Annotated in this window: 52 protein-coding genes, 5 tRNA genes and 1 other RNA gene (2 of these 58 only partly in view); 24 read left to right on the top strand and 34 right to left on the bottom strand. The window is 69.7% G+C overall.

What is annotated here, in order from left to right:
* A protein-coding gene (locus ACSGDB_RS08380) for a bifunctional folylpolyglutamate synthase/dihydrofolate synthase (protein WP_434994100.1) crosses the window boundary here: on the bottom strand, positions 1–72 show its start. 1341 nt of this gene lie to the left of the window's left edge; the window shows 72 of its 1413 coding nt (coding positions 1–72); its start codon is at positions 70–72; the stop codon falls past the left edge of the window.
* On the bottom strand, positions 65–3373 hold the full coding sequence (gene ileS / locus ACSGDB_RS08375; protein WP_434994099.1) for an isoleucine--tRNA ligase: 3309 nt from the start codon (positions 3371–3373) through the stop codon (positions 65–67). Before ileS ends, ACSGDB_RS08380 begins: the two co-directional genes overlap by 8 nt.
* A 393-nt stretch (positions 3374–3766) precedes the next feature.
* Here ileS and ACSGDB_RS08370 point away from each other — a divergent pair, with 393 nt between their 5' ends.
* On the top strand, positions 3767–5095 hold the full coding sequence (locus ACSGDB_RS08370; RefSeq protein WP_434994098.1) for a cytochrome P450: 1329 nt from the start codon (positions 3767–3769) through the stop codon (positions 5093–5095).
* Positions 5096–5104: 9 nt separating this feature from the next.
* Here ACSGDB_RS08370 and ACSGDB_RS08365 read toward each other — a convergent pair whose 3' ends face one another.
* Positions 5105–5899: an SDR family oxidoreductase gene (locus tag ACSGDB_RS08365; RefSeq protein WP_434994096.1), complete on the bottom strand. Its 795-nt coding sequence runs from the start codon at positions 5897–5899 to the stop codon at positions 5105–5107.
* A gap of 80 nt (positions 5900–5979) precedes the next feature.
* Between ACSGDB_RS08365 and pstS the strand changes: the two genes are divergently transcribed.
* Positions 5980–7125 carry a phosphate ABC transporter substrate-binding protein PstS gene (pstS, locus tag ACSGDB_RS08360; protein WP_434994095.1) on the top strand — a complete coding sequence of 382 codons (1146 nt, stop codon included), beginning with the start codon at positions 5980–5982 and terminating at the stop codon, positions 7123–7125.
* 108 nt (positions 7126–7233) lie between these two features.
* Here the strand turns inward: pstS and ACSGDB_RS08355 are convergent, their stop codons facing one another.
* Genes ACSGDB_RS08355 through ACSGDB_RS08345 form a run of 3 tightly spaced genes read right to left on the bottom strand, consistent with a single transcriptional unit; the run spans position 7234 to position 9437 of the window.
* Positions 7234–8718 carry an NAD(P)-binding protein gene (locus ACSGDB_RS08355; RefSeq protein WP_434994094.1) on the bottom strand — a complete coding sequence of 495 codons (1485 nt, stop codon included), beginning with the start codon at positions 8716–8718 and terminating at the stop codon, positions 7234–7236.
* Positions 8711–8926 carry an FAD-dependent oxidoreductase gene (locus tag ACSGDB_RS08350; protein WP_434994093.1) on the bottom strand — a complete coding sequence of 72 codons (216 nt, stop codon included), beginning with the start codon at positions 8924–8926 and terminating at the stop codon, positions 8711–8713. Before ACSGDB_RS08350 ends, ACSGDB_RS08355 begins: the two co-directional genes overlap by 8 nt.
* Positions 8927–8975: 49 nt before the next feature.
* Positions 8976–9437 (bottom strand): arsenate reductase ArsC, encoded by a 462-nt coding sequence (locus ACSGDB_RS08345; RefSeq protein ID WP_434994091.1) that lies wholly within the window; start codon positions 9435–9437, stop codon positions 8976–8978.
* A gap of 102 nt (positions 9438–9539) precedes the next feature.
* Between ACSGDB_RS08345 and ACSGDB_RS08340 the strand changes: the two genes are divergently transcribed.
* From ACSGDB_RS08340 to ACSGDB_RS08330, 3 genes are all read left to right on the top strand, one after another.
* Positions 9540–9905 carry an ArsR/SmtB family transcription factor gene (locus tag ACSGDB_RS08340; RefSeq protein WP_434994089.1) on the top strand — a complete coding sequence of 122 codons (366 nt, stop codon included), beginning with the start codon at positions 9540–9542 and terminating at the stop codon, positions 9903–9905.
* 85 nt (positions 9906–9990) lie between these two features.
* Entirely contained in the window at positions 9991–10425 is a 435-nt protein-coding gene (locus tag ACSGDB_RS08335; RefSeq protein ID WP_434994088.1) for a low molecular weight phosphatase family protein, read from the top strand.
* A 74-nt stretch (positions 10426–10499) separates the two neighbouring features.
* Positions 10500–11993 (top strand): arsenic transporter, encoded by a 1494-nt coding sequence (locus ACSGDB_RS08330; RefSeq protein WP_434994086.1) that lies wholly within the window; start codon positions 10500–10502, stop codon positions 11991–11993.
* A 32-nt stretch (positions 11994–12025) separates the two neighbouring features.
* Here the strand turns inward: ACSGDB_RS08330 and ACSGDB_RS08325 are convergent, their stop codons facing one another.
* Positions 12026–12424: a MerR family transcriptional regulator gene (locus ACSGDB_RS08325; RefSeq protein ID WP_434994085.1), complete on the bottom strand. Its 399-nt coding sequence runs from the start codon at positions 12422–12424 to the stop codon at positions 12026–12028.
* 133 nt (positions 12425–12557) lie between these two features.
* Between ACSGDB_RS08325 and ACSGDB_RS08320 the strand changes: the two genes are divergently transcribed.
* A complete protein-coding gene (locus ACSGDB_RS08320; RefSeq protein WP_434994084.1) occupies positions 12558–14081 on the top strand; it encodes a SulP family inorganic anion transporter in 1524 nt (507 codons plus the stop codon).
* Between the two features lie 82 nt (positions 14082–14163).
* Positions 14164–16788, top strand: a complete 2625-nt coding sequence (gene valS, locus ACSGDB_RS08315; protein WP_434994083.1) for a valine--tRNA ligase — start codon at positions 14164–14166, stop codon at positions 16786–16788.
* A 19-nt stretch (positions 16789–16807) separates the two neighbouring features.
* Here the strand turns inward: valS and ACSGDB_RS08310 are convergent, their stop codons facing one another.
* Positions 16808–17425, bottom strand: a complete 618-nt coding sequence (locus tag ACSGDB_RS08310) for a mycothiol-dependent nitroreductase Rv2466c family protein (RefSeq protein WP_434994082.1) — start codon at positions 17423–17425, stop codon at positions 16808–16810.
* A 213-nt stretch (positions 17426–17638) separates the two neighbouring features.
* Between ACSGDB_RS08310 and ACSGDB_RS08305 the strand changes: the two genes are divergently transcribed.
* Positions 17639–19114, top strand: coding sequence for a glyceraldehyde-3-phosphate dehydrogenase (locus ACSGDB_RS08305; protein ID WP_434994081.1), 1476 nt, complete (start codon positions 17639–17641; stop codon positions 19112–19114).
* A gap of 16 nt (positions 19115–19130) precedes the next feature.
* On the opposite strand, the gene clpX is transcribed toward ACSGDB_RS08305, so the two are convergent.
* From clpX to ACSGDB_RS08280, 5 genes are all read right to left on the bottom strand, one after another.
* Positions 19131–20423 (bottom strand): ATP-dependent Clp protease ATP-binding subunit ClpX, encoded by a 1293-nt coding sequence (clpX, locus tag ACSGDB_RS08300; protein WP_434994080.1) that lies wholly within the window; start codon positions 20421–20423, stop codon positions 19131–19133.
* Between the two features lie 150 nt (positions 20424–20573).
* The gene (locus ACSGDB_RS08295) at positions 20574–21248 is read right to left on the bottom strand and encodes an ATP-dependent Clp protease proteolytic subunit (protein ID WP_434994079.1); all 675 of its coding nucleotides are present in this window, start codon (positions 21246–21248) and stop codon (positions 20574–20576) included.
* A 46-nt stretch (positions 21249–21294) separates the two neighbouring features.
* The gene (locus tag ACSGDB_RS08290) at positions 21295–21921 is read right to left on the bottom strand and encodes an ATP-dependent Clp protease proteolytic subunit (protein WP_434994078.1); all 627 of its coding nucleotides are present in this window, start codon (positions 21919–21921) and stop codon (positions 21295–21297) included.
* Between the two features lie 246 nt (positions 21922–22167).
* Entirely contained in the window at positions 22168–23745 is a 1578-nt protein-coding gene (tig, locus tag ACSGDB_RS08285) for a trigger factor (RefSeq protein WP_434994077.1), read from the bottom strand.
* A 69-nt stretch (positions 23746–23814) separates the two neighbouring features.
* Positions 23815–23888, bottom strand: a tRNA-Pro gene (locus ACSGDB_RS08280).
* A gap of 113 nt (positions 23889–24001) precedes the next feature.
* Here ACSGDB_RS08280 and ACSGDB_RS08275 point away from each other — a divergent pair.
* Positions 24002–24072: transfer RNA gene (locus ACSGDB_RS08275), tRNA-Gly, on the top strand.
* A 33-nt stretch (positions 24073–24105) separates the two neighbouring features.
* On the opposite strand, the gene ACSGDB_RS08270 is transcribed toward ACSGDB_RS08275, so the two are convergent.
* Complete coding sequence (locus tag ACSGDB_RS08270; protein ID WP_434994076.1) at positions 24106–24987, bottom strand: Fpg/Nei family DNA glycosylase; 882 nt, start codon at positions 24985–24987, stop codon at positions 24106–24108.
* Positions 24980–25450, bottom strand: a complete 471-nt coding sequence (locus ACSGDB_RS08265; protein ID WP_434994075.1) for a ribose-5-phosphate isomerase — start codon at positions 25448–25450, stop codon at positions 24980–24982. The genes ACSGDB_RS08270 and ACSGDB_RS08265 overlap by 8 nt, the downstream gene beginning before the upstream one ends.
* Positions 25451–25667: 217 nt before the next feature.
* Between ACSGDB_RS08265 and pepN the strand changes: the two genes are divergently transcribed.
* The 4 genes from pepN (at position 25668) to ACSGDB_RS08245 (ending at position 30001) form a co-directional block, all read left to right on the top strand.
* Positions 25668–28220, top strand: coding sequence for an aminopeptidase N (gene pepN / locus ACSGDB_RS08260; RefSeq protein WP_434994174.1), 2553 nt, complete (start codon positions 25668–25670; stop codon positions 28218–28220).
* Between the two features lie 82 nt (positions 28221–28302).
* Positions 28303–28782, top strand: coding sequence for an OsmC family protein (locus ACSGDB_RS08255; RefSeq protein WP_434994074.1), 480 nt, complete (start codon positions 28303–28305; stop codon positions 28780–28782).
* Between the two features lie 101 nt (positions 28783–28883).
* Positions 28884–29513, top strand: a complete 630-nt coding sequence (locus tag ACSGDB_RS08250) for a mechanosensitive ion channel family protein (protein WP_434994073.1) — start codon at positions 28884–28886, stop codon at positions 29511–29513.
* Positions 29510–30001, top strand: coding sequence for a globin (locus tag ACSGDB_RS08245; RefSeq protein ID WP_434994072.1), 492 nt, complete (start codon positions 29510–29512; stop codon positions 29999–30001). The genes ACSGDB_RS08250 and ACSGDB_RS08245 overlap by 4 nt, the downstream gene beginning before the upstream one ends.
* Positions 30002–30008: 7 nt before the next feature.
* Here the strand turns inward: ACSGDB_RS08245 and ACSGDB_RS08240 are convergent, their stop codons facing one another.
* On the bottom strand, positions 30009–30665 hold the full coding sequence (locus tag ACSGDB_RS08240) for a hypothetical protein (protein ID WP_434994071.1): 657 nt from the start codon (positions 30663–30665) through the stop codon (positions 30009–30011).
* Positions 30662–31129 carry an acyl-CoA thioesterase gene (locus tag ACSGDB_RS08235; protein WP_434994070.1) on the bottom strand — a complete coding sequence of 156 codons (468 nt, stop codon included), beginning with the start codon at positions 31127–31129 and terminating at the stop codon, positions 30662–30664. The genes ACSGDB_RS08240 and ACSGDB_RS08235 overlap by 4 nt, the downstream gene beginning before the upstream one ends.
* Positions 31130–31313: 184 nt before the next feature.
* Between ACSGDB_RS08235 and ACSGDB_RS08230 the strand changes: the two genes are divergently transcribed.
* Positions 31314–32234 carry an acyl-CoA thioesterase gene (locus ACSGDB_RS08230; RefSeq protein ID WP_434994069.1) on the top strand — a complete coding sequence of 307 codons (921 nt, stop codon included), beginning with the start codon at positions 31314–31316 and terminating at the stop codon, positions 32232–32234.
* Positions 32235–32315: 81 nt separating this feature from the next.
* Here the strand turns inward: ACSGDB_RS08230 and ettA are convergent, their stop codons facing one another.
* The 6 genes from ettA to mptB form a co-directional block, all read right to left on the bottom strand.
* A complete protein-coding gene (gene ettA, locus ACSGDB_RS08225; RefSeq protein ID WP_434994068.1) occupies positions 32316–33998 on the bottom strand; it encodes an energy-dependent translational throttle protein EttA in 1683 nt (560 codons plus the stop codon).
* A 135-nt stretch (positions 33999–34133) separates the two neighbouring features.
* Positions 34134–34682 (bottom strand): DUF6993 domain-containing protein, encoded by a 549-nt coding sequence (locus ACSGDB_RS08220; protein WP_434994067.1) that lies wholly within the window; start codon positions 34680–34682, stop codon positions 34134–34136.
* A 36-nt stretch (positions 34683–34718) separates the two neighbouring features.
* The gene (gene ssb, locus ACSGDB_RS08215) at positions 34719–35309 is read right to left on the bottom strand and encodes a single-stranded DNA-binding protein (protein WP_434994066.1); all 591 of its coding nucleotides are present in this window, start codon (positions 35307–35309) and stop codon (positions 34719–34721) included.
* A 251-nt stretch (positions 35310–35560) separates the two neighbouring features.
* Positions 35561–35633, bottom strand: a tRNA-Arg gene (locus ACSGDB_RS08210).
* A gap of 69 nt (positions 35634–35702) precedes the next feature.
* Positions 35703–36134, bottom strand: coding sequence for a DUF3224 domain-containing protein (locus ACSGDB_RS08205; protein WP_434994065.1), 432 nt, complete (start codon positions 36132–36134; stop codon positions 35703–35705).
* Positions 36135–36183: 49 nt separating this feature from the next.
* Complete coding sequence (gene mptB, locus ACSGDB_RS08200) at positions 36184–37704, bottom strand: polyprenol phosphomannose-dependent alpha 1,6 mannosyltransferase MptB (protein ID WP_434994064.1); 1521 nt, start codon at positions 37702–37704, stop codon at positions 36184–36186.
* Positions 37705–37991: 287 nt separating this feature from the next.
* On the opposite strand from mptB, the gene orn reads away from it, so the two are divergent.
* The 4 genes from orn to def all read left to right on the top strand — a co-directional run bounded on the left by orn (position 37992) and on the right by def (position 40698).
* Positions 37992–38594 (top strand): oligoribonuclease, encoded by a 603-nt coding sequence (gene orn / locus ACSGDB_RS08195; protein WP_434994063.1) that lies wholly within the window; start codon positions 37992–37994, stop codon positions 38592–38594.
* A gap of 127 nt (positions 38595–38721) precedes the next feature.
* A tRNA-His gene (locus ACSGDB_RS08190) sits at positions 38722–38794 on the top strand.
* A 153-nt stretch (positions 38795–38947) separates the two neighbouring features.
* Positions 38948–40120 carry an acyl-CoA dehydrogenase family protein gene (locus ACSGDB_RS08185; RefSeq protein WP_434994062.1) on the top strand — a complete coding sequence of 391 codons (1173 nt, stop codon included), beginning with the start codon at positions 38948–38950 and terminating at the stop codon, positions 40118–40120.
* 5 nt (positions 40121–40125) lie between these two features.
* On the top strand, positions 40126–40698 hold the full coding sequence (gene def, locus ACSGDB_RS08180) for a peptide deformylase (RefSeq protein WP_434994061.1): 573 nt from the start codon (positions 40126–40128) through the stop codon (positions 40696–40698).
* Between the two features lie 24 nt (positions 40699–40722).
* On the opposite strand, the gene ACSGDB_RS08175 is transcribed toward def, so the two are convergent.
* Both ACSGDB_RS08175 and rnpB read right to left on the bottom strand, forming a co-directional pair.
* Complete coding sequence (locus ACSGDB_RS08175) at positions 40723–42015, bottom strand: MFS transporter (protein ID WP_434994059.1); 1293 nt, start codon at positions 42013–42015, stop codon at positions 40723–40725.
* A 527-nt stretch (positions 42016–42542) separates the two neighbouring features.
* Positions 42543–42941, bottom strand: an RNA gene (rnpB, locus tag ACSGDB_RS08170) — RNase P RNA component class A.
* Positions 42942–43021: 80 nt separating this feature from the next.
* Here rnpB and ACSGDB_RS08165 point away from each other — a divergent pair.
* Positions 43022–43783, top strand: coding sequence for a YaaA family protein (locus ACSGDB_RS08165; RefSeq protein WP_434994058.1), 762 nt, complete (start codon positions 43022–43024; stop codon positions 43781–43783).
* Positions 43784–43884: 101 nt separating this feature from the next.
* Here ACSGDB_RS08165 and ACSGDB_RS08160 read toward each other — a convergent pair whose 3' ends face one another.
* The 3 genes from ACSGDB_RS08160 to ACSGDB_RS08150 form a co-directional block, all read right to left on the bottom strand.
* Entirely contained in the window at positions 43885–44778 is an 894-nt protein-coding gene (locus ACSGDB_RS08160; RefSeq protein ID WP_434994172.1) for a reverse transcriptase-like protein, read from the bottom strand.
* Positions 44779–44840: 62 nt separating this feature from the next.
* On the bottom strand, positions 44841–45590 hold the full coding sequence (locus ACSGDB_RS08155) for a zinc ribbon domain-containing protein (protein WP_434994056.1): 750 nt from the start codon (positions 45588–45590) through the stop codon (positions 44841–44843).
* 84 nt (positions 45591–45674) lie between these two features.
* The gene (locus ACSGDB_RS08150; RefSeq protein ID WP_434994054.1) at positions 45675–46583 is read right to left on the bottom strand and encodes a Nif3-like dinuclear metal center hexameric protein; all 909 of its coding nucleotides are present in this window, start codon (positions 46581–46583) and stop codon (positions 45675–45677) included.
* Positions 46584–46687: 104 nt separating this feature from the next.
* On the opposite strand from ACSGDB_RS08150, the gene msrA reads away from it, so the two are divergent.
* From msrA to epsC, 3 genes are all read left to right on the top strand, one after another.
* Positions 46688–47212: a peptide-methionine (S)-S-oxide reductase MsrA gene (gene msrA, locus ACSGDB_RS08145; protein WP_434994053.1), complete on the top strand. Its 525-nt coding sequence runs from the start codon at positions 46688–46690 to the stop codon at positions 47210–47212.
* A 103-nt stretch (positions 47213–47315) separates the two neighbouring features.
* Positions 47316–48251, top strand: a complete 936-nt coding sequence (cysK, locus tag ACSGDB_RS08140; RefSeq protein WP_434994052.1) for a cysteine synthase A — start codon at positions 47316–47318, stop codon at positions 48249–48251.
* A 55-nt stretch (positions 48252–48306) separates the two neighbouring features.
* Positions 48307–48894, top strand: a complete 588-nt coding sequence (epsC, locus tag ACSGDB_RS08135; RefSeq protein WP_434994050.1) for a serine O-acetyltransferase EpsC — start codon at positions 48307–48309, stop codon at positions 48892–48894.
* A gap of 83 nt (positions 48895–48977) precedes the next feature.
* On the opposite strand, the gene gndA is transcribed toward epsC, so the two are convergent.
* Entirely contained in the window at positions 48978–50414 is a 1437-nt protein-coding gene (gene gndA / locus ACSGDB_RS08130) for an NADP-dependent phosphogluconate dehydrogenase (RefSeq protein ID WP_434994049.1), read from the bottom strand.
* A gap of 220 nt (positions 50415–50634) precedes the next feature.
* Between gndA and rlmN the strand changes: the two genes are divergently transcribed.
* Both rlmN and ACSGDB_RS08120 read left to right on the top strand, forming a co-directional pair.
* The gene (gene rlmN / locus ACSGDB_RS08125; protein WP_434994048.1) at positions 50635–51870 is read left to right on the top strand and encodes a 23S rRNA (adenine(2503)-C(2))-methyltransferase RlmN; all 1236 of its coding nucleotides are present in this window, start codon (positions 50635–50637) and stop codon (positions 51868–51870) included.
* Between the two features lie 88 nt (positions 51871–51958).
* Positions 51959–52031, top strand: a tRNA-Val gene (locus ACSGDB_RS08120).
* A 278-nt stretch (positions 52032–52309) separates the two neighbouring features.
* Here ACSGDB_RS08120 and ACSGDB_RS08115 read toward each other — a convergent pair.
* From ACSGDB_RS08115 to ACSGDB_RS08095, 5 genes are all read right to left on the bottom strand, one after another.
* The gene (locus tag ACSGDB_RS08115; protein ID WP_434994047.1) at positions 52310–52522 is read right to left on the bottom strand and encodes a hypothetical protein; all 213 of its coding nucleotides are present in this window, start codon (positions 52520–52522) and stop codon (positions 52310–52312) included.
* A gap of 24 nt (positions 52523–52546) precedes the next feature.
* Entirely contained in the window at positions 52547–53167 is a 621-nt protein-coding gene (locus tag ACSGDB_RS08110; protein WP_434994046.1) for a hypothetical protein, read from the bottom strand.
* Positions 53168–53285: 118 nt separating this feature from the next.
* The gene (locus ACSGDB_RS08105; RefSeq protein WP_434994171.1) at positions 53286–54221 is read right to left on the bottom strand and encodes an NAD-dependent protein deacetylase; all 936 of its coding nucleotides are present in this window, start codon (positions 54219–54221) and stop codon (positions 53286–53288) included.
* Between the two features lie 23 nt (positions 54222–54244).
* Positions 54245–54709, bottom strand: a complete 465-nt coding sequence (locus ACSGDB_RS08100; RefSeq protein WP_434994045.1) for a redoxin domain-containing protein — start codon at positions 54707–54709, stop codon at positions 54245–54247.
* Positions 54710–54712: 3 nt separating this feature from the next.
* Positions 54713–55108, bottom strand: the 3' portion of a protein-coding gene (locus ACSGDB_RS08095) for a DUF3052 domain-containing protein (protein ID WP_434994044.1). 24 nt of this gene lie beyond the right edge of the window; 396 of the gene's 420 nt are visible here — the last part of the coding sequence; its start codon lies off the right edge, out of view — the gene reads right to left on this strand; it ends in the stop codon at positions 54713–54715.

Here is a 55108-nt window from a genome sequence, read left to right as displayed (position 1 = left end):
CGCGTCCAGCGCGGCGCTGCTCCCCGAGCCGTCGGCACCGCCGGTGGCGTCGGCGCCCGTCCTGTCATCCATGCTGCTGCTCCTGCTTCTCGACGGTGATGGTGAAATCGTCGCCCGCGTCGGGGACGGCCCTGATGTGCAGCTCGAGGGTCAGGGTCTCCCCCTTGATGAGCTCCGCGTTCGCCTCGAGCGCGCCGACCTGACCGGCAGCGACGCCGACGGTCGTCCGGATGCGGTCGCTGATGTCGAGGCCCGCGTCCCGGCGTGCCTGCTGGATGGCGCGGACGGCGTCGCGGGCCGTCCCCTCCGCGGCCAGTTCGGGGGTCACTTCGGTGTCCAGCACCAGGAAGCCCCCGCCCGGCAGGACGGTCACCGCCTTCGAGGCGGCGTCGTTGCCCTCCACCACCGTGTCGAGGGTGTACTCGTGCGGCTCGAGGGCGAGGCCGCCCGCGGTGACGCCGCCGTCGTCGTCGACCTGCCAGTCCCCGGACTTCGAGGCCTTGATGGCGGTCTGGACGTTCTTGCCCAATCGCGGTCCTGCCGCGCGTGCGTTGACCACGAGGCGCTGGGTGATGCCGAACTCGGCGGGCTCGGCGTCGACCGCGTCGACCAGGCGCACGCCCTTGAGGTTCAGCTCGTCGGCGATGATCGTCGCGTACTGCCCGGAGAGGTCCGCGGCACCGGGCGCGACGACGGTGAGCTCCCGCAGCGGGAGCCTCACCCGGAGGTTCGCGGCCTTGCGCAGGCTCGATCCCACGGAGCACACGGACCGGGTGCGGTCCATCTGCTCCACGAGGTCCGGCGCGGCGGGGAACGACGTCGCCTCCGGCCAGTCGGTGAGGTGGACGGACCGGCCGCCGGTGAGTCCGCGCCAGATCTCCTCGGTGACGAGGGGAAGCAGCGGGGCTGCCACCCGGCAGACGGCTTCGAGGCAGGTGTAGAGGACGTCGAAGGCCTCGGTGTCCTCGTCGAAGAAGCGCTGGCGGCTCCGGCGCACGTACCAGTTGGTGAGGGTGTCGAGGTAGCGGCGCAGGGACTCGCAGGCGTCGCTGATCGTGAAGGCGTCGAGCGCCCCGGTCAGGTCGCGGACGAGGTTCCCCGTGTTGGCGAGGATGTAGCGGTCGATCGGCTCACTGAGGAGCGCGGCCGCCTCCGGCGTCACGGTCTTCGCCTCGTAGCCCTCGCCGCCGTGCGCCGCGTTGGTGTAGAGGCTGAAGAAGTGCCAGACGTTCCACAGCGGCAGGATGACCTGGCGGACGCCGTCGCGGATGCCCTGCTCCGTGACCACCAGGTTGCCGCCCCGGAGGATCGGGGAGGCCATGAGGAACCAGCGCATGGCGTCCGAGCCGTCGCGGTCGAAGACCTCGGACACGTCGGGGTAGTTGCGCAGGCTCTTGGACATCTTCTGTCCGTCGGAGCCGAGCACGATCCCGTGGCTGATGACGTTGCGGAACGCAGGCCGGTCGAAGAGCGCGGTGGACAGGATGTGCAGCATGTAGAACCAGCCGCGGGTCTGTCCGATGTACTCGACGATGAAATCAGCCGGGTTATGGGTGTCGAACCACTGCTCGTTCTCGAACGGGTAGTGCACCTGCCCGTAGGGCATGGACCCGGAGTCGAACCAGACGTCCAGGACGTCCTCGACGCGGCGCATGGTGGACTTCCCGGTGGGGTCGTCCGGGTTGGGCCGCGTGAGCTCGTCGATGAAGGGCCGGTGGAGGTCCACCTCGCCCTGCTTGTTCACGGGCAGGCGCCCGAAGTCCGCCTCGAGCTCGGCGAGCGAGCCGTACACGTCGGTGCGCGGGTACTCGGGGTCGTCCGACTGCCAGACGGGGATGGGGCTGCCCCAGAAGCGGTTGCGGCTGATGGACCAGTCACGCGCGTTGGAGAGCCACGTGCCGAACTGACCGTCCTTCACGTTGCCGGGGATCCAGGTGATGTCCTGGTTCAGTTCCACCATGCGGTCGCGGATCTTGGTCACCTCGACGTACCAGGAGGACACGGCGCGGTAGATCAGCGGGTTGCGGCAGCGCCAGCAGTGCGGGTAGCTGTGGACGTAGCTGGACTGGCGCACCAGGCGCCCCTCGGACTTCAGGACGCGCGTGATGTGCCGGTTGGCGTCGAAGACCTGCTGACCCACGATCTCCGCGAGCGGACCGGCGCCGAACAGGGGCAGGAACTTCGCCCCCTCGTCGACCGAGAGGATCACCTGGATGCCGGCCTCCTCGCAGATCTTCTGGTCCTCCTCGCCGTACGCGGGCGCCTGGTGGACGAGGCCCGTGCCGTCCGTCGTCGTGACGTAGTCCGCGACGAGGATGCGGAAGGCGTTGCGGTAGCCGCCCTCCTCGGGGTCCGCGAGGTAGTCCCACAGCGGCTGGTAGGTGAGGCCCGCGAGCTCCGTGCCGCGGTGGCGGGACACGACGGCGTCACGTGCGGCGGCGGCGTCGGCGAATCCGAGGTCCTTGGCATAGTTGCCGAGGAGCTCCTCGGCGACGAGGTAGCGCCCGAGCGCCTCCTCGTGCACGCCCTCGACGACGACGTAGCTGATGTCCGGTCCGACGGCGAGCGCCGCGTTGGTGGGCAGGGTCCAGGGTGTGGTGGTCCAGGCGAGGGCCTGCACGCCGGCGAGCTCCTGCGAGAGGTCGGAGTCGCCGGCCAGGAGCGGGAACGTGACGGTGACCGTCTGGTCCTGGCGGTCCTGGTAAACGTCCTCGTCCATGCGCAGCTCGTGGTTGGACAGCGGCGTCTCGTCGTTCCAGCAGTACGGCAGCACGCGGTACCCGCTGTAGGTGAGGCCCTTCTGGTGGAGGGTCTTGAACGCCCAGAGGACGGACTCCATGTACTCGGGGTTGAGCGTCTTGTAGTCGTTGTCGAAGTCGACCCAGCGCGCCTGGCGGGTCACGTAGTCCCGCCACTCCCCCGCGTACTTCATGACGGACGCGCGGGAGGCGTCGTTGAACTTGTCGATGCCCATGGCGAGGATCTGCTGCTTGTCGGTCATGCCGAGCTGCTTCATCGCCTCGAGTTCGGCAGGCAGGCCGTGCGTGTCCCAGCCGAAGCGCCGTTCCACCCGGCGCCCGCGCTGGGTCTGGTACCGCCCCACGAGGTCCTTGGCGTAGCCCGTGAGGAGGTGGCCGTAGTGCGGCAGGCCGTTGGCGAACGGCGGTCCGTCGTAGAACACGAATTCGTTGGAGCCGTCGACGCCGGCGTCCCGCTGGTCGATGGATGCCTGGAAGGTGCCGTCCTCCTGCCAGTACCGGAGGACGCGCTCCTCGAGCTCGGGGAAGCGCGGCGATGCACTGGTTCCCACGGAGGGGGTGCCGCCGTCGTCGGGCGACACTGCTTTGGGGTAGATCTGCGGCATGGGTCTCATCCTGTGTACGGCGGCGTCGGGTGGTGCAGGAGTCCTGCCGTGAGGACGGACCCTGGTGCCCGCCACCGGTTGCCTGACCGGCCGCGAGGGTCCAGGACCCGCGGTACCACCTCACTTGCCGCCGTCGTCCGCCGTGCCGCTCGTCGCGGTCGTGCGGGCCGGGGCCGCCGCTCGTTTCCAGGCTGTGACGGGCTCCCCGTCCGGTTCTACGGGCCGCCTGACGGGAGGCGGCCTTTCTTCCGGAAGCTCGCCGGTGATGGCCGGGTCTGCGCTTGTGGTCCCAGTCTATCGCGGCGCCGAAATCGTTGTCGAAAGCGCCCCAGCACGTCGGCACCGCCGGTGCATGCCCCGATCCACGTTGTGGTGGACGGCGCGGCTTGGCAGGGTGGGAGGATGACATCCCCCGCCCTGCCCACCGCGTCCGCCGCGGACACCGCCCGGTTGCTTGTCGGCGTGCTTCTGCCGACCATCGTGAAGGGTCCCATCATCCGCCGGCCCTGGGCGGTAGGGCTCGCCGCGCGCCTCGACCTCGACACCAGGGCGGTGGGAATCGTGAGGTCGGTCCACGCGAAGTACCCGGCCGGTCCGTTGATGCTGAGGCTGCCGGTCCGGAAGCAGGCGATCGTCCTGGCGCCGGAGGACGCCGACGCCGTGCTGACGCAGTCCCCCGACCCGTTCACACCGGCCAGCAGTGAGAAGCGGGCGGCGCTGTCCCACTTCGAACCCGCGAACGTCCTGATCACGCGAGGGCCCCTCCGGACGGTGCGCCGTGCCCTGCAGGAACAGGTCCTGGACACGGACCACCCCGTGCACCACCTCGCGGACCGGTTCGTCCCCGTCGTGGAGGAGGAGATGCGTGAGCTGCTGGCCGAGGCCGCCCGCAGCGGGTCCCTGCCCTGGGACGACTTCCTCGACGCCTGGTACCGGGTGGTGCGGCGCGTGGTGTTCGGCGACCACGCGCGCGAGGACACGGACCTCACGGACATGGTGATCCGCCTGCGCAAGGACGGCAACTGGGCGTTCCTGAAGCCGGTGCGGAAGAAGACGCGCCGGCGCCTCCTGGCGCGGATCACCGAGGAGCTGGCGAACGCGGAGCCGGGAAGCCTCGCCGCCGTGATGGCCGCCGCGCCGAAGGGCGACGGCGCCGAGCCGGCCGACCAGGTGCCGCAGTGGCTCTTCGCGTTCGACCCCGCCGGCATGGCGACGTTCCGCGCCCTCACCGTGCTCGCCACGCACCCCGACGCGATGGCCGCAGCGCGCCGCGAGATCGACGGCGACACCTCGGGACGCCGGCTCCTGCCCTATCTGCGCGCCGCCGTCCTGGAATCGCTGCGGCTGTGGCCCACCACGCCGATGATCCTCCGTCAGAGCGTGCGGCCCGTGCAGTGGGAGCAGGGTCTGATGCCGGCCGACTGCGGCGTCCTGGTCTACGCTCCGTACTTCCACCAGGACGAGCGATCGCTGCGCAGCGCGCACAACTTCTCTCCCGAGCGCTGGCTGACGGAGGAGGACGACGGCTGGCCCCTGGTCCCCTTCAGTGACGGACCGGTGGTCTGCCCGGGGAAGCAGCTCGTGCTGCTCGTGACCAGCGCGGCCCTGGCAGCACTGGTGGCCGGGCACGACTTCCGGGTGGAGGAGGGGCAGGCCCTCGATCCCGAGCGGCCCCTGCCGGGCACCATGGACAACTACAGCGTGCGGTTGGGCGTCTCCCCCCGGGCCTGACTGTCGGCCTCAGGCCCGGAGGACCTTGTGGTTGGCCGCCTGCGCGAGCGGCCGGAGGACCAGGTGATCGACGTTCAGGTGGTGCGGCGCGTTGAGCGTGAAGGCGACGGCGGCGGCCACGTCCTCGGCGGTGAGGGGGTACGGGACGCCCGCGTAGACCTCGTCGGCGGCACCCTGGTCGCCGCCGAGCCGATTGAGGGAGAACTCCTCGGTGTGCACCATGCCGGGGGAGACCTCGATGACGCGGACGTTGTGCTCGGCCTCCTCGAGGCGGAGCGAGCGGGCCATCGACTCCTGGGCCGCCTTGACGCCGCAGTACCCGGCACCGCCCTCGTAGGCTGCGAGCGCCGCCGTGGACGTCAGGAACACGACGCTGCCCTGGCCGCCGTCGCGCAGCGCCGGGAGCAGCGCGCGGGTCACGCGCAGGGAGCCGAGCACGTTCACGTCGTACATCCAGGTCCAGTCGGCCGTCCTGGCGTCCGCCACCCGCTCCGTCCCGAAGGCCCCGCCGGCATTGTTGACCAGCGCGTGGACGGGCCCTCCCGTCGTGACCTCGGACGTGAAGGCGTCGACGGAGGCCTGATCGGTGACGTCCACCGCGATCGGTGTGGCGCCTGTCTCCTCCGCGAGCGCGCGCAGGCGGTCCATGCGGCGGGCGGCGGCCACGACGTCCCAGCCGTCCCGGCGGAGGGCGCGGACGGTCGCGGCGCCGATCCCCGAGCTGGCGCCGGTGACGATCGCACGGAGGGCGGTGGGGGCTGGGGCTGCGGGGGCGCCGAGCGGCGCGCGGGAGGTCCGGGTCATGGGCCCACTGTAGTTCGAAGCGCAGCACCCGCCCCGTCCACGGGTCCGGGGTCGGCCGTGCGCGATGGAATACTGATGGGATGCGTACCTCACGTCAGCACCCCGCCCCTGCCTCCCGGCGTCAGCATCGCTTCCTGGCCCTGACGGGGCTGACCGTGTCGACGATCCTGCTGACCGGCTGCGGTTCCGACTACCCGCTCGGCGAGGAGCAGCGTCGCGCTGCGGAGCAGAACACGTCGACGCTGGAGGGCACGCTGACCGGCGGCGGGTCGACGGCGCAGAACTCGGCGATGACGGCGTGGCGCGCGGGTTTCAGCGCCCTGCATCCGGACGTGCAGGTGCAGTACGCGTCCGTGGGCTCCGGTGCCGGCCGCGCCGGCATCATCGAGGGCGCCACCGAGTTCGCAGCGTCGGATGCGTACCTGCAGGACGAGGAGATCGAGGACGTCCAGGCGACGTGCGGGCCCGGAGGGGCCATCAACATCCCGGCCTACATCTCCCCCATCACCATCGCGTTCAACCTGCCCGGGATCGAGACCCTGAACGTCGACGCCGAGACCATCGCGCGCCTCTTCCGCAGCGAGATCACCCGGTGGGACGATCCCGCCCTGCAGGCGTTGAACCCCGGCGTGGACCTTCCGGACCTGCGCGTGACGGTCGTGAGCCGGTCGGACGATTCGGGGACGACGGAGAACTTCACCGAGTACCTCCATGACGCCGCCCCCGAGGTGTGGACCGACGACCCCGACGGGTCGTGGCCGGGGAGCCTGCGGAACGAGAACGCGCAGGGCAACACGGGAGTGGTCAGCACCGTCGTGCGCACGGAGGGTGCGATCACCTATGCGGATGACTCCCTCGTCGACGAGACGCTCGGCAAGGGCGTGCTGAAGGTCGGTGAGGAGTTCGTCCCGGTCAGCGCGTCCGCCGCGGCCACGGCCGTGTCCGTCGCCCACCGGGTGGAAGGCCGCGGCGAACACGACATCGCCCTCGAGCTGGACCGGACGACGACGGAGCCGGGCGCCTACCCGCTGGTCCTCGTCTCGTACCTGATCTACTGCTCGAGCTACGCCGACGCCACGGCAGCGGAACTGGTGAAGACCTTCGGCCTGTTCGTGGTGAGTCCGGAGGGCCAGCGGATCGCGAGTGATTCCGCGAAGAGCTCGCCCATGCCGGCGGAGCTCGCACAGGAGGCCCAGGAGGCGATCGACTCCATCTCGGTCTCCTGATCGCCGTCCCGTAGGACCATCGGGCGGCTCTGCTGGTGGTTCCGGCGATACTCCTGCAGGGTCTGCCGGGTGCCTGACGCCGACCGACTCGCGCGCTGTCCTTCCTGCTCAGTAATCGGGGTCGCCGGATCGGCCGTGGACCGTGCCGGTGGGGATGCCCACCATGACCGGTTGCGGTTCGGGCGCGGAGCAGCACCCAGCAGCACCAGCATCCGTCGCAGCTGCTGCGTCACCTGTTGCGCCGGTCCCGCAGGACGCACCAGCGGCCGTAGTGGTTGCGGCGGATGTCATCGCGGCGGGGGTGTCGCACGAGCCTCCGAGGTCGGTGCTGCACACCCCGGTTTCGGGGAGCTCGAGCTGCAGGCGTGACGCGGCGTCGAGGTCACCGGCGATCGCGGCGGCCACGGAGCGGACCTGCTCGTACCCGGTGGCCAGCAGGAACGTCGGGGCCCGCCCGTAGGACTTCATGCCGACCAGGTAGAAATCCTTGTCGGGGTGGGCGAGGACGTCGGCGCCGTGGGCAGGGACCGTGCCGCAGGAATGGAATTCCGGGTCGATCAGGGGTCCGAGCGCGCGCGGTGCCTCCACGGCAGGATCCAGGTCCAGGCGCAGTTCGCGCAGCAGGTCGAGGTCCGGCCGGAATCCGGTGGCGGGGACGAGGACGTCGACCTCGATGGTGCGGGGGCCGTCCGGCGTGGAGGCGGTGACGGCCAGACCCGTGTCGGTCGTGTCAAGACGGGTGATGGTGAAGTCGGTGACGAGCTCGACGACTCCGTCGCTGACGAGGGTGCGCAGGCGGCTGCCGAGCTGCCCGCGGGCGGGCAAGCCGTCGAGGTCTCCCCCGCCGTAGAGTTTCTGCGCGGATCCGCTAGCCCGGACGGCCCAGAGAATGCGGGTGCCGGGTTCGTTCCTGGCGACCTGACCGAGGTTGATGAGCGTATTCGCGGCGGAGTGGCCGGCTCCGACGACCATGACGGTCCTACCCGCGAACCGGTCGCGTTCGGTTCCGACGACGTCGGGCAACGCGGTGGTGACGAACGCGGATGCTGCATCCTCCCCTGGCGCTGGCAGGCCGGCCTGGCCGAGGGGGTTGGGCTGGTTCCAGGTGCCGGAGGCGTCGAGGACGGCGCGCACGAGGTGATCGGTGGTGCCCTCGGGGCTGGTGACCCGGACGAGGAAGGGCGTGGTGTCGCGGCCCTTCGTACGGGTCTTGTCAATACCCAACCGGGTGACCGCGGTGACGGTGCTCTTGAAGTGCAGCGTCTCCCTGATTACGGGGACGGCGGCGAGGGGTTCGAGGTAGGCCTCGACCAGCTCCCGCCCGTACGGGAGAGCGGTCTGTCGGGGCTCGACCCAGCCGGTAGGTTCCAGGAGGCGCCGGGCGGCGGGGTCGATGTTGTACTGCCAGGGCGAGAACAGGCGGATGTGCGCCCACTGGCGGACAGCGGCTCCGACGCTGTCGCCCTGTTCGAAGACGATCGGGGTCAGGCCCTCCTCGAGCAGGTGCGCGGCTGCCGACAATCCGATCGGTCCGGCGCCGATCACGGCGACGGGCAGTTCAGCGAGTTCCGGGGTGATGGGGGTGTCAGACATGGGCGTTCTCCTCGATGAGAGCGGTGGCGATGTTGGGGGCGTCGACGACGATGTAGCCCTCGTCGTCGAGGGTGAGTTCGACGGTGGCCGCGTCGTCGTGGTCGACGACGCGCGGTGCCAGGCCCGCGCGGGCCGCGTAGATTGCCGCCGTGTACCCGGCAGGACCGGAACCGACGATGATGATTTTCTCCTGCAGTGGGGCCGTCATGACGGTGCCTTTCGATTCCTGGGAACGCTGAGCGACGATGAGGTGCGGGTCAGGCGCGCGGGGTACTGGCGCTGGTGGTGGGCAAGAGTTCGCTGATGAGCTGCTGGATGCGGCCCTTGATCTCGTCCCGGATTGGCCGGACGGACTCGACGCCCTTGCCGGCCGGGTCCTCGAGGACCCAGTCCTCGTACCTCTTGCCCAGGAAGTACGGACACTCGTCCCCGCACCCCATGGTGACGACGACGTCGGAGGCCTTCACGGCTTCGGTGGTGAGGATCTTCGGGGTCTCCGCGGTGATGTCGATGCCCTCCTCCTTCATGGCTTCGACGGCGGCGGGATTGACCTGATCGGCGGGCTGTGACCCGGCGGAGAGAACCTCGATGCGCCCCTCGGACAGATGGTTCAGGTACGCGGCCGCCATCTGCGACCGTCCTGCGTTGTGGACGCAGACGAAGAGGACCGACGGCTTCTTCTGCTCGGTGGTTGCTGCAACGGGTGCTTCGGCGCTCATGGGGATCCTTCGTTCGTCATCTGGGGCTAAACATCGACTGGCTTCGATATCGAGTATGCGGAAGGATATCGACGATTGTCAATGTGTGGGTATGCTGGGTGCATGACGACGATCTCCCAGCCCGGAACGGTTCCCGCAGCACTCGATGGGGAGCGCTGCTGCGTGCCGTCCGGGGCGGCTGCGATGAGCGCGGAGCGGGCCGAGGCGTTGTCCAGGCAGTTCAAGGCGATCGCCGACCCGAACCGGTTGCGCCTGGTCTCGTTGATCTCGTCCACTGCCGAGAACGAAGCGTGCGTCTGTGACCTCACCGAGCCGCTGAGCCTCGGGCAGCCGACGGTGTCTCATCATCTGAGGATCCTCGTCGACGCGGGGATCCTGCACCGGGAGAAGCGCGGCGTGTGGGCGTACTTCTCCATCGTGCCCGGAGCCTTGGACGCCCTCGCCGGCGTCCTCACCGAACCCAGGTAACACCCCAGCAGCCTCCCGGACCCTGCGTGATCCGGGCCCGGTCCGGTTCGTGCCTGACCCCTGCTTCACTCCCCACCAACCAGAAGTGAGTACCCCTGTGAGCTTCAAGGCCGACAAGCCCTCTGTCCTGTTCGTCTGCGTGAAGAACGGTGGCAAGTCCCAGATGGCTGCCGGTCTCATGGACAAGGTCGCCGGCGACTCCGTGACCACCGCGTCGGCCGGATCGAAACCCGGGTCCGCCGTGAACGCCCTCTCCGCGGAGGTCCTGGCCGAGGTCGGCGTCGACATCAGCCACAACGTCCCCCGCCAGATCACCGACGAGGACCAGCAGCACGCCGACGTCGTCGTCATCCTCGGCGCCGAAGCGCAGGTCGACGAGGTCGAAGGCACTCTCTACGAGCGGTGGAAGACGGACGAGCCCAGCGAACGCGGAATCGACGGGATCGAGCGGATGCGCCTGGTCCGCGACGACATCCTCGACCGTGTCATCGCCCTCCACGCGAACCTCACCACCCGCTGACCCCAGTATCACCTCCTCACCGGTGAGCTCGCCGGTGCGTTCGTTCCTGCCCTCCTGTTAGGAGCCCTGCTGCCATGACTGCCATGACCGTGGTCGCTGTCTCGATCTTCCTCGCCACCCTGACCCTGGTCATCTGGCAACCCCGAGGCCTCGGCATCGGCTGGTCCGCCCTCGGCGGCGCCGTCCTCGCGCTTCTCACTACCGTGGTGAGCCTGTCGGACATCCCGGTCGTGTGGGACATCGTCTGGAACGCGACCTTCGCGTTCGTCGCGATCGTGATCATCTCCCTGATCCTCGACGAATCCGGGTTCTTCAAGTGGGCGGCCCTCCATGTGGCCCGGTGGGGACGTGGTAACGGCCGGCTGCTGTTCATCCTGATCGTCCTGCTGGGGGCCGCGATCGCGGCGGTGTTCGCCAACGACGGTGCCGCGCTCATTCTTACGCCGATCGTCATCCAAATGCTCCTCGCCCTGAAGTTCCCCGCCAAGGCGTCCCTCGCGTTCGTCATCGCCTGCGGGTTCATCGCCGACGCCGGCAGCCTTCCCCTGGTCGTGTCCAACCTCGTGAACATCGTCACCGCGGACTTCTTCGACATCGGCTTCGCCCGCTATGCGGTCGTCATGGTCCCCGTGGGTATGGTCTCCGTCGCCGCCAGCCTCGGCGTGCTCCTTCTGTTCTTCCGCAAGGTCATCCCCCGCACGTACAACATGGGCGTCCTCGAGACACCCAAGTCGGCTGTTGCCGACCCCCTGACCTTCAAGACAGGGTGGGTCATCCTCGTCATCCTGCTCATCGGCTACTTCGTCGCCGAACCACTGCACATCCCGCTCTCCGCCGTCGCCGGCCTCGGCGCCGTCGTCCTGATGATCGTCGCCTCCCGCCGGCCGGTCTTCCTCTTCCGCCGCGTCGGAGTCTCCTCAGGCGTCCGGGAACGCGCGAATCGGGTGGAGGACCTCGACTACGAGAGCGTCGGCGTCGGGCGTCGCCCCTCGTCCGGCCCCCTGGGCGGGCCTACCTCGCACAAGGATTCCGCCGAGGACGAGGAAGACCTGGAGCTGGCGACCGGGCCTGCGGGCACGATCTCGGTCCCGCGGATCCTGAAGGAAGCACCCTGGCAGATCGTCCTGTTCTCCATCGGCATGTACCTCGTCGTGTACGGGCTGCGGAACCAGGGCCTCACCGACGAACTCGCCGGCGTCTTCTCCGCCATCAGCAACAACGGGGTCCTGATCACGGCCCTCGGCGTCGGGGTCATCGTGGCGGTCCTCGCGTCCCTGATGAACAACATGCCGACCGTCCTCATCGCGTCCCTCGCGATCGGAGCCGCGGGAGCCACGGGGCTGACGCAGGAGGCGATGATCTACGCCAACGTGATCGGCTCCGATCTCGGCCCGAAGATCACCCCGATCGGCAGCCTCGCCACGCTGCTCTGGCTGCACGTCCTGGACCGCAAGGGCATCCACATCGGCTGGGGCCAGTACTTCCGGACCGGCATCGTGCTCACCATCCCCGTCCTGATCATCACCCTCCTGGCCCTCGCGGGATGGCTCAGCGTCGTCGGAGGCTGAAACGCGCAGCCGGCCGACCGGGCTCGCGCCTGCTAGTAGCGGGTAAGGACGTCGATGAACTCGTCGGCGCGGGCGAGGGTCTGCATCAGCTTCGCCCGGCGCTCGACGGCCGAGTCGCGGAAGACGGCCAGCCGTGCGCGGAGCCCGGCCGCGGCCGCCTCGTCTTCCTCCCCCTCCAGGGCGTCGATGACGGCGAGGAGGTCCTTCATCTCCTCGAGGGTGAAGCCCAGTGGCTTCATCCGGCGGATCACCATCAGTCGATCGAGGTCCTCCTCGGTGTAGACACGGAAGCCGCCGTCGGTACGCGCGGTTGCCGGGAGGATGCCGACCTCGTCGTAGTGGCGGATCGTCCGCAGGGACAGACCCGTACGCTCGGCGAGCTCGCCGATGTGCATCGTCCGGCACCCCGTGGGTTCAGCAGCGTCGGTCATGACCACCCTCTCTTTCACATAACTCTACCCTTACGTTAGGGTTGTTTTTGGATCGGACCGCACAGCGGCGTGCCCCGTTGTCCAGTCATTCTCCTTCCCGTACAGCCGGGACGAACGCTCGAAGGAATCTGCCATGTCAGCAGCCGCACCCCTCGCGACGCCGGAGCTCACCCCCGTCGAACGCCAGTCCGTCGCCCGGACCCTCCGCAATCCCCGCCTGCTCAAGACCGAGGTCCTCGCCGGCCTCGTCGTCGCCCTCGCCCTGATCCCTGAGGCCATTGCGTTCTCGATCATCGCCGGCGTCGACCCGCGGCTGGGCCTGTTCGCGTCCTTCACCATGGCCGTGTCCATCGCCTTCCTCGGCGGACGGCCGGCGATGATCTCCGCCGCGACCGGCGCGGTCGCCCTCGTCATCGCCCCACTGGTGGCCAGTCACGGCGTCGACTACTTCATCGCCGCGGTCATCCTCGGCGGTCTCTTCCAGGTGATCCTCGGCGTCACCGGCGTCGCCCGGCTCATGCGGTTCATCCCCCGCTCCGTCATGGTGGGCTTCGTCAACGCCCTCGCGATCCTCATCTTCCTGTCCCAGGTCCCCGAACTGATGAACGTCCCGTGGCTGGTGTACCCGATGGTCGCCGTCGGCCTGCTCATCGTCTTCGGCCTTCCGCGTCTGACGACCGTCGTTCCTGCGCCGCTGGTCGCGATCGTGGTCCTGACCGTGTTCGCGGTCCTCGCCAACGTGCTCGTGCCGACCGTCGGGGACAAGGGCGAGCTCCCCGAGACCCTGCCGTCCCTGGTCTTCCCCGACATCCCGCTGACCCTCGAGACCTTCCAGATCATCGCCCCCTTTGCCCTGGCGCTGGCCGCCGTCGGGCTCCTCGAGTCGCTGATGACCGCGAAGCTCGTCGACGACATCACCGACACCCGCTCCCACAAGACCCGCGAGTCGTGGGGCCAGGGAGCGGCGAACATCATCACCGGGTTCTTCGGCGGCATGGGCGGCTGCGCCATGATCGGCCAGACCATGATCAACGTGAAGGCCTCCGGAGCCCGCACCCGGATCAGCACCTTTCTCGCCGGGGTCTTCCTGCTCATCCTCGTCGTCGCCCTCGGCGACATCGTGGCCCTCATCCCGATGGCGGCCCTGGTCGCAGTCATGATCTTCGTCTCGATCGCCACTTTCGACTGGCACAGCATCCAGCCCGCCACCCTGAAGCGGATGCCCCGGAGCGAGACGACGGTCATGCTCGCCACCGTCGTCGTCACCGTCTGGACCCACAACCTCGCGATCGGCGTGGGCGTCGGTGTCCTGGTGGCCATGGTCGCCTTCGCCCGCCGCGTCGCCCACTTCGTCACCGTCGAACGCACCGAGACCGGCACGGGCGGTGACCGGCACGCCACCTACACGGTGAACGGCGAACTGTTCTTCGCGTCCTCCAACGACCTCTACACCCAGTTCGAGTACGCCACCGACCCCCGCCGGGTCACCATCGACCTCCACGGCTCCCACCTCTGGGACGCCTCCACCATCGCCGCCCTGGACGCCATCACCGAGAAATACCGCACCCACGGCACCGAGGTGGACGTCGTCGGACTCAACGACGCCTCCACCATGATGCGCGAACGCCTCGGCGGACAGCTCGGTGCCGGGCACTGATGACCCCGGCGACCGGACCCCGGATCGGGCGCTGGCATCGCCGTCGTGCCGGAGTGCGCGGACGGTAGGGAACAATGGAGGAATGGCCGATACCACCCAGGGCACAGACACGCCCTCCCCCCAGCCCGTTTCCGTCCCCGACAAGCCCGTGCTCGAGGGCCTCGAGGAGCGACTGTCCCGCCAGTGGCGCGAGGACGGCACCTACGCCTTCAACAGGGACACGACGCGCGAGGACGTCTACTCGATCGACACTCCGCCGCCCACCGCCTCCGGATCGCTGCATGTGGGGCACATGTTCTCCTACACGCAGACCGACGTCATGGCGCGCTTCAAGCGCATGCGCGGCGCCAACGTCTTCTACCCGATGGGCTGGGACGACAACGGGCTGCCCACCGAGCGCCGCGTCCAGAACTACTACGGGGTCCGCTGCGACCCGTCGGTTCCCTACGACGCCGACTACCGGCCTCCCGCCGAGCCGGCGAAGAACCAGCGGGACTTCGACGCAGTGTCGCGGAAGAACTTCATCGAACTCTGCGAGGAACTGGCCGTCGAGGACGAGTTGGTCTTCGAGAACCTCTTCAGCACCCTGGGCCTCTCGGTCGACTGGGACCTGACCTACCGGACCATCGACGACACCTCGCGCGCCGTCTCGCAGCGCGCCTTCCTGGAGAACCTGAAGGCCGGGGACGCCTACCTGGCCGAAGCGCCCACCCTGTGGGACGTCACGTTCCGCACCGCCGTCGCGCAGGCCGAGCTCGAGGACCGCGAGCAGCCCGGCGCCTACCACCGCATCGCCTTCCATGCCCCGGACGGCACGCAGATCCACATCGAGACCACACGCCCTGAACTGCTGCCGGCATGTGTCGCACTGGTGGCGCACCCCGATGACGAGCGCTACAAGCCGCTCTTCGGCACCACCGTCACCAGCCCGCTGTTCGACGTCGAGGTCGAGATCAAGGCTCACCCGCTGGCGAAGCCCGACAAGGGCAGCGGTATCGCCATGATCTGCACGTTCGGCGACCTGACCGATGTCACCTGGTGGCGTGAACTGCAGCTGCCGACCCGCGCCGTCGTCGGCCGCGACGGCCGCCTCCGCGCCGAGGCACCCGAGTGGATCGCCACGGAACGGGCGCGCGAGAACTACGGACAGGTGGCCGGCAAGACGATCTTCAGCGCCAAGGAGGCCGTCGTCGCCATGCTCCGCGAGAGCGGGGACCTCGAGGGCGAGCCGAAGAAGATCATGCACCCGGTCAACTTCTACGAGAAGGGCGACAAGCCCCTCGAGGTCGTGACCAGCCGCCAGTGGTACATCCGCAACGGTGGGCGCGACGCCGCCAAGCGGGACGCCCTGATCCGGAGGGGGCGCGAGATCGACTTCCACCCCTCCTTCATGCGCTCCCGCTACGAGAACTGGATCGAGGGGCTGAACGGTGACTGGCTCGTCTCCCGCCAGCGCTTCTTCGGCGTCCCGGTGCCCGTCTGGTACCGCCTGGACGCCGACGGCGAGCCGGAGTACGAGGACCCGATCATCCCCGCGCTGGAGTCCCTGCCCGTCGATCCCGCCGCCGACCCGGCACCGGGCTTCGACGAGTCCGCCCGCAACCAGCCCGGCGGCTTCATCGGTGACAACGACGTGCTGGACACCTGGGCGACGTCGTCCCTGACCCCGCAGATCGTGGGCGGGTGGGCGCGCGACGAGGACCTCTTCGGGAAGGTGTTCCCCTTCGACCTGCGCCCGCAGGGGCACGACATCATCCGCACCTGGCTCTTCTCGACGGCGGTCCGCGCCGACGCCCTGCAGGACTCGGTGCCGTGGAAGCATGCGGCGCTCTCCGGCTGGATCCTCGACCCCGACCGCAAGAAGATGTCGAAGTCCAAGGGCAACGTCGTGGTCCCCACGGACGTCCTCGAACAGTTCGGCGCGGACGCGGTGCGCTACTGGGCCGCGTCGGCGAAGCTCGGCGCGGACACCGCGTACGAGGTGAACCAGATGAAGATCGGTCGGCGCCTGGCGATCAAGCTGCTCAACGCCTCGAAGTTCGTCCTCAACCTCGGGGTCACGGAGGCGTCCATCGGCTCCGGGGCACTGGACCGCGTCTCGAACGCGCTGGACACCTCCCTGCTCGCGCAGCTCCGCACGGTGACCGAGCAGGCCACGGCCGCCTTCGAGAAGTACGACTACGCGCGCGCCCTGCAGCTCACGGAGTCCTTCTTCTGGACGTTCACGGACGACTACGTCGAGCTAGTCAAGGACCGCGCCTACGGAGATCCCGGCGACGCGGGAACCCAGTCGGTCCAGGCCGCGCTCGCGACGACGCTGGACGCCCTGTTGCGCCTGTTCGCGCCGTTCCTGCCGTTCGCCACCGAAGAGGTCTGGAGCTGGTGGCGCGCGGGATCGGTCCACCAGGCCGCCTGGCCGGCCGCCGACGCGCTCACGGGGCTGCCGGACACGGCCGACGCCGGTGTCCTCACGTCCGTGGCCCTGGCCCTCGGGGGCATCCGCAAGGCCAAATCCGAGGCCAAGGTGAAGCAGCGCACCGAGGTGGAGCGCGCCGTCGTCACGGCGTCCGCCGCCCAGGCCGGGCAGATCCGTGCCGGTCTGGCCGATCTCCTCGCGGCCGGGAACGCCCGCGAGCTCGAGGTGGTCGAGGGGGACGGCGCGCTCAGCGTCTCTGACGTCGACCTGGTGCCGCAGCCCGCGGAGTAGCGTCCGGGCCGTCATGGTCCTAGTCGAACTGCGGGCTCTCCGTGCGTGAGCGCTTGAGTTCGAAGAAGCCGGGGAACTCGGACATCAGAACGGCACCGTCGAAGATCCGTCCGGCTTCCTCGCCGCGCGGGATCCGGGTGAGCACCGGACCGAAGAACGCCGTCCCGTTGAAGGCCACGACCGGCGTACCCACCTCGTCGCCCACGCGGTCGATGCCGTCCTTGTGGGACGCGCGCAGCTGGGCGTCGTACTCGTCGGTGTGCGCGTGGGCGGCGAGCTCGGCCGGCAGGCCGACCTCCTCCAGCGCTTCCCGGATGACGACGTCGAAGTCCCGGTTCTGCCCGATGTGGATCCGGGTGCCCATGGCGTCGTACAGCTTCTTGATGTACTCGTCCCCGTGCAGTTCGGCCGCGGCGATGATCACGCGCACCGGCCCCCACCCCTTCTGCATCAGGGCCTGGTAGTCCTCGGGGAGGTCGCGCCCCTCGTTGAGGACGGAGAGGCTCATGACGTGCCAGGCGACCGAGATGTCGCGGACCTGCTCCACCTCGCCCATCCAGCGGGAAGTGATCCAGGCGAAGGGACACAGGGGGTCGAACCAGAAATCGGCCTTCTCGGGGGTCGTGGACGCAGTCATGCGGGATGCTCCTTCGGGGGTCGGTGAGGCCTGGGGCCTTTCCCGGTGCAACCCGCGCCGGGAGCCTCCTATTCCGGCGGAATTGGTGCGGGCCCGCAGGAGGCGGTCTAATGAGAGGACACGACCAGTCGACGATGCCTGGCGCTACTCCTGCGTCGCCATCGGGCTGGATGAGCTCGCACCGGTGACCCCGGTGCCGAAAGGGACGCCGCTGTGCAGCACCACCGGACCGAGACCCACGACACCTGGCTCGAACGCGAGGCCCTCGCCGAGGCGATGATCCCGCTCATCGGGCGGCTGTACCGGGACAATAACGTCGTCACCAGCATCCACGGGCGCAGCCTGATCAACAAGTCGACGATGAACATCCTCAAGGCGCACCGTTTCGCCCGCCGCATCACCACCGAGGAGTTGCGCCTCGAGGACACCGCCCCCCTGCTGCAGCTGCTCGCCGACCTGGATCTCGGGGCGGCCGCGATCGACATCGGGCGCCTCCGCTTCGCCTACGACCGGGCCGGGGACGGCCGCACGCTCGAGGAGTTCGTGCGCGCCGAACTCGCCGACATCGTGGGCCAGGGCGGGCGCGACGAGCGCACGAGCACCGACGTCGTCCTGTACGGTTTCGGCCGGATCGGGCGCCTCGTGGCCCGGCTCCTCATCGAGAAGGCCGGGGGCGGCCACGGGCTGAGGCTGCGGGCCGTCGTCGTCCGCCGGGGCTCGGACAACGACCTCGCCAAGCGCGCGAGCCTGCTGCGCCGCGATTCGGTCCACGGTTCCTTCGAGGGGACCATCCAGGTGGACGAGGCCTCGAACACCATCACCGCCAACGGCATCCGCATCCAGGTGATCTACTCCGACGACCCGGCGTCCATCGACTACGAGGCCTACGGCATCCACGACGCGATCGTCGTCGACAACACCGGCCGGTGGCGCGACGCCGAGGGCCTGTCCCAGCACCTGAAGAGCCGCGGGGTGGCCAAGGTCCTGCTGACCGCGCCCGGCAAGGGGTCCCTGAAGAACATCGTGCACGGCATCAACCACCACGCCATCGAGGACACCGACCGCATCATCACCGCGGCGTCCTGCACCACCAACGCGATCACGCCCGTCCTCAAGGCGGTCAACGACCGCTTCGGTGTGGTCCACGGGCACGTGGAGACCGTCCACTCCTTCACCAACGACCAGAACCTGATCGACAACTTCCACCGCGGGGACCGGCGGGGCCGCTCGGCGGCGCTCAACATGGTCCTCACCGAGACCGGCGCGGCGACGGCGGTGGCGAAGGCCCTGCCCGAACTGGCCGGCAAGCTGACCGGGAGTTCCATCCGCGTGCCCACCCCGGACGTCTCGATCGCGATCCTCAACCTGACCCTCGAGCACGGGACCACGAAGGAGGAGGTCAACACGTACCTCCGGGAGATGTCCCTGCACTCGGGCATGCGCAAGCAGGTGGACTACATCGACAGCCCGGAGGTGGTCTCGACGGACTTCGTCGGGTCGCGGCGCACGGGTATCGTCGACGGGCTCGCGACCATCGCCGAGGGCGCCTACCTCGTCCTGTACGTCTGGTACGACAACGAGTTCGGATACAGCTGCCAGGTGGTGCGGGTGCTCGAGGAGATGGCGGCGGTGCACCCGCCGTCGTACCCGGTGGCCGACCTCGACGCCGCGGTGGCCGCGGCCCCCTGATGCCCGCAGGAGGGTGTCAGGCCGACTTGTTGCGGCGCTTCGAGGCCACCTCGTGCGAGATGAGGGTGGGTTCGGCGCGCTTGCCCACGACGTCGTCGGTGATGACCACCGTGGCGATGTCCTCGCGGCTCGGGAGATCGAACATGACCGGGAGGAGGACTTCCTCCATGATGGCCCGGAGTCCCCGCGCGCCGGTCCCCCGGTCCAGGGCGAGGTCGGCGATGGCCTCGAGGGCCTTCGGCTCGAGGACGAGTTCGACGCCGTCGAGTAGGAACATCTTCTGGTACTGCTTCACCAGGGCGTTCTTCGGGGCGGTCAGGATCTGCATGAGCGCGGGCCGGTCGAGGTGCGTGACGGTGGTGATGACGGGCAGCCGGCCGATGAACTCCGGGATCAGACCGAACTTCAGCAGGTCCTCCGGCATGACGTCCCCGTAGCCCGCCTCCTCGTTCTTGAGGGAGCTCAGGGGTGCGCCGAAGCCGATGCCCTTGCGCCCGGCACGCGATCCGATGATCTCCTCGAGACCGGCGAAGGCGCCGGCGACGATGAAGAGCACGTTCGTGGTGTCGATCTGGATGAATTCCTGGTGGGGGTGCTTGCGCCCGCCCTGAGGCGGGACGGAGGCCACGGTACCCTCCAGGATCTTCAGCAGGGCCTGCTGCACGCCCTCGCCCGAGACGTCGCGCGTGATGGAGGGGTTCTCGCTCTTGCGGGAGATCTTGTCGATCTCGTCGATGTAGATGATGCCCTGCTCGGCCTTCTTGACGTCGTAGTCGGCCGCCTGGATGAGCTTGAGCAGGATGTTCTCGACGTCCTCACCGACGTACCCGGCCTCGGTGAGGGCCGTGGCGTCCGCGACGGCGAACGGCACGTTCAGACGACGGGCGAGGGTCTGCGCGAGGTAGGTCTTGCCGCACCCGGTGGGCCCGATCAGCAGGATGTTGGACTTCGCGATCTCGACGTCCTCGGCCTCGACGGCGTCGGCCAGCGTGCCGGCCGCCCGGGGGCCGTTGCCTGACTGAATGCGCTTGTAGTGGTTGTAGACGGCGACGGCGAGGGAGCGCTTCGCAGGCTCCTGGCCGACGACGTACTCCTGCAGGAAGTCGAAGATCTCGCGGGGCTTCGGGAGCTCGAACGTCCCCAGGTCGGCGACCTCGGACAGCTCCTCCTCGATGATCTCGTTGCACAGATCGATGCACTCGTCACAGATGTACACACCGGGGCCGGCGATCAGTTTCCGGACCTGCTTCTGGCTCTTCCCACAGAAAGAGCACTTGAGCAGATCCGTGCTCTCACCAATGCGAGCCATGGTTCAATCCCCTTAGGTATATCGCGATTGCTATGACCACTCTAGGCCACCCGGCTGTGGGAGCCAGTATCAAAAGGCCCGTGGTGCCGTACGGCACCACGGGCGGAAAGCGGATCGGGCGGCGGATCCCGGGGGCCCGCCGCCGTCCTGCTACGGGGTGTTGATCTTCGGCGGGGTGATCTTGCGCGAGGTCAGGACCTCGTCGACCAGTCCGTACTCGACGGCGTCGGCCGCGGTGAGAATCTTGTCGCGCTCGATGTCGAGGTTGACCTGTTCCGAGCTGCGTCCCGAGTGCAGGGCCAGCGTGTCCTCGAGCCAGGTACGCATGCGCATGACCTCGTTGGCCTGGATCTCCAGGTCGGAGGCCTGCCCGCCCTGTCCGCCGGAGAGGGCGGGCTGGTGGATGAGCACACGGGCGTTCGGCAGGGCCAGCCGCTTGCCGGGTGCCCCCGCGGCCAGGAGGACCGCTGCGGCGCTGGCGGCCTGGCCGAGGCAGACCGTCTGCACCTCGGGCCGGATGAACTGCATCGTGTCGTAGATCGCCGTCATGGCCGTGAACGAGCCGCCGGGCGAGTTGATGTACAGGGTGATGTCGCGCTCGGGGTCCGTGGACTCGAGGACGAGCAGCTGGGCCATCACGTCGTCCGCCGAGGCGTCGTCCACCTGGGTGCCGAGGAAGATGATGCGATCCTCGAACAGCTTGGTGTAGGGATCCTGGCGCTTGAAGCCGTAGGGCGTGCGCTCTTCGAACTGGGGAAGGATGTAGCGGCTGGTCGGCAGGTTCTGCGCCGTCGATCCCGCTGCTGCCTGGAATTCGTGGTTCATGGTGTCTCCTGTAGGACGACTGGGAAAGGGAGGGACTGGGCGCGGACTAGGAGTCCTGGTCGGTTCCGCCGCCGCCGGCCACCGAGCCCGAGTGCGCCGAGATGTGGTCGAAGAACCCGTACTCGAGGGCCTCCTGGGCCGTGAACCACTTGTCGCGGTCGTTGTCCTTCAGGATCTTCTCGACGGTCTGGCCGGTCTGCTCCGCGGTGAGCTCGGCCATGACCCGCTTCATGTGCAGGATCAGCTCGGCCTGGATGCGGATGTCCGTCGCGGTACCGCCGATGCCGCCGGAGGGCTGGTGCATGAGGATGCGCGCGTGGGGCGTCGCGTAACGCTTGCCCTTGGTGCCCGAGGAGAGCAGGAACTGGCCCATGGACGCGGCGAGGCCGGTGGCCACGGTGACGACGTCGTTGGGGATGAACTGCATGGTGTCGTAGATCGCCATGCCGGCGGTCACCGACCCGCCGGGCGAGTTGATGTAGAGGAAGATGTCGCGCTCGGGGTCCTCGGCCGACAGCAGCAGGAGCTGCGAGCAGATGGCGTTGGCGTTGTCGTCGCGAACCTCGGAACCGAGCCAGATGATGCGCTCCTTGAGGAGCCTGTTGTAGATGTAGTCGTCACGACCGCCCATCTCGGGGCCGGCCATGCTGGGCGTGCTTGGTTCGGTTGCCATTCGATTGACCTCTCACTCTGGCGGGCCGTCGCCGCTTCGGCCGACCCGTCCGTTTGTCTCTCCTTGGACACTAACCCGCTGGCCCGACGATTTGCTCCCGCGCCGGGAACTGTTCGCTGACGGCGCACGGTGGCGCCGTCGTCGCTCGAGGGTACGTTCACCGCGTGCTTACGGCCGTTTCCGAGGGCTTAAACAAGCAGCGGTGCCGCCGCCCGAAGGCCGCGGCACCGCTGTCTGGAAAGCCGGCTACTCGGAGGCCGCCTTCTTCGCAGCGGGCTTCTTGGCCGCTGCCTTCTTCGCGGGAGCCTTCTTGGCAGCCTTCTTCGGCGCTTCGTCCGTCTGGGCTGCGGCGTCCTCGGCCTCGACGGCTTCCGACGTGGCGGCTTCCGGTTCGACGACCTCGGAGGTCTCGGCGGTCTCTACGGCCTCGGAGGTCTCTACGGCCTCGGGTGCGTCAGCGGCAGTCTCGGTCGCCTGGGCGTCCTGCTCTGCCTCGAGCTCGTCCGCGCTGATGGTCTCGGCGTCGTCGCCGGCGGGGCGGACGAACTCGCTGAGGTCGACGGTGGCACCGTTGGCGTCGGTGACGTTCGCGTACTCGAGGACCTTGGCGAGGGCCTTGCGGCGGCGCACCTCTCCGACGATCATCGGGACCTGGCCGCTCTGGTCGAGCATCTGGGCGAACTGGTTCGGCTCCATGCCGTACTGGCCGGCGGTCGAGACGATGTAGTCGATGAGTTCGGCCTGGCTGACGCCGACCTCTTCCTTCTCCGCGACGGCGTCGAGGATGACCTCGTTCTGGAAGGCGCGCTCCGTGTTGGTGCGGATCTCTGCGCGGTGCTCCTCGGTGTCGTGGTCCTCACCGGCGCTGTGGGCGTTCTCGCCGTTGAAGTGCTGCTCCAGCTGCTCGTCGATGACGCTCTCGGGGACCGGCACGGCGACGAGCTCCACGAGCTTGTCGAGGACCTTGTCGCGCGCCTCGACGCCCTGATCCATGAGCTTGGACTCGGAGGCCTGCTTCGCCAGGTCGGCGCGCAGCTCCTCGGCGGTGTCGAACTCCGACGCCAGCTGGGCGAACTCGTCGTCGACCTCGGGGAGCTCGCGCTCCTTCACGGCCTTGACGACGACCTTGACCTGGGCGTCGGCACCGGCGTGCTCACCGCCTGCCAGCTTGGTCTCGAAGGTCGCGTCCTCGTCGGTGGACAGCCCGGTGACGGCCTCGTCCATGCCCTCGAGCATGGTGCCCGAACCGATCTGGTAGGACAGGTCCTGGGCGGAGTCGACCTCGTCGTCGCCGACCGACGCGGTCAGGTCGATGGTGAGGAAGTCCCCGTCCTGGGCGGGACGGTCGACGGCGGTCAGGGTGCCGAACCGGCCGCGCAGCTCGTCCATGGCCTTCTGGATGTCCTCGTCGGACGCCTCGACGGCCTCGACGGTGACGTCGATGCCCTTGTAGTCGGGGAGCTCGATCTCGGGGCGGACGTCCAGTTCGACGCTGAACGTGAGCTGGCCGTCCTTCTTCGCGGGGTCGGGGACCTCGGTGATCTCGACTTCGGGGCGGCTGAGGGGACGGATCCCCGTCTCCTGCACGGCGCTCTGGTAGAAGCCGTTGAGGCCGTCGTTGATCGCGGTCTCGATGACGTAGCCGCGACCCACGCGCTGGTCGATGAGCTGCTGCGGGACCTTGCCCTTGCGGAATCCTGGAACCTGCACCTGGGTTGCGATGGTCTTGTAGGCCTCGTCGATGCTGGGCTTCAGTTCCTCGAAAGGGACCTCGACGGTCAGCTTCACCCGGGTGGGGGAAAGGGTTTCAACAGCGCTCTTCACAGCGTAGGACTCCTGAGATGATTGGGATTGGTTCTGCAGCGGAGGCACTTTCCTCATCACACAACAGAGTCGGGGTGACAGGAGTTGAACCTGCGACTTCCTGCTCCCAAAGCAGGCGCTCTACCAAGCTGAGCTACACCCCGTAAGTGCGAGTGTCAGTCTACGCACCTTTACGGCGACCTCGCACGTTTGGCGATAGCGCTGCGGCTGTGATGTAGTTGTAGGCGTTCCAAGGGGCTCCGGAAGGCGCCCTTCCGGGGATGTAGCTTAATGGTAAAGCCTCAGTCTTCCAAACTGATTACGCGGGTTCGATTCCCGTCATCCCCTCTCTGCCCGGGCCCGTGGTCCGGGCTTTCGGTTTTAAGCCTCCTGGCACCGAGGGCACCAGTAGACGTTCCGGGCGGCCATCACCGCGGTGAGGATCGGAGTCTCGCAGCGGCGGCACGGCTGACCCGTGCGCTTGTAGACGTAGTGCGGGGCGGAGCGTTTCGGCCGGCCGTTGCGTGCCTCCGGCGTCGTGGTGACGATGCGGCCGTCGCGGACGCCGTCCTTCATGAGCCGCACCGTGTCCGCCCAGAGACCGGCGGCCTCGTCGTCGCGGACCTGCCGGCCCGGTCGCCATGGGTTGATGCCCTGCAGGAACAGCACCTCGGCACGGTAGATGTTGCCGATCCCGGCGATCACCGCCTGATTCATGAGCTGGGTGCCCACGGGGGTGACACTGGACGTCAGCTTCCGCGCGAACACCGTCCCGTCCGACCGCGGCTGGAGGGGGTCGGGTCCGAGTTTCGCGCGGGCTGCGGTCTCCTCCGCCGCGGTGATCACCTCGCAGGCGGTGGGTCCCCGGAGGTCCGCCCAGCCGTGGGCCGAGACGAGGCGGACACGGACGGCGCCCACGGGCGCGGGCGGGCCGGCGTAGCCCGGCGCTGCGCCGTCGTCGGAGGGCTGCTCCGACTCCCCCACCCGGCGGGGCGCCCCGATGCTCGAGGCCCCGCGGAACGTCTCGTCACCGCCGAAGGTCCACGCACCGTAGAGCCCGAGGTGGACGCGCAGGACCTTCCGGTTGTCGAAGCGGAGGAAGAGCTGCTTGCCGTGCGCGAGCGCGCTGAGCAGCGTGGCGCCGTCGAGCTGCGCGGCCCCGGCGGCGAACCGCCCCTGTGGGCTCGAGACGGCGAGTGCCTCACCGGTGAAGACGGAGCCGAACTGCCGGGCGAGCCGGTGGACCGAATGGCCCTCAGGCAACGCGGCCCGTTTCCTCGAACCGTGCCACCTGCGCGATCCTGCGGCTGTGCCGCTCGGCCCCGCTGAACGGCTCGGCGAGGAACGCCTCGATGATCGCGGTCGCCTCAGCCACGGAATGCTGCCGCCCGCCGACCGCGACGACGTTCGCATCGTTGTGCTGACGGGCCAGGCGTGCGGTGTCGAGGCTCCAGGCGAGCGCGGCCCGGATGCCGCGTACCTTGTTCGCGGCGATCTGCTCCCCGTTCCCGGAGCCGCCGAGCACGATCCCCAGGGCTTCGGTGCCTGCTGCCCGGTCCGCCATGACGGCCTGCGCGGCGTCGATGCAGAAGGAGGGGTAGTCGTCCTCCGGGTCGTAGGAGGCCGGGCCGTGGTCGACGACGTCGTGGCCTGCGGCGGTCAGGTGCGCGAGCAGGTGGGCGCTCAGCTCCATGCCGGCGTGGTCGGTGGCGAGGTGGACGCGCATGATGATCGGTTCCTTTTCGAGGGCGCCGGGAAGGGGGCGACGGGGGCTGCGGGACGTGTCCGCGCAGGAGGACGGGACGCTTCCAGCCTAGACCGCGGACCCGGAGGGGTCGACGTGCGCGCCGCCGCCGGGCAGAGTGGGAGAATCGAACCCCCGCGTACCACCCGTTCCACGCGGCGTACCCGTATTCCCACCCTGGAGGCGATCCTTGCCCGGTCTGAACCTGACGCGCGACGAAGCACGTACGCGCGCCGATCTGCTCACCGTCCACTCCTACGAGGTCACGCTCGATCTGACGCGCGGCGAGCGCGTGTTCCGCTCGACGACGGTGGTCTCGTTCGACGCACGGCAGGGCGCCTCGACCTTCATCGACGCCGTCACGGACGCCGTGCACCGGGTAGAGCTCAACGGCGTCGCGCTGGACCCGGCGGACGTCGCCGACGGCGCCCGCATCCAGCTTCCCGTGCTGGCCGCGAGCAACGTCCTCGTCGTCGAGGCCGACATGCTCTACATGAACACCGGGGAGGGCCTCCACCGGTTCACCGACCCCGTGGACGGGGAGGTCTACCTCTACACCCAGTTCGAGGTCCCGGACTCCCGCCGCGTGTTCGCCGTCTTCGAGCAGCCGGACCTGAAGTCGACGTTCCGCTTCTCGGTCACCGCCCCCTCGCACTGGGACGTCATCTCGAACACCGCGACGCCGGAGCCCGTCCAGGCCGGGTCCGACGCCGACGGCGGCGCCACCTCAACCTGGACCTTCGAGCCCACGCCGGTCATGTCCTCCTACGTGACCGCGCTGATCGCCGGCCCCTACCAGTCGGTGCGCAGCGAACTGACGAGCTCGGACGGCCGCACCATCCCGCTCGGGGTGTTCGCCCGCAAGTCCCTCATGCAGTACCTGGACGCGGAGAACATCTTCGCCCTGACCCGCCAGGGCTTCGCGTTCTACGAGGAGCAGTTCGGCACGCCCTACCCGTTCGCCAAGTACGACCAGCTGTTCGTGCCCGAGTTCAACGCCGGTGCGATGGAGAACGCGGGCGCCGTCACCTTCGTCGAGACCTACGTGTTCCGCTCCCGTGTGCCGGACGCGACGGTCGAGCGGCGCGCCATCACCGTCCTCCACGAACTGGCCCACATGTGGTTCGGCGACCTCGTGACCATGCGCTGGTGGAACGACCTCTGGCTGAACGAGTCCTTCGCCGAGTTCATGTCCACCCTTGCGGCCGCGGAGGCCACGGAGTTCGAGCAGGCGTGGACCACGTTCGCGATGCTCGAGAAGGGCTGGGCCTACCGCCAGGACCAGCTGCCCTCCACGCACCCCATCGTCGCCCGGATCAACGACCTCGAGGACGTCCAGGTCAACTTCGACGGCATCACCTACGCGAAGGGCGCGTCCGTGCTCAAGCAGCTGGTGGCCTGGGTGGGCCAGGAGCAGTTCATGCAGGGCGTCCGCCAGTACTTCGCGAAGCACTCCTGGAAGAACACGGAGCTGGCGGACCTGCTGTCCGAGCTCGAGGCCGCCAGCGGCCGTGACCTGAAGGCGTGGTCCGCCCTCTGGCTCGAGACCGCCGGCGTCAACACCCTCCGCCCCGAGTTCACCACCGACGAGGACGGCACGATCACCTCGTTCGCGATCCTCCAGAGCGCAGTCGAGGCCTTCCCGACCATCCGGCCGCACCGCCTCGCCGTCGGGTTCTACGACCTCGACGACGACGGCGCCCTCGTCCGCGTGCACCGGCTCGAGCTCGACGTCGACGGCGAGCGCACGGAGGTCCCGGACCTCGTGGGCCGCAGCCGGCCCGCCCTCGTGCTCCTGAACGACGACGACCTCGCCTACGCGAAGATCCGCCTCGACCCGGCCTCGCTGCGCACCTCCGTCCGCCACGTCAGGGACTTCCGGGATTCCCTCCCCCGCACGCTCGTCCTCGCCTCCGCCTGGGACGCGGCCCGCGACGGCGAGACCCCGGCCCGCGACTACGTGGAACTCGTACTGCAGAACATCGGTGCGGAGACGGACTCGTCCGTGGTGCTCGTGCTGCTCCGGCAGCTCGCCTCCACCCTCGCGTTCTACGTCCGCCCGGAGGACCGCGAGCCGATGAGCGACGCCGCGGCGGACAGCCTGCTGGACCTCGCCCTCGCCGCCGACGCCGGGTCCGACGCCCAGCTGCAGTTCACGAAGGCGTTCTCCGCCCACGCGCGCACCGCACCCCAGCTGGACGCCGTCGCAGCCCTGCTCTCCGGCGAGCGCGTGCCCGAGGGGCTCGCCGTGGACCAGGACCTGCGGTGGGAGCTGCTCACCAGCCTCGTGGTCGGCGGGCGCGCCGGGTCGCAGGACATCGACGCGGAACTCGCGAAGGACTCGACGGCGACCGGCGAGCTCGCGGCGGCCGCGGCCAGGGCCGCAGTCCCGACGGCCGAGGCGAAGGAGGCCGCGTGGGCGGCGCTCGTGGACTCGGCCGACCTGCCGAACGCCGCGCAGCGGTCCATGATCGGCGGCTTCACGCGCGTCCATGACCGCTCGCTCCTGGAGCCCTTCGTGGATCGGTACTTCGCCTCGATCCGGGACGTCTGGGCGACCCGAACGCACGAGATCGCCCAGCAGATCATCGTGGGACTCTATCCCTCGCTCCTGACCACGCAGGACACCCTGGACCGCACGGACGCCTTCCTGGCGTCCCTCGGCGAGGAGTCCCCGTCCCTCCGGCGACTGGTGCTGGAGAGCCGCGACGGCGTCGTCCGCGCCCTGAAGGCGCAGGCCGCCGACCGGTAGGCGCTGCCGGGCGGGGAGGAGGATCCTCTTCCCCGCCCGGCCCCTACTGCCGCCGCCGGCAAACCGGCGCTAGGGTCGTCCCATGAACCTGCAGGAACACTCCTACGCGGCGCGTGTCCGCTGGACCGGGAACCTCGGCACCGGCACCTCCGGATACCGCGCCTACAGCCGCGACCACGAGGTGGAGGCGGACGGACCGGGCCTCCTCCCCGGCACGGCGGATCCCACCTTCCACGGGGTGAAGGACCGCTGGAACCCCGAGCAGCTGCTGCTGATCGCCGTCGCACAGTGCCACATGCTCTCCTACCTGCACGTCGCGGTGAAGTCCGGCGTCGTCGTCACCGGGTACCGCGACACGGCGACGGGCACCATGCGCCTGAACCGGGACGGCAGCGGGGAGTTCACGGGCATCGTGCTGCACCCCGTCGTCGAACTGCAGGACGCCGCCCAGTCCGCCCTCGCCGACTCCCTGCACGCGGAGGCGAACCGCGTGTGCTTCATCGCCCGGTCCCTGAACTTCCCGGTCCACCACGAGCCGACCTCCGGCGCGGGCGAGGCCTGAGGAGACGGGACCGCCCCGGCCCCGCGGTAGCCTGTTAAGGCATCCCTGCGCCTACCGCGCCCAGCGGCGGACCCCCGGACGCCCGCACGAAAGCGATTCCCATGACATTCCTCGACTCCCTCGGGTACGGCGCCCAGGTCCTCGGCGCGCTGGTCATCCTGATCGGCGCCCTGATCCTCTGGCTCGTGAGCCGCGCCCTGATCCGCCGCTCGGTCAAGCGCGTCCAGAGCGGCTACAGCGTGTTCAAGAAGCCGCACTTCAAATGGGCCCAGCCCGCGCTGCGCCCCTTCGACAGCGCCCGCCGCGTCCAGCGCGCGGAGACGATCGGCGGCCTGCTCTCGAGCGTGGCGGCCCTGACCATCGCGATCATCGCCGGCCTCATGGCGATCGACACCCTCGGCTTCAACATCGGTCCCATCCTGGCGAGCGTGGGGATCGTCGGCATCGCCATCGGTTTCGGCGCCCGCGAGGTGATCCGGGACGCCTTCCTCGGGTTCTTCATCACGATCGAGGACCAGTACGGCATCGGCGACACCATCGAGGTGGGAGACACCGTCGGAGTGGTCCAGTCCCTCGGGCTGCGCATCACGCGCATGGTCGACGAGCACGGCGCCATCTGGTACGTGCGGAACGGGGACATCACCAAGGTGGGCAACCGGTCGCAGGGTGACTACGTGGCACCGCCGGCCGAACCCGCCCCGGCACAACCCCTCGCCCAGGAGCAGCCATGAGCACGCAGGACCCGCAGCAGGTACCGGACGCGACGCCTCCCCCCGAGGGCCGGGCCGCCCTGCCCGTGGAACGGCTCGTCGCCGCAGGCCAGGGCTTCACCCAGCCGCAGTACACCGACAACTTCTACGAGGCGGTGGGAGGCCACCCCACGTTCGTGCGGCTGGTCGACGCCTTCTACGACGGTGTGGCGGAGGACGACGTGCTGCGTCCCATGTACCCGGAACAGGATCTCGGTCCCGCCAAGGAACGCCTGCTGATGTTCCTCGAGCAGTACTGGGGCGGACCGAAGACCTACGGGGAGCAGCGCGGCCACCCGAGGCTCCGCATGCGGCACATGCCGTTCCGGGTAGGGCCGCAGGCACGCGACCGGTGGCTCCTGCACATGCGCTCCGCCGTGGACACGCTGGACCTCGCTCCCCTGCACGAGGCGACCCTGTGGGACTACCTCGAGCGCGCCGCGCACTCGATGGTGAACGCCGCCGACTGACGTCCCGTCAGAGGACGGCGGCGGCCCGCACGAGGACGTGGCCGCGCGCCGTGCTGATCCGGGACCAGCGCCCGTTCGTGTGGACGGTGGCCGACGTCCCGGCCTCGAGGAAGCCGAGGCTGAACGCACCGAAGGCCGCGCCGGCCGGGACGGCACCGGGCACACCGTCCAGAGGACGACCCCACGCGGCGATCCTCGCGCTGCTCACCAGGGGCGCGCCCGCGCGATCGGGCAGACTGCCCGCCACCTCCGCGATGCCCTGATGCGCCGCCCGGTCGAGGACCTCCGCCGCGACGGACCCGGCCGCGGCCCACTCCGATCGGGGAGGGAGGACACCGGCCCAGTTCTCGGCCACCGTCACGGTCGGGACGGGGAACACGACGTCACCCTCCGGCATGCGCGCGAGCCGGTCCAGGACCGAGCCGAGCGCGACCGTGGTGTCGACGTCGGCCTCCTCGTCCAGCGCCATGGTCCTGAGCCCCAGCACGGTGGGGACGGCCTCGCCGAGCACCGTGGGGCGGAGGATGCAGACGTACGCGGCGAGCACCCGGCCCGCGCCCACGAGCCGCATCCCCGCGTCGTCGCCGGCGCGCGCCCGCGCCGTGAAGGTCCGGAGGTCGGCGACGGTCTGCGGGTCCGCGAAGCGGAGGGACGAGGAGGTCATGCCCGCCGCCCGGAACGGCGGAAGGGGACGTCCGGGCCCTGCCAGGACCGGAGGATCGTCTTCTGCACGTCGGACAGGCGCACCGGACGACCCGTGCTGCGGCTCACCAGGACCATGGTGGTCGCGGCGACCGCGCTCGTGGTGCTTCCCTGCGCCCCCACGCGGTCGCGCACCGTGTAGCCGAGCTCGAAGCTGGAGCCGCCCACGGCAGTGACCCAGAGGTCCACGGCGGCCGGCTCCATGCTCACGCTCAGCGGCGAGCGGTACTCGATCTCCTGCCGGCCGACGAGCGTGTAGTGGTCGGGGTCGATCAGCTCCATGAAGGAACCATCGGGGCGTGGCTCGTGCATCAGCGACAGGCGCGCGTCCTCGAGGAACTGGAGGAAGCGGACGTTGTTGACGTGGCCGTAGGAATCCTCGTCGCCGAACCGCAGCTGGAGGGGGAAGGTGTGCACCGGGGACATGACGCCATCCTCTCAAACCGGGCCGCCGCCCGACGATTCGCGGTGGTGTGCGGGGCCGGTGTGAGGAACACCATGGCCGTGCCCGCGTGCCCGTATTGAGTGCTCATGGGGCGGCGTCTACTGTCAGTAGATGCCCGGGAGCGATTGCTTCCACCGCCCCCGCCCCACGAGGAGACACCCGACCATGGCAGAACACGCGCCAGCATCAGAGGCACCGGCGCAGGGAGCGCAGGCGAAGGACCCCACCCGGGCCCTCCTCGACCTGCTCGATCTCAGCAGTGCCGAGGGGGCGCAGACGGACGAGGAGATCTTCGTCGGTGGCTCTGCCCGTCAGCCTGGCCGGCGGGTCTTCGGCGGCCAGGTGCTCGCGCAGTCGCTGATCGCCGCGATGCGGACCGTCGAACCGTCGCGCGAGGTCCACTCCATGCACGGCTACTTCCTGCGGGCCGGCGACGCCGACCAGCCCATCACGTTCGGGGTGCAGCGGCTGCGGGACGGGCGCTCGTTCTCCGCCCGCCGCACCCACGCCTACCAGAACGGCGTGCCCATCCTGTCCATGATCGCCTCGTTCCAGGAGCCCGACGACGGCGTCACCCACCAGGACACGATGCCGGCGGGCATGCCCGATCCCGAGAGCCTGCCCTCGACGGCCGAACTGCTCGGCGCCTTCGACCATCCCGTCGCGCAGGCGTGGGCCTTCGACCGCCCGTTCGACATCCGGCACGTGGACGCACCGCTGTACCTGTCCAACGAGGGGGCCCGGGAGCCCCGGAACGCCGTCTGGATGCGCAGCCTCGGGCCCATGCCCGACGATCCGAACGTCCACCGCGCCGCGCTCGCGTACGCCAGCGACTACACGCTCCTCGAATCGATCCTGCGGCCCCACGGCCTGAGCTGGATCCAGCCCGGCATGAATGTGGCGAGCCTCGACCATGCGATGTGGTGGCACCGCCCCGTGCGGGTGGACGAGTGGCTGCTGTACGTCCAGAGCTCCCCCAGCGCGTCCGGCGCCCGCGGACTCGCCGCCGGCCGCATCTACGACCGCAGCGGGGCGCTGGTGGCGAGCGTAGCCCAGGAGGGCATGGTCAGGATCCCGTCCGCCTGACGTTCCTGTCCTCGGACGGAAGAAGGGACACGGCGTGCGCCGTGTCCCTTCCCATGTCCGCCTGCGCCCGTGCGCGCCCTGCTAGTCGCGCGTGAGGCGGCGGTGCGTGACGCGGTGCGGTTTCGCGGCGTCCGGTCCGAGCCGCTCCACCTTGTTCTGCTCGTAGGCGTCGAAGTTGCCCTCGAACCAGTACCACTGGTCGGGATTCTCCTCGGTGCCCTCGTAGGACAGGATGTGGGTGGCCACCCGGTCGAGGAACCACCGGTCGTGCGAGACGACGACGGCGCAGCCCGGGAACTCGAGCAGGGCGTTCTCGAGGCTCGAGAGCGTCTCGACATCGAGGTCGTTGGTCGGTTCGTCGAGGAGCAGCAGGTTGCCGCCCTGCTTCAGGGTCATCGCGAGGTTCAGCCGGTTCCGCTCACCACCGGAGAGGACCCCGGCCTTCTTCTGCTGGTCCGGGCCCTTGAAGCCGAACGCCGACACGTACGCACGCGAGGGCATCTCGACCTGGCCCACCTGGATGAAGTCGAGTCCGTCGGACACGACCTCCCACAGGCTCTTGTTCGGGTCGATGCCGCCGCGGGACTGGTCCACGTAGGAGATCTTCACCGAGTCACCGATCCGCAGTTCGCCGCCGTCGAGGGGCTCCAGGCCCACGATGGTCTTGAACAGCGTGGTCTTGCCCACACCGTTCGGGCCGATGACACCGACGATGCCGTTGCGCGGCAGCGAGAAGGAAAGTCCGTCGATGAGGATGCGCTCGTCGTAGCCCTTGCGCAGGTCGTGCGCCTCGATGACCTGGCTGCCGAGCCGGGGGCCCGGCGGGATCTGGATCTCCTCGAAGTCGAGCTTCCGGGTGCGCTCGGCTTCCGCGGCCATCTCCTCGTACCGGTTCAGGCGTGCCTTGGACTTCGTCTGGCGGCCCTTGGCGTTCGAGCGGACCCACTCGAGCTCCTCGGTCAGGCGCTTCGAGAGCTTCTGGTCCTTCTTGCCCTGCACCTCGAGGCGCGCGCGCTTCTTCTCCAGGTAGGTGGAGTAGTTGCCCTCGTAGGGGTACAGGTGACCGCGGTCCACCTCCGCGATCCATTCGGCGACGTGGTCGAGGAAGTAGCGGTCGTGGGTGACGGCGAGCACGGCGCCCGCGTAGGACTTGAGGTGCTGCTCCAGCCAGAGCACGCTCTCGGCGTCGAGGTGGTTGGTGGGCTCGTCGAGGAGGAGCAGGTCCGGCTTCTGCAGCAGCAGCTTGCAGAGCGCCACCCGGCGGCGCTCGCCACCGGAGAGGACGCGGACGTCGGCCTCGGGCGGCGGGCAGCGCAGGGCGTCCATGGCCTGCTCGAGCTGGGAGTCGAGGTCCCAGGCGTCGGCGGCGTCGATGGCCTCCTGCAGCTTGCCCATCTCGTCGAGGAGGGTGTCGTAGTCGGCGTCCGGGGACGCCATCTCCTCGGAGATCTCGTTGAACCGCTGGATCTTCCCGAAGATCTCGCCCACGCCCTCCTGGACGTTGCCGAGCACGGTCTTCTCCTCGTTCAGCGGTGGCTCCTGCAGGAGGATGCCGACCGTGTACCCGGGGCTGAGGCGCGCCTCACCGTTCGACGGCGTGTCCAGGCCCGCCATGATCTTCAGGATGGTGGACTTACCCGCACCGTTCGGCCCCACCACGCCGATCTTCGCGCCCGGGAAGAACGACATGCTGACGTCGTCGAGGATTACTTTGTCGCCAACGGCCTTGCGGGCCTTGCTCATTGTGTAGATAAATTCCGCCATACCACCAAGGCTAGTGGGTGCCCGGACCGATCTCCCACTCGACCGGGTCCGGGCGGGTGGTCATCGGCCTGGCCGGGTCACCGAAGCCGGGTCACCGGATCAGCGCCGGCCCCCGGTCGGAGCCGCCCGCCCCGGTCAGCGCTGGTCCCCCACGAAGCACAGGCCGGAGGCGAGCGCGGGAAGGACCGCCACCGTGACGCTGCCCTCCCGCACCTCCCCGAAGATGCAGGTCGCGTCGATCAGGCCGGCGCCCTGGATCGCGTCGACGTCCAGCCCGGTGGGAGTGGTGTCGACGGACACCTCGACGGATGCAGGGCTCGCGCCCGCAGCGGCGAAGCCCTCCCCGATGGCGGTCCGGACGCGGTCGCTGGTGACGGCCTCCCCGCTGTCGGCCAGGGCGGTGAGCTCGGACTCGACGGCACGCGCGATACGCGGGGCGTCCCCCTCCGGCGGGGCGGGGGCGGTGGCCGGAGAGGGCACCGCGGACGTGCCGTCCTCCGCCCGGTCCGACGACGGCGCCGCGCCGGCCGCCGTCGTTCGGGATGTGGGGGTGGTACCTGCCGGATCCGACGGCACGACGGGCGTGGCCGTGCACGAGGTGACGCCGAGGGTCAGGCCGATGCCGAGCGCCGCGATCATCAGAACCGTTCCGCCGGGGCGGTCGAGAGGCAGGGCAGCAGTCACCCGATCATCCTGCCATCGATCCCCGCCCGGCCGCGGTCAGAACGGCACGGACTCCTCCTGACGCAGGTCCTCGTGGCCGCCGCCCCTGCTTCCCTCGGGTACGCCCTCGCCCGGGCCGGGACCGTCGCCCGCCTCCGCCTCGAGGTCCGAGGCCGTCCCGAACACCTCTCCCGTGGTGGCGTCCACACCCGGGGGAAGGTCGTCCCCGGCCGGATCACCGTCCGCAGGATCCTCCGTTCCGGCGCCGGCCTGCGCCTCGCCGCGGTCGACCGTGGTGCGCCTGAAGTTCGCCGTGCCCCACATGAGGTCGTGTCCGGCGGTGTCGGCGTCGATGTCCACGGACGTGCCCGTCCGGCCGTCCGCGTTGATCCACGGGCGGACCTTGAGCCGCCCGGTGACGATCACGCGGTCTCCCTTCTTCAGGCTGGCGCCTGCATTCGTGGCGAGCTGGCGGAACATGGACACCGAGTACCAGTTCGTGTGTCCGTCCACCCACGCGTTCGCCTCCTTGTCGAAGCGGCGGTCGGTGGAACACATGCGGAACCCGGCGACCGCCAGGCCGCTCTGCGCAGAGGTGAGCCGCACGTCCGTGGCGACGTAGCCCCGCACGGTGATGATGTCGGTCATGATCTGTCCTTCCGTCGATCCCGGTAGGCGGCGGCCGATGCCCGCCTCCTCCCAGTCTTCGCGCGGAGAACCACCGCCGCGGGGGCGGTCGACGCTATGTGGACAACTGTCGTCACCGTGCCGGGCGACGGACGGATCCGCCGCCCTCGGGCCCAGGACGACCGGGCAGCGCCGCTCCGCGGTCCCCGCAGGGCGGGCCGTCCGACCGGCAACGCGAAGGGCCGGACGCTCGGCGTCCGGCCCTGATGCTGTGCCCCCGGCAGGATTCGAACCTGCGACCAGAGGATTAGAAGGCCCCTGCTCTATCCCCTGAGCTACGGAGGCAGTTCCCCCAGTTTACTATGGGCGGCCCCGGGCGGCCCGGCCGCCGTCGCAGGGGCCCGCGCTGAGCGCCTACTCGGTCTCGGTCTCGGGCTCGGTGGGGAAGCTCACCCTCAGTTCCAGGCGGTGCTGCCCGTCGGGGTCCTGGGAGTAGATGGCCTTCCCGGCGATGCCGCGGAGCCCGTCGGTCCCGGAGCCCGGGATGATGTGGCCCGAGCTCGCCGCATCCGCCCCCTCGGCGACGCCCCAGTGCTGGACCGTCATCGCACCGGTCCGGTCCCCGATGCTGCCCACGAACTGCTCGGATGCGACGTAGCCTGCGCCGACGTCGTTGCCTGCCATCAGCAGTTCCGCGGTGCTGGTCCCGGTGATCTCGCCCTCGAAGACCTTCGAGGCCCGAACGCGGGAGAGTTCGCCCGTGCTGCCGGGCTCCGAGTACGGCTCGGCAACCCAGTCGGTGATCTCGAACTCGCCGTTGTACGTCGTCGTTCCTGTTTCCATCATCTGTTCAGTATCGCCGCTCCGGGCCGCCACCGCATGCCGGGCTCCGCGGTCAGTAGGCCAGGCCGGGCGCTGACGGCCGGTACTTCCGGAGGAACAGGACCTTCGTGCTGCGATCGAGGAACACGAGATACAGCGCGAACCCGAGCGCGATGACGGCCGCGATCTGCCGTGCCATCAGAAGGCTGAAGTCGAAGTAGGGGAAGATGTCGAGCTGGTCCGTGATGGCGTAGACCATGAAGAACGCGACCGTGAAGTACAGGAACTTCACCTGCCAGTCGTCCCGGATCCCGGTGACCGCGAACAGCGGGATCAGCCAGACGACGTACCAGGACTGGATCATCGGCGCCAGCACCACGATGGCCGCGAAGGCGATGGCGAGCCGGCGGACGAGCCGGCTGTGGTCGCCGCGGAAGATCTGGAGGGCGATGATCGCGAGCGACGCCACCCGGGCGAGGGTGTGGAAGGCGCCCGCGAGATCCCAGCCGGGCAGACCGAGGGCGTCGCCCAGCGAGGCGATCACGAGCCCGATGAAACCGACCGGCGCGTACCAGATCCAGACGCTGCCCGGCGTGCTGAGCGCGCCGACCCAGCCGAACCCGAAGGTGTTGATGTACCCCATGATCCAGAGGATGCCGAGCGACATGCCCGCGGTGAGGAACCAGTAGAGGAACCGGCGCGGCCAGGAAGCGCCCCGGCCCGCCCACATGAGGCCGACGAAGGGCAGGAAGATCAGGGTGATCGGCTTGATCCCGATCGAGAGCGTGATCAGGAGGATCCCCAGGACGGGCCTCTTCGTCGCGGCCAGGTAGAGGCCCGCCAGGGCCAGGCCGATCATGAGTGAATCGTTGTGGATGGCCGCCACGAAGTTGATGAGGAACAGCGGGTTGGCGGCGCTGAGCCACAGCGCGCGGTTCGCGTTGATGGAGTGCAGGGCCGCGAGCTTGGGGATGATGTAGACGCACAGGGCCACTCCGATGAGCGCCACGACCCGGAACAGGATGATCGAGGTGTCCGGGTTGCCGCCCGTGATCCTCACGATGCCCTCCTCGATCCAGAGGAAGACGGGCCCGTAGGGGGTGGGGCTCTGCGCCCAGAGGTCGTCGGCGCCGATCTGCAGGTAGTTCGAGATCTGCGAGTACCCGTCCACATAGGGGTTCAGCCCGGCCACCATGACCTGCCCCTGGGCGATGTACGCGAAGACGTCACGGCTGAACAGTGGAAGCGCCGCGGCGAGCGGGATGGTCCACGCGATGATGGCCGTCATCAGGTACGGCCTCGTGTCGTCCGACCAGCCGTTCAGCCGCTGCCCCAGGCGCAGCCACGACCGGACGAGGAGCATCCCGCCGACCGCCAGGAGGAGCACGGAGAGGACGGCGCCGGCGGGTTCGAACCGCAGCCAGATGATGAGCGGGATCCGCCGGAGTTCCGCCGACGCGAGGGACAGCCAGCCGACGCCGAGCGACCCCATCCACATCAGGAGGGAGCCGACGAACCCCTGCACGATCGCGATGTTCGGTCGATTGGGCCCCCGCTGCGTCGCGACGTCGGGAAGCGGGACCTGGGCGGGCATCGGGGAAATCCAATCGTCGGCAAGCAGAAGTCGGCGTCGATCGCCCCTGTCCCCAGACCGGTGACGGCCCGACGGCGGGAGGCCCGCGGGCGGTGCCGTGCCGGAAGCAGCAGGGCTTCCCGGATCTCCCCGCGGCCCTGAGCGAACTCCTCGAATATTAGCATCGGGCCGGGACCGGGACCCGGCGGGCGTCGCGGCGTCAGGTGTCGGGTCCGGTCGCGCCCCGGACCCGGGGAGCGCGCGGCGCCGGGCGCAGGAGCGGGGGTGCCGGACGGTACATTGGTCGAATGCCGATATCGAATGACCCCATCGTCTGGATCGACTGCGAGATGACGGGACTGGACCTCGTTCACGACGCCCTGATCGAGGTCGCCGTCCTTGTCACGGATTCCGAACTCAACGTCCTCGGGGACGGGGTGGACGTCGTGATCAAGCCCACGGCCGAGGCCCTCGCCCAGATGGGTGACTTCGTGCGGACGATGCACACCACGTCGGGGCTTCTGGAGGAGCTCGACGGCGGCATCACCATGGAGGACGCCGAGCGGCAGGTCCTGGAGTACATCAAGGCGTGGGTGCCGGAGCCCCGCAAGGCCCAGCTGGCCGGCAACTCGGTCGGCACCGACCGGAACTTCCTCGTCCGGGACATGCCGCTCGTCGTCGACCACCTGCACTACCGCGTCATCGATGTGTCGACCATCAAGGAACTGGCGCGCCGCTGGTACACCCGTGCGTATTTCCAGGCCCCGGCGAAGACCGGCGGCCACCGGGCCCTGGGTGACATCGAGGACTCGATCAGGGAGCTGCGCTACTACCGGTCGGCGGTCTTCGTGCCCTCCCCCGGTCCCGACTCCGCGACCAGCAAGAGCATCGCCCGTTCGATCGCGTCCTGACCGCGTCCGGCGACGACCGGCCGCCGCGGTCGGGAGCACGCCGAAAAGTGTGTAAACTTGTATCCGCTGCCTTCCACGAACAGCCCGGCAGGCCACTCGGCCCCGGGATGCACCGCGGAGACACATGGTGGGTATAGCTCAGTTGGCAGAGCGCCTGGTTGTGGTCCAGGAGGTCGCGGGTTCAACCCCCGTTACTCACCCTCAGTAGTCAGGAACGTCCCTGACGACGTATGCCGTCCCGGAGATCGTCCGGGGCGGCATCCGTCATTTAGGCCCCACCAAGCCAAGACCCGGAACACCGCCCGTCCCGGCCGGTGCCTCGCCCGGGCTGCGAGCATACGAAGGACCCCGTCATGGAACGCACAGTGTTCGAAGAAGATCACGAGCTCTTCCGCGATGTCGCCCGCGAGTTCAACGACCGCGCCGTCGCCCCCCACTACGCCGACTGGGACCGCCGGCACCTGATGGACCGCTCGGTCTGGACCGCGGCGGGCGAGCAGGGGCTGCTCGGTCTCGCCGTGCCGGAGGACTTCGGCGGGGCAGGCATGCCCGACTTCAGGTTCCGGGCGGTGCTGGACGAGGAGTTCGCCCGGGCCAACCACCTCGCCGTCGGACTCGCCTTCCATCTGCAGGACGATCTCGTCCTCCCGCACCTGCTCGCGTACGGATCGGACGACCTCAAGGAGCGGTGGCTGCCGGGCATGGTCTCCGGGGAGATCGTCACGTCCTGCGCCTGGACCGAGCCCGGTGCCGGCAGCGACCTCCGCGGCATCCGGACGAAGGCCGTCCGCGACGGCGACGACTGGCTCATCACCGGCCAGAAGGTGTTCATCGGCAACGGGATCAGCGGCGACGCGTCCCTCGTCCTCGCGCGCACCGACGGCAGCTCGGGCCGGGGCTCGAGCGACTCGTTCTCCCTCTTCATGGTGCGCAAGGGCCAGGGCTACACGCCGGGGCGCCAGCTGGACAAGATGGGCCTCCGCGCGTCGGACACCGCCGAACTCTTCTTCGACAACGTACGCGTGCCCGGAGCCGACCTCGTGGGCGAGGTGGGCCAGGGCCTGCGCTACAGCCTCGGACAGATCCCGCAGGGCCGCCTCGGCATCGCGGTCGCCTCCGCCGCCCTCGCGCGGGCGACCTACGAGCAGACCGTCCGGTACGTGGGCGAGCGCAGCGCGTTCGGAGAACGCGTGCTCGACTTCCAGACCACCCGCCACGTGCTCGCCGACATCCTCACCGAGGTGCAGGTGACGGAGACCTTCGTCGACCAGGCCGTACTGGCCTTCAACGCGGGGACGCTGACTCCCACCGACGCCGCCCAGGCCAAGCTGTGGGCCAGCGAGCGGGCGAAGTCGATCACGGACCGCTGCCTCCAGCTGCACGGCGGCTACGGCTACATCCTCGAATACCCGGTCTCGCAGGCGTTCCTCGCCGCGCGGCTGCTGACCATCTTCGGCGGGACCAGCGAGATCATGCGCGAGTCCATCGGCCGATCGATCGCAGACCGCCCCACCCAGAACAGGTAGGTTCCATGACCGTCCACCCCATCACGATCGCCGGCGAGCCGGTCCTGCACCGGCGCGCCCTGCCCGTCGACGCCTTCGACGACGCGCTGGGCACCCTCATCGCCGACATGTTCGAGACCATGGACGTCGCCAACGGGGTGGGCCTCGCCGCGCCGCAGATCGGCGTGGGGCTGCGCGTGTTCGTGTACGGGATGGAGAACGACGACGGCGTCGCCCCGCGCGGCGTCCTCGTCAATCCGACGCTCGTGACCTCGAAGGTTCCCGGCTCGGATCCCGACCCGGAGGACGAGGCGGAGGGCTGCCTGTCCGTGCCGGGCGAGTCCTTCCCCCTCAAGCGGGCCGACTGGGCGCGGGTGTCGGGGTTCGACGGCGACGGCGTTCCCGTCGAGTTCGAGGCGACGGGGTGGTTCGCCCGCTGCATGCAGCACGAGTTCGACCACCTGGACGGCCGGCTCTACGTGGATCGCCTGAACAACCGCCAGGGGCGCAAGGCGAGCAAGGCGATGAAGAGCAACGGCTGGGGCGTACCCGGGCTCACCTGGATGCCCGGCGTGGACCCGGACCCGTTCGGCCACTAGCCGGACCGGCGCTGCGGTGCGGCGTCAGGCGTTCCGTGCGGCCTCGACCCCGGGGGCGGGCGCGGGGGCCTCGACGAGGTCCTCCAGCCGCTTCACGCCCCGGAGTGGTCCCAGCAGGGCCACCAGCGGAGCGGTGCACGCGATGAGGACGCCGATCAGCACGGCCTCGCGGATCCCGACGGTCTCGGCGAGGACCCCGGCGACGAGGCTCGCGAGCGCCAGCATGCCCCAGCTCACCGTGCGGGATGCGGCCCCGAGCCGGCCCATCATGGCCGGGGGGCACACGCGCTGGCGGAAACTCGTGCCGATGACGATGTTCCAGGCGACGCTCGCACCCATCACGAACATGCCGAGCAGTCCCCACAGCATGCCGGGGCCGGGCGAGAGAACCAGGAGGGACGCATAGCCGAGCACGCCGGGCACCATGGACCAGCGCCACAGCGGTCCGGAGCCGAAACGCTCACCCATCGAGTGCGCCGTGACCCCTCCGACGGCTCCCCCGACGGAGGACGCGGCCAGCAGCAGGCCGAGCCACACCTCGGACTCCCCCACCGTCCTCAGCACCAGCAGGACGAGCAGCGAGGCAGAGATGTTCCCGCCGAGGTTCCAGAGCGCGGCATTGAGCAGGAGGGCGCGCAGCGGGGCGGTGCTGAAAGTGTAGCGGAGGCCGTCCCACATCTCGTGGAGGATCCGGTGATCGCCCCGCGGGCGGACCTCCTCCTTCACATCGAGGCGCTGAATGGCCACCAGCGCGATCACCGACGTCGCCACCTGCACGATGAGGGTGTTGGAGGCTCCGACGGCCCCGGTGAGCCATCCTGCGGCGGAGCGTCCCGCTGCGTCCGCGGCGGCACCGGACCCGGTGATGAGGCCGTTGCCCTCCATGAGCTCATCCGCGGTGATGGCCTGTTGCACCAGCGCGGCATCCGCCAGCTGGAAGAACACACCGGCCACCCCCGCGACGAAGGCGGCGACGAACAGCAGGGGCGTGCTGAGGAAGCCGAAGAAGTAGCCGACCGGCAGCAGCCCGAGGACCAGGACGCGGACGGCGAGGGACGCGAGCATGACCGGTTTGCGCGGCAGCCTGTCGACCCACACGCCGATGAGCAGTCCGCAGAGCAGCCAGGGCAGGAAGGTCATGCCGGCGATGGCGGCGACCTCGAAGTTGCCGGCGTCGAGTTCCACTGCGGCGATGACGGGCAACGCCACCGCGGCGACAGCGTTGCCGAGCACGCCGAACGTGCTGGAGACCATCAGCGCCCGGAAATTGTGGTTGCGCACCAGCAGGTGTCGTTCGGCAGCGCCCCCAGTGCTCATCAGGTCACCCTAGTCCAGGGCACCTACGTTGATCCGACCGTCGTGGCCAGTCCCCCGCGCCGATGAGCCGGGTCTTGACGGGCGTCGGGGCACCCCCGATAATCACGGGCCAACCGGCCGGATGAGCGGTCGGCGTTCCCGATTTCTCCCGCGGCGTACCGGGACCTCCTGCGTTTGCGGCGCCGTGACCGGAGGCGGACCATGGAGGAGGGAGTGCGTCCCGCGGTCGTTCCCCCAGCAGTACCGCGGTCGATGGGCTCCCGAGGCGGCTATGGACGCCGGGCGGTCCCCCTACCTCTTGAGACCGGGTGCGGGGGACCGTTTCACGAGCGTGAGCGGCCGGGCCGGGTGGAGGTGAACGGGCCGGCCCCGGAGCCCCAGCAGTGGGCCGACCCGTTCATACCGCAGCGATTGCGTGTGAGACCCGCGGCGATGTTCACACAGTAGGACGAGCGGGGTCCCGCGACAACGTGGGACGCGCCGGCTGCCCGTGCACCCGGTCCTCGTGGCCGATAGGCGGAGGTCGAGGGATGGGTCGACCGATACGCCGGGTTCTGTCATCGCACGCCGTCGCCGGCGTGCGAGTGGCGGCCATCCATCTACGGACGCCGTTGCCGACGCCCTCCAGCGGCCTACCCGTGCACTCGGGCGGGCAGCCCTCGAACGTGCACTGTCTGGCCTTGCTCCGGGTGGGGTTTACCGAGCCGTGCCGGTCGCCCGGCACGCTGGTGGTCTCTTACACCGCCTTTTCACCCTTACTACCCGTGCCGGCCGGAGCCGGCAGCGGGAGCGGTTTCTTTTCTGTGGCACTGGCCTGCGGGTTACCCCGAGTGGGCGTTACCCACCACCCTGCCCTGCGGAGCCCGGACGTTCCTCGGTGGAGCAGATGCTTCCGCACCGTCCAACGCGGCCGCCTGGTCGACCCATCCGCTCTCCAGTCTAGGCGACCGGACGGCTGCCGGCGGCCGTGCGCGGATGCCTTCCGTGGGTTGGATACAGTGGATCGGTGCTGATCCTGCTCCCCCCGTCCGAAGGCAAGTCCGCGGCCCGTACCGGCGCCCCGCTCCATCTGGACGATCTCCACTTCCCCGAACTGAACGGCGCGCGCAGGGACGTGCTCGAGGCCCTCAGGACCGCCAGTGCCGGCGACGACGCCCACGCGGTCCTCGGCGTCGGAGCATCCCTTGCGGAGGACGTGGCACGGAACCTGGTGCTCGACGTGGCCCCCGCCGCTCCGGCGCACGACATCTACTCGGGCGTCCTGTACGACGCCCTCGACTACGCGGGCATGACGGCCGTCCAGCGGCGCAGGGCGCGGGAGCAGTGCATCATCGTCTCAGCCCTGTGGGGGGCTGTGGGGTTCGGCGACCGCATCCCCGCCTACCGCCTGTCGATGTCCGTCGACCTCCCCGGCACCGGGCGCCTCGCGTCCTTCTGGCGTGAGCACCTCGCGGCGCCGCTGGCCCGCCACGCGGGGGACGGCCTGATCGTCGACTGCCGCTCGAGCACCTATGCGGCGGCCTGGGCACCGCCTCCGCAGCAGAGCGCCGCCGTCAACGTGTTCCAGGTCCGGAACGGGAAGCGGACGGTCGTCTCCCACTTCGCCAAGCACACGCGGGGCGAGCTCGCCCGGCACCTGCTCACGCGGCGCGGCGCGGCTCCCGCGACGCCGGACGCCCTGCTTTGCGCCGCCCGCGAGAAGTGGACGGCGGACCTTCGGCCGGCTACCGCTCGGAAACCCGCGCAGCTCGACATCGTGCTCGACTGACCGGATCGGCCGTCCGTCGAGCCGCAGTCGGCGGCAGAGCACTGCTGGCCCACCCGTGGCCCGCATCCGCGGGCGGAGCGACGCCGCGCGTGAGGGCGCGCTCAGTCGGCGACGAGCTCCACCTCGAACCCCTCGGCGTTCTCGAGGTACGCGGCATAGTGCTCGGGGCCGCCCGCGAACGGGTGGCGGTCGGCGAACAGCAGCGACCAGCCGTGACTGGCCGCCCGCCGCGCCAGGAGATCGACGTCGGCGCGGGAGCCGGCGCGGAACGCGAGGTGGTTCACCCCGGGTCGACGTCGGTCGTGGCCTTCGCCGGCGACGTCCGGTCCGCTCTCGAGGACCACGTAGAAATCCTCGGATCCGAAGCTCACGCCGGTCGTCCACGACTTCTTGCGGGGAAAATCGAGCCGCTCGAGCAGCCAGCCCAGGCTGGCGACCGCCGCCGGGAGATCCCCCGTCCACACCTCGACGTGGTGCAGCCGGCCTGCCCGCCGGGGCGCCTCCTCCACGGGGGCAGCACGGCCGGTCGAGGGCCCAGTCGCGGCGGAACGCGCCGCAGCGCCTCGCGGCTTCCAGTCCACGCCGGCCATCCCGGCGTCCATCGCCTCGTTGGAGAGGCGGTCGGCATCCTTGTTCCGCTCGCGCGGAATCCACTCGTACGTCACGCGTCGCGGATCGAGGACCTTCCGCGCCCTCGCCGCCAGGACGCGCATGTCGGCGTGCTTGATCTGCCAGCGCCCGGACATCTGCTCGACGACGAGCTTGGAATCCATCTTCACGTGGACCGCGGCCTGCGGGTTGATCTCGCGCGCGAGCTCGAGGCCCGACACGAGACCGGAGTACTCGGCCACGTTGTTGGAGGCCTTGCCGATGTAGGCGGCCTTCTCCACGAGGATGCGGCCCGTGTCCGGATCGCGCACGAGGGCGCCGTAGCCCGCGTGCCCAGGGTTGCCGCGCGATCCGCCGTCGGCCTCGACGACGAGGCGCACGGGCAGATCCTTCCGGGCTCGGTCCTGGTCCTGGTCCTGTGCATAGGGGTCGAACAATTGCTGGTCGGTCACGGCTGCTGGTTTCCCCAGTCGCTGGAGCGGACGAGGATGCAGCCGGAGTCGGGGCAGAGGACGATGTCGTCGGGCGCGGCGGCGGAGATGTCGGCGAGATCGCCGGGGCTCAGCTGCATGCCCGATCCCTCGGACTTGCCATGGAAGAGCCGTGCGGCTCCCACGCCGCGCCGGGCCAGGATGCGGTCGTAGATGGCCAGGAGGCCTGCGTCGAAGGTGGCGGCGAGGTCGTCCCGCTGCGCCTGCACCCGAGCGCGCTGCGCCTCGACGTCGGCCAGTTCCGCGTCGCGGGCGTCCTCGAGGGCCTTCAGTTCGGCGCGGACGCCGTCCGTGCGCCCCTGCACCTCGGCCTGCGCGGCCCGCGCCGTGTCCACCCGTTCCATGACGTCGAGCTCGACGTCCTCGAGGTCCGACCGCCGCTTCGTGAGGGTCGCGACCTCGTGCTGCAGCGCGGTCAGGTCCTTCGAGGTCCCGGTGCCGCTGTTGAGCCGCTTCTCGTCGCGTTCGAGGCGGGTGACGACGGACTGGACCTCGTCCTCGGCACGGGTGAGTTCGCGCTGCAGGTCCCCGAGCTCGGTGGTGGCCCGGACGAGTTCGGCGTCGACCTCGGCCACCCGGCCGGCGACGAGCCCGATCTCGGGATTGCTGCGGGCAGCGGCGGCCTGGCGGGCGAGCTTGTTGAGGGTCGAATCGAGGGCCTGCAGATCGAGCAGGCGGAGTTGTTCCTCGGGTGCAGCCTTGGCCACGATAAACCTCCAGGTGGGACGGATGGGCCCGACGGGCGGGCGGGGGCCTCGTCCCAGCCTAGGCCACGGTGCCCGGGACGGCGGTCAGTGACCGGGTGTGAGGACGAAGTCCCAGGGGTCGGTGTTGACGCCGCTCACCCGGATGTCCGCGGTGAAGCCCTGGTCGGTCAGGACGTTGGCGAGGGCCGCGGCGGCGGGCGTCAGCCACAGCCATTCGCTGCCGAAGTGGGAGACATCGATGAGGTACGGCGTGGCACCGGCCGCCGCCTCCCTGACCTCCGACGCCGGATGGTGCCGCAGGTCCGCGGTCACATAGACGTCGGCCCGGCTCGACCGGACGCGGTCGAACAGGGAATCACCCGCGCCGCCGCAGACGGCGATCCGCCGCACCAGGGCGTCCTTGTCGCCGGCCACCCGCACCCCGCCCGCCACGGCGGGGAGGATGGAGAAGACCACTTCCGCGAAGGCTCCGAGCGTCACCGGCGCGCCGAGGTCCCCGACCCGTCCGATGCCCTCCTCGGGCAGCCCGTCCGCCGCCGGGGCGAGGGGCCGCACGTCCTGCAGCCCGAGGGCGTCCGCGAGCACGTCGGAGACGCCCCCGACCGCGCTGTCACCGTTGGTGTGGACCGTCACCAGGGCGCACCCGGCCTCGATCAGCCGGTGGACGGCCTCCCCCTTGAAGCCCGACGCGGCGACGGAGGAGACGGGCTTCAGGAGCAGCGGGTGATGGGAGACGATCATCGTCGCTCCCCAGTCGAGTGCCTCGTCGAGGACGGCCGCGGTGGGATCCACCGCGAAGAGGATCCTCTCCGCCCGCCTGCCCGACCGCCCGGCCACCAGCCCCACCCTGTCCCAGTCCTCGGCGAGACTCTCGGGCCACAGTTCCTCGATGGCCAGGAGCACGTCGCCGACGGTGGGCGCCGTCGGCCCGGACGGAACAGGCGCGTCGGCACCGGACGGAGCGACACCGGAGTCGTGCTCGTTGTGGTCCATGACACCAGTAATACCCGCCGTCGTCGGACCCGCCAAGTCCGGCCGTCCACCGGCGGCGGAACGGGCACGGGAATCATCGGCGCGTGGCGCGCATTGGAACAGTCATGAAGACTTTCGTGCTTGGAGGGGGCTGCTTCTGGTGCCTCGATGCCGTCTACCAGAAGACCCGCGGCGTGACCGAGGTCGTCTCCGGCTACACCGGCGGCCATACGAGGCACCCGGACTACGACAGCGTCTGCTCGGGAATCACCGGGCACGCGGAGGTGGTCGCGGTGACTTTCGACGAGGAGGTCGTCCCCGAGGACGTCATCCTGGACATGTTCTTCGTGTCCCACGACCCCACCACGCTGAACCGGCAGGGCTACGACGTCGGCACCCAGTACCGCAGCGTCATGTACTACCAGGACGCCGCGCAGCAGGAGCTCTTCGAGGACGCGATCCGCCGCAACCAGGAGAGCTGGAAGGACCCGATCGTCACGGAGGTCAGCCGGCTCCCTCACTTCCACGTCGCCGAGGACTGGCACCAGAACTTCTACGCGAAGCACCCCGAGCAGGGCTACTGCCAGGTCATCATCAACCCGAAGCTCGCGAAGGCGCGGAAGTATTACGCCCAGTGGCTGGCCGCATAGGAGCGCAGGCGCCCGGCCGCTAGGCTGACCGCCGTCGCCCCCGGGGCAGGTCCGCACCGCCCCACCGACTCCCCCACCCCACCCCGAAGAAGGCAGGCTCCCCATGGCAAGGATCTACGACGACGTCACCCAACTGGTCGGGCGCACCCCCCTCGTCCGGCTCAACCGGCTGACCGAAGGACTCGACGCGCAGGTCGCCGTCAAGCTCGAGTTCTACAACCCGGCCAACAGCGTCAAGGACCGCATCGGGGTCGCCATCATCGACGCCGCGGAGAAGGCCGGTGCACTGCGCCCCGGCGGGACGATCGTGGAGGGGACCTCCGGCAACACCGGCATCGCCCTGGCCATGGTGGGAGCCGCCCGCGGGTACAAGGTGGTGCTGACCATGCCGGAGACCATGTCCACCGAGCGGCGCGTCATGCTCCGGGCCTACGGGGCCGAGATCGTCCTCACCCCCGGGTCCGAGGGCATGCGGGGCGCCGTGGACCGCGCGAAGGAGATCGTCGCGACGACGGAGAACGCCATCTGGGCCCAGCAGTTCGCGAATGCGGCGAACCCCGCGATCCACCGCGCCACCACGGCCGAAGAGATCTGGGAGGACACCGACGGCGAGGTGGACATCTTCGTGGCCGGAGTGGGCACCGGCGGGACGATCACGGGCGTCGGCCACGTCCTCAAGGAGCGGAAGCCCGGCGTGCAGGTGGTCGTCGTCGAGCCCGCCGATTCCCCCATCCTCAACGGCGGCGCGCCCGGCCCGCACAAGATCCAGGGGCTCGGCGCCAACTTCGTCCCGGAGAACCTCGACCGGGAGATCTACGACGAGGTGATGGACGCCACGGTGGAGGACTCCGTGCGGGTCGCGAGGGCGCTCGGGACGCAGGAGGGCATCCTCGGCGGCATCTCGTCCGGAGCCATCGTCTGGGCGGCGCTCGAGCTCGCGAAGCGCCCGGAGAACGCCGGTAAGCTCATCGTGGCCATCGTGTGCGACTTCGGCGAGCGCTACATCTCAACGGTCCTCTTCGACGACATCCGCGGCTGACCCTGCGGTCCCTGCGGCGACGCCCGTCCCCAACCATCCCAGGAGAAGGTAGCCGGTGAGATTTCTAGCACGACTGAGCGAGGACCTCGAGACCGCGCGCACCCACGACCCGGCGGCGCGCGGCCCCTTCGAGACCACCGTGGTGTACTCGGGTCTGCACGCCATCTGGGTCCACCGCCTGACCCACCGCATGTGGCGGAACGAGAGGCTGCGCTTCCCCGCCCGCGCGCTGGCCCAGCTCGCGCGCGCCGTCACCGGCGTGGAGATCCACCCCGCCGCGACCATCGGCCGCCGGTTCTTCATCGACCACGGGATGGGCGTGGTGATCGGGAGTACCGCGGAGATCGGCGACGACGTCATGCTCTACCAGGGCGTCACCCTGGGGGGACGGTCGCTCGAGCGGGTCAAGCGCCATCCCACCATCGGTGACCGCGTGACGATCGGCGCGGGCGCGAAGGTCCTCGGCCCCATCACCATCGGCGCGGGCAGTGCGGTCGGGGCGAACGCCGTCGTGGTCAAGGACACTCCCCCGGATTCGATCATCACGGGAATCCCGGCGACGTTCCGCCACCGGGACTCGCGCCGCGAGACGCAACCGGCCGTGGACCCCGCGGAGTACGTGGACCCGGCGATCTACATCTGACGCACGGTCGTCGGACGACGGAAGCCCCGGATCTCGGTCCGGGGCTTCTGTCGTCCGTGCCGTCAGCGCCGACCGGGCGCGGGTCAGTGCGTGTCGACGGCCTCGATCTCGGACTTGTCCTCGCCCCACAGCGTGTGGAAGGTGCCCCCGCCGTCCACCCGGTTGTAGGTGTGGGCGCCGAAGAGATCGCGCAGGCCCTGCGTCAGGGCCGCCGGCAGGCGCGGGCGGCGCAGGCCGTCGTAGTAGGCCAGCGACGCGGCGAAGACCGGGACGGGGATGCCCAGCTGGACGGCGGTGGCGACCACGCGGCGCCAGGCCGGCACCGCGCCGGCGATCGCCTCGGCGAACGCGGGGGCGAGCAGGAGGTTGGCCGGGCGCTCGCTGCCCGCGTACGCCTTCATGATGTCGTCGAGCAGCTCGGCACGGATGATGCAGCCGGCCCGCCACAGGGAGGCGATCTCGTCGAGCCTCAGGTCCCAGCCGTACTCCTTCGCCGCCGCCGTGAGCATGTCGATGCCCTGCGCGTAGCTCACGAGTTTCGAGGCGTACAGGGCGAGCCGGACGTCCTCCACGAAGGTCTCGGGCAGTTCCACGGTGCCCTCGCGGCCCTGCAGGATCTCCTGCGCCAGCACGCGCTGCTCCGTCTGGGAGGACAGGGCGCGCGCGAAGACGGACTCGGCGATGCCCGACGTCGGACTGCCCAGTGCCAGCGCGGAGACGACGGTCCAGCGGCCGGTCCCCTTCTGCCCCGCGGCATCCACGACGACGTCGACGAAGGGCTTGCCGGTGCGGGCATCCGTGTGGCCGAGCACCTCGGCCGTGATCTCGATGAGGAACGAGGACAGGGTCCCGGCGTTCCAGTCGGTGAAGATCTTCGCCTGCTCCGCCGGCTCGATCCCCGCACCGGAGCGCAGGAGGTCGAAGGCCTCGCCGATCACCTGCATGTCCGCGTACTCGATGCCGTTGTGCACCATCTTCACGAAGTGGCCGGCGCCGTCCGTACCGATCCAGCGGCAGCACGGCTCGCCGTTGTACTTGGCGGAGATCTTCTCGAGCATGGGGCCGAGCGAGTCGTAGGCCTCGCGGGAACCGCCGGGCATGATGGACGGGCCGAGGAGGGCGCCCTCCTCGCCGCCGGACACGCCGACGCCGACGAAGTGCAGGTCGTGGGCGGACAGGGCCGCTTCACGCCGTCGCGTGTCCTCGTAGTGGGAGTTGCCGCCGTCGATCACGATGTCGCCGGGCTCCAGCAGGGGCACCAGCTGGTCGATCACGGAATCCACCGGCTTGCCGGCCTTCACCATGATGAGCACCCGCCGGGGCTTCTCCAGCGAGTCGACGAGTTCCTGCATGGTCTCCGTGCGGATGAAGTCGCCGTCGCGGGCATGCTTCTCCAGCAGGGCATCCGTCTTCTCAATGGATCTGTTGTGCAGGGCCACGGTGTAGCCGTTGCGGGCCAGGTTGCGGGCGAGGTTGGCCCCCATGACGGCCAGGCCTGTGACGCCGATCTGTGCGCTCAATGTGTTCTCCGTTGTTGGTCAACTGCATGCAACATGCTGCATGTGCCGGTGCTTAGGGCGCGTTACCGCGCGGCTCCTCCGGTCGCTTTCACACTATTACCGTCGTGCGGCGCGCCGCCACACCGGCGGGTCCCCGTCCCGCTATGTGTCGCGCGGTCCACGCCTCCGGCGGCGGGGCCACCGCCGGGCCGGCTGGGACGCTGGTGCCATCCGTGAAAGAATGATAAGGATGTCCGACGTTACCGTTACCCCCGCTGCCCCTGCCCCTGCTTCCGCACGCCCCCAGGTGCGCCCCGAGGTGGAGGGCGCCGAGCCGATCGTCGCCAGCGACGGCCGGCCGCTGCTGCAGTTCAAGTCCCCCCGGGTCAGCCAGCCGCCGGTGCACCTGGCGGACCTGAGCCTCGCCGAACGGCAGGACCGGCTGAAGGAACTGGGACACCAGGGCTTCCGCGCCAAGCAGCTGTCCACGCATTACTTCTCGCACTACACGACGGACGCCGCGGCGATGAGCGACCTGCCGAAGGCCGGTCGCGAGGAACTGGTCGCGGCAATGTTTCCTCCCCTGCTCACCGAGGTGAAGCGCCTGACGACGGACAACGGGGACACCATCAAGTTCCTGTGGCGCCTCTTCGACGGCGCCCTCGTCGAGTCGGTGCTGATGCGCTACCCCGGCCGGGTGACCCTCTGCGTCTCCTCGCAGGCGGGCTGCGGCATGAACTGCCCGTTCTGCGCCACCGGGCAGGCAGGGCTGACGCGCAACATGTCGACGGCCGAGATCGTCGACCAGGTGGTCGCGGCGAACCGCGCCCTCGCCGAGGGCGCCCTCGGCGACCTGCGCACCGACGGCGGGCACGACGCCGACCGCGTGACGAACATCGTCTTCATGGGCATGGGCGAGCCCCTGGCGAACTACAAGCGCGTCATGGCGGCCCTCCACCGCTTCGTCGACGACTCCCCCGAGGGTCTCGGCATGTCCGCGCGGAACATCACCGTGTCGACCGTCGGCCTGGTCCCGGCGATCAACAAGCTCGCGGCGGAGTCGCTGCCGGTCACGTTCGCACTGTCCCTCCACGCGCCCGACGACGAGCTTCGCGACGAGCTCATCCCGGTCAACACCCGGTGGAAGGTCGACGAGGCGCTCGACGCCGCCTACAACTACTACCGGGTCACCGGGCGTCGCGTCAGCATCGAGTACGCGCTCATCAAGGACATGAACGATCACCCCTGGCGGGCGAACCTGCTGGCGAAGAAGCTCAACCAGCGCGGACGCGGCTGGGTGCACGTCAACCCGATCCCGCTCAACCCGACGCCCGGATCCATCTGGACGGCGTCCGAGAAGAGCGTCTCCACCGAGTTCATCAGCCGGCTGCGCGCCGCAGGCATCCCGACGACGCTCCGCGACACCCGCGGCAAGGAGATCGACGGCGCGTGCGGCCAGCTCGCCGCCGGCGAGTAGACGCACCGGGATTGGCGTCCGCGATCGGCGAGCCGGTATAGTCGATCCTCGTGATGCCGCCCAAAACGGGTCCGGCATCACGGGATGAGGGTCTTTAGCTCAGCTGGTAGAGCGCCACGTTTACACCGTGGATGTCATCGGTTCGATCCCGGTAGGACCCACCGAGAACACAGAAGGAGCCCCGCACCTGCGGGGCTCCTTCTCTGCTCCAGATCCACGGCTGCGGCCGCTATGCGACTCCGCTCTCGTGAGCCTGGCAGTCCTGGCAGAAGAGGGTCTCGCAGACCTCTCCGCAACACTGGCACCGGTGCTCCGTATGGCTCATGGGGACGACCGTAGTCGCCCGACCGGCGTCCGACCCGCGAGACCGCTACTCGACCTGGTCACCGCGCGACCACGTAGTCCGTCGCGTGTCCGGGCGGCCCGCGGCCGGCCCCGCTCAGCGCCGTCTCAGAATCTCGATGAAACGCTGCGCGAGGACGATCAGCACGAGCGACGCCCCGGTCACGAAGAGCAGTGCCAGCCACAGGGCGGGCGGCCCGTTGTCGTCGATCCCGAGCCCAAGTCTGCGCGCGGCGATGCACAGCGCCAGCATGCTGGCACCGACGACGAGGATCGTCGTCCTGCGATTCCACCGCCGCTGTCTCAACACGCCGTCCACTCTAGCGAAGCGCTCCTACCCCTGTGCCTCGACTACGCCGACCGGCCTGCCGTCGGCGAAGGTGACCGTGTATTCCTGCCCCATGATGACGACGACGCACTGCATGGCCCCGGTGACGCGGCAGTCGTCCTCCGGGGCGGGCGCCGTCGCCGGATCCTCGAAGATCGGCTCCAGCAGTTCGGGCGGGATCCCCGGAGGCGTGGGCTCGTGGAACATCATCGAGCCGGGCGGCAGGCAGGTGTAGGGATCGCCGGGATCGGACCACCAGGCGCCCTCCTCCGTGATCGGGCACTGCGGGTACGGCGGCGTCGGCAGGGACTCCGGCGGAAGATCGCCACCCCGCGCGGGATCGGCCGGAAGCGGGGCCGGCGGCGTCGGCCCGGGGGCGGCCGGGGCATCGACGGCCCCGCTCACGGCGGGGGAACCGCCGGCCGGCACAGGAACCGCCGGGGCGGACGACGACGGCGGGGCGACCGCCGGCACGGACGAGGGCACGGCCGAGGGCGCGGCCGCAGTAGGGGCGGGGACCGCGACGGCCTCGTCCGTCCGGCCCTGCACCTCCATGACCACGGGTGCCGCGACGAGCGCTGCCGCGGATGTGAAAGCGATGAGAAGAGACCGAGTTCCGTGCTGCATTGTTCCACCCTGCTCGAGAGACCTGATGGAACGACGCTACGGGCGCGCCCGTGATGCGGGCAGCGTACGCACTACTCACACGCAAAGTTGACTACCTGCAGATCATGCGGTGCACTACCTAGGGCTGCGGCAGGTCCGGCAGCTCTTCGGCGAGGTAGGTGAGGGCCTCGGAGACGCCCACCTCGATCTTGAGCGAGGCGAAGTCGTCCCCGCGCGTCCACCCGCGGTTGATGATCACCACGGGCTTGCCCTCCTTCGCCGCGTGGCGGACGAAGCGCAGGCCGCTCATGACGGTCAGGGAGGACCCGGCGACCAGCAGCGCGGCGGCGTCGTCGACCATGGCGTACGCATCGGCCACGCGGTCCCTGGGCACATTCTCGCCGAAGTACACGAAGTCTGGTTTGAGCATGCCGCCGCACGCAGGGCACGGGGCCATGAGGAAATCACCGGTGTCGTCCACGTCGGCGTCGGCATCCGGGGCGATGTCCCCGGCGTCGGACTCCCGCTCGAGGTAGCCCGGGTTCAGGGCCTCGAGGATCTCCGCGATGCGGGATCGGGCGAAGAGGCCGGCGCACTGCAGGCACACCACGCGGTCGAACGTCCCGTGGAGGTCGATGACGTTGACACTGCCCGCGGACGAGTGGAGCCGGTCGACGTTCTGTGTGATGAGCCCGGACAACAGGCCCCGCTGCTCGATCCGCGCGACGGCTGCGTGACCCGCGTTCGGGTCGGCCCGGCGAAGATGCCGCCAGCCCAGGTGGTTCCGAGCCCAGTAGCGGCGGCGGAGGGCCTCGTCACCGACGAACTGCTGATACGTCATCGGGTTGCGGGGCACCGACTGCGGGCCGCGATAGTCCGGGATGCCGGAGTCGGTGCTGAGCCCCGCGCCGGTCAGCACCGCCAGGCGCAGGCCGCCGAGCAGGGCGACGGCCTCGTCGAGCAGGTCGCGCTCCGTCGCCCGGAGCGCAGGGAGCACGGACGCCGGCGGCTCCCGCACGAATCCGGTCAGCCCGAGCCCCGGGTTCGACTCCGGTCCGGGCAGGTCGTCACGCATCCGCATGCCGCCGCCCGGAGCGGTCACAGGGCCGCTTCGACCGAGCTCAGCGCGTGGGCGTAGTCCGCGATCGGCCGGCCCTGCCCGTGGGCCGAGGACACGAGGGCTCGCACCACGCCCGCGCCGTCGAGCACGTAGCTGATGCGTTCGGCGTAGCCCTGCTCCTCGTCGAACGCCCCGTAGGCGCGCGTCACCGAGCCGTGCGGCCAGAAATCGGCCAGGAGGTCGAACGAGATGTCGTTCGTGTCCGCGAAAGCACGCAGCGTGTACTTGTGATCCACCGAGACCGCCACGAGCGTGACCCCGGCGGCGTCGAACATCTCCAGGTTGTCCCGGAGCTGACCGAGTTCGTCGGTGCAGACGCGGGAGAACGCGAAGGGGAAGAAGACGACGACGGCGCCGCCGACCAGGGATGAGCGGGTCACGGTCTCGCCGAACTGGTTCGCCAGGGCGAACTCGGGTGCCACCGACCCGACGTCGAGTGGCATGTCCTACTGCTTCCGGCGGTTGACGAGCCGGGTCGCGGCCCATTCCTTGGACACACCGGCGGAGGACGTGGAGTGCAGCCCGGCCGTCGGGGCCGCCTCCTGGATGTCGGCGGGGGCGACGTATCCGGGCCGGCCCGACTTCGGCGTGAGGAGCCATACGACCCCGTTGCCGCCCAGGGACGTCAGCGCGTCCACGAGTGCGTCCACCAGGTCGCCGTCACCGTTCCGCCACCAGAGGAGCACCCCGTCGACGACGTCCTGATCGTCCTCCGTGAGCAGTTCGGAGCCGATGCCGTCCTCGAGGTTTTCGCGGAAGTCGAAGTCGACGTCGTCGTCGTATCCGAGTTCCTGAACGAGGTCCCCCTGCTTGAAACCCAACTTGCCTGCCACGTCGAACGC

Origin of the sequence: Arthrobacter sp. Ld5, assembly GCF_051172775.1 — a bacterium.
Taxonomy (GTDB): domain Bacteria; phylum Actinomycetota; class Actinomycetes; order Actinomycetales; family Micrococcaceae; genus Arthrobacter_D.
The sequence above is the reverse complement of the archived record's forward strand: the minus strand, read 5'-3'. Positions and strand labels throughout refer to the sequence as shown.

Excerpts from the sequence above, each read along its gene's own strand:
- ACSGDB_RS08105 (WP_434994171.1), bottom strand. The coding sequence starts at position 54,221 with ATGCGTGACGACCTGCCCGGACCGGAGTCGAACCCGGGGCTCGGGCTG.
- ACSGDB_RS08325 (WP_434994085.1), bottom strand. The coding sequence starts at position 12,424 with ATGACCGACGCTGCTGAACCCACGGGGTGCCGGACGATGCACATCGGC.
- ACSGDB_RS08110 (WP_434994046.1), bottom strand. The coding sequence starts at position 53,167 with ATGCAGCACGGAACTCGGTCTCTTCTCATCGCTTTCACATCCGCGGCA.
- ACSGDB_RS08365 (WP_434994096.1), bottom strand. The coding sequence starts at position 5,899 with ATGACCCGGACCTCCCGCGCGCCGCTCGGCGCCCCCGCAGCCCCAGCC.
- clpX (WP_434994080.1), bottom strand. The coding sequence starts at position 20,423 with ATGGCTCGCATTGGTGAGAGCACGGATCTGCTCAAGTGCTCTTTCTGT.
- ACSGDB_RS08255 (WP_434994074.1), top strand. The coding sequence starts at position 28,303 with ATGAACCTGCAGGAACACTCCTACGCGGCGCGTGTCCGCTGGACCGGG.
- ACSGDB_RS08310 (WP_434994082.1), bottom strand. The coding sequence starts at position 17,425 with ATGACTGCGTCCACGACCCCCGAGAAGGCCGATTTCTGGTTCGACCCC.
- ACSGDB_RS08240 (WP_434994071.1), bottom strand. The coding sequence starts at position 30,665 with ATGACCTCCTCGTCCCTCCGCTTCGCGGACCCGCAGACCGTCGCCGAC.
- ACSGDB_RS08265 (WP_434994075.1), bottom strand. The coding sequence starts at position 25,450 with ATGCGCGTCCACCTCGCCACCGACCACGCCGGCATGGAGCTGAGCGCC.
- ACSGDB_RS08350 (WP_434994093.1), bottom strand. The coding sequence starts at position 8,926 with ATGACGGCCCCACTGCAGGAGAAAATCATCATCGTCGGTTCCGGTCCT.
- ssb (WP_434994066.1), bottom strand. The coding sequence starts at position 35,309 with ATGACCGACATCATCACCGTGCGGGGCTACGTCGCCACGGACGTGCGG.
- ACSGDB_RS08185 (WP_434994062.1), top strand. The coding sequence starts at position 38,948 with ATGGAACGCACAGTGTTCGAAGAAGATCACGAGCTCTTCCGCGATGTC.
- ACSGDB_RS08290 (WP_434994078.1), bottom strand. The coding sequence starts at position 21,921 with ATGGCAACCGAACCAAGCACGCCCAGCATGGCCGGCCCCGAGATGGGC.
- cysK (WP_434994052.1), top strand. The coding sequence starts at position 47,316 with ATGGCAAGGATCTACGACGACGTCACCCAACTGGTCGGGCGCACCCCC.
- mptB (WP_434994064.1), bottom strand. The coding sequence starts at position 37,704 with ATGCCCGCCCAGGTCCCGCTTCCCGACGTCGCGACGCAGCGGGGGCCC.
- ACSGDB_RS08100 (WP_434994045.1), bottom strand. The coding sequence starts at position 54,709 with ATGCCACTCGACGTCGGGTCGGTGGCACCCGAGTTCGCCCTGGCGAAC.
- ACSGDB_RS08320 (WP_434994084.1), top strand. The coding sequence starts at position 12,558 with ATGTCAGCAGCCGCACCCCTCGCGACGCCGGAGCTCACCCCCGTCGAA.
- ACSGDB_RS08250 (WP_434994073.1), top strand. The coding sequence starts at position 28,884 with ATGACATTCCTCGACTCCCTCGGGTACGGCGCCCAGGTCCTCGGCGCG.
- ACSGDB_RS08370 (WP_434994098.1), top strand. The coding sequence starts at position 3,767 with ATGACATCCCCCGCCCTGCCCACCGCGTCCGCCGCGGACACCGCCCGG.
- msrA (WP_434994053.1), top strand. The coding sequence starts at position 46,688 with ATGAAGACTTTCGTGCTTGGAGGGGGCTGCTTCTGGTGCCTCGATGCC.
- ettA (WP_434994068.1), bottom strand. The coding sequence starts at position 33,998 with ATGGCGGAATTTATCTACACAATGAGCAAGGCCCGCAAGGCCGTTGGC.
- ACSGDB_RS08345 (WP_434994091.1), bottom strand. The coding sequence starts at position 9,437 with ATGAGCGCCGAAGCACCCGTTGCAGCAACCACCGAGCAGAAGAAGCCG.
- ACSGDB_RS08330 (WP_434994086.1), top strand. The coding sequence starts at position 10,500 with ATGACTGCCATGACCGTGGTCGCTGTCTCGATCTTCCTCGCCACCCTG.
- def (WP_434994061.1), top strand. The coding sequence starts at position 40,126 with ATGACCGTCCACCCCATCACGATCGCCGGCGAGCCGGTCCTGCACCGG.
- valS (WP_434994083.1), top strand. The coding sequence starts at position 14,164 with ATGGCCGATACCACCCAGGGCACAGACACGCCCTCCCCCCAGCCCGTT.
- rlmN (WP_434994048.1), top strand. The coding sequence starts at position 50,635 with ATGATAAGGATGTCCGACGTTACCGTTACCCCCGCTGCCCCTGCCCCT.
- ACSGDB_RS08150 (WP_434994054.1), bottom strand. The coding sequence starts at position 46,583 with ATGGACCACAACGAGCACGACTCCGGTGTCGCTCCGTCCGGTGCCGAC.
- orn (WP_434994063.1), top strand. The coding sequence starts at position 37,992 with ATGCCGATATCGAATGACCCCATCGTCTGGATCGACTGCGAGATGACG.
- ACSGDB_RS08175 (WP_434994059.1), bottom strand. The coding sequence starts at position 42,015 with ATGAGCACTGGGGGCGCTGCCGAACGACACCTGCTGGTGCGCAACCAC.
- ACSGDB_RS08245 (WP_434994072.1), top strand. The coding sequence starts at position 29,510 with ATGAGCACGCAGGACCCGCAGCAGGTACCGGACGCGACGCCTCCCCCC.
- ACSGDB_RS08230 (WP_434994069.1), top strand. The coding sequence starts at position 31,314 with ATGGCAGAACACGCGCCAGCATCAGAGGCACCGGCGCAGGGAGCGCAG.
- ileS (WP_434994099.1), bottom strand. The coding sequence starts at position 3,373 with ATGAGACCCATGCCGCAGATCTACCCCAAAGCAGTGTCGCCCGACGAC.
- pstS (WP_434994095.1), top strand. The coding sequence starts at position 5,980 with ATGCGTACCTCACGTCAGCACCCCGCCCCTGCCTCCCGGCGTCAGCAT.
- ACSGDB_RS08340 (WP_434994089.1), top strand. The coding sequence starts at position 9,540 with ATGACGACGATCTCCCAGCCCGGAACGGTTCCCGCAGCACTCGATGGG.
- ACSGDB_RS08235 (WP_434994070.1), bottom strand. The coding sequence starts at position 31,129 with ATGTCCCCGGTGCACACCTTCCCCCTCCAGCTGCGGTTCGGCGACGAG.
- ACSGDB_RS08355 (WP_434994094.1), bottom strand. The coding sequence starts at position 8,718 with ATGTCTGACACCCCCATCACCCCGGAACTCGCTGAACTGCCCGTCGCC.
- ACSGDB_RS08295 (WP_434994079.1), bottom strand. The coding sequence starts at position 21,248 with ATGAACCACGAATTCCAGGCAGCAGCGGGATCGACGGCGCAGAACCTG.
- ACSGDB_RS08205 (WP_434994065.1), bottom strand. The coding sequence starts at position 36,134 with ATGATGGAAACAGGAACGACGACGTACAACGGCGAGTTCGAGATCACC.